Here is a 55,060-nt window from a genome sequence, read left to right on the forward strand (position 1 = left end):
ATCGCGCGCGCGGCGCGCTCCTACGGGGTGACCTCCAGGCTCATTCGACTTCCAGGCGTAGAAGCGGGCCATGCCCGCGATTCGGCCGCCAGCCATCCCGGTAGTCAGGAAAACCCCGCGCTACAGCGGCTCGCCGTGGAAGTCCTGCGCCACTGCCTGCAATCCGGCCAGGGCGAACAGTTGCAGGTGCCGCGCCAGGTCTTGCGCCGGTTGTTCGAACAGGTCGGTGAGCGGTGTGGGGATTTCCCGGCTGATCACCTGCAGGGTCAGGTAGGGCGCCATCACGCTGAACAGGCAGCGCAGCAGCGCCGGTTCGCCCGGCGGGATGCCGGTGATCTCGCCGAGCAGCGCCAGTACCAGGCTCACCTTGGGCATCACTTCCTGGTCGATCAGTTCGACCAGGAATGGCGACGGCGCCAGCAGCTCGCGGGCCCACAGGCGGGTCTGCCAGCCCTGGCCGTTGGCGACGTTGAAGGTGATGGCGCGAATCAGGCTGGCCAGCTTGTCGCGCGCCGGCAGTTCGCTGCGCGCCAGCTGTTCGAGCTGGTCGAGGCTGATCAGGTGCTTGTGCAGGGTCTTCAGCAGTTCGCGGTAGAGCGCTTCGCGGCTGCCGAAGTGGTAGTTCACCGCCGCCATGTTGCACTGCGCGCGCTCGCAGATGGCCTTGCTGGTGGTGTCGGCGTAGCCGCGCTCGGCGAACAGCTCGCCGGCTGCCTGGAGGATGCGGCGACGCGTGGCTTCGCCGTCCTGGCGCGTGGCTCTGGGCGGCTCGTGGCGGCCCTTGTGGGGTGTTTCCGGCATGACGGCGGCCTGCGGCTGGAGGTGAGTGCAGTCTAGAGTCGAGCTAGATCAAATTCAAATTTGAATTTGTCTTGTGCGCTGTCTATGCTTGCCCCTCATCGCCACCGGATAGCGGGTCGTCATCATGCGCAAGAAGCTCGTCGTCGTCCTGTTGCTGCTCGCCCTGGCGGGCCTGGGCGCCTGGTTGTACCAGCGTTCGAAGGCCGAGCAGGGCGGCGACCTGGTGCTCTACGGCAACGTCGATATCCGCCAGGTGTCGCTGGCCTTCACCGGCAGCGAGCGCATCGCCGAGATGCGCGTGGAGGAGGGCGACGCGGTCAAGGCCGGCCAGGTCGTGGCGACCCTCGACAGCCGCACCCTGCAATTGCAGATCGACCAGGCCAAGGCGCAGATCGCCGCCCAGCAGGCCAACGTGCTGCGCCTGCACAACGGCTCGCGCCCCGAGGACATCGACCGCGCCAAGGCCCAGGTGGACGGCGCCAAGGCCCAGGTCGAGCTCGCCGGCATCCAGCTGCGCCGCCTGCAGGGCGTGCGCGCCAACAGCGCCGGCGGTCGCGCGGTCAGCCAGCAGGACCTGGACAACGCCGCCGCCCAGCTGAAGGTCAACCAGGCCCAGCTGGAGGACGCGCAGAAGGCCCTGCGCCTGGCGAAGATCGGCCCGCGCGCCGAGGACATCGCCCAGGCCGAGGCCCAGCTGCAGAGCGCCCGCGCCCAGCTCGCGCTGCTCCAGCACAACCTCGACGAAACCCAGCTGCGCGCCCCGCAGGACGCCACGGTGCGCTCGCGCCTGCTGGAACCCGGCGACATGGCCTCGCCGCAGCGGGCGGTCTACGCCCTGGCCATCACCGATCCGAAGTGGGTGCGGGTGTACGTCAACGAGACCCAGCTCGGCCACATCAGGCCCGGCCTGCGCGCCAGCGTCAGCACCGACAGCCATCCGGGGCAGCCTGTGCAGGGGCGCATCGGCTTCATCTCCGACGTCGCCGAGTTCACCCCCAAGTCCGTGCAGACCGAGGAGCTGCGCACCGCGCTGGTGTATGAGGTGCGGGTGATAGTCGAGGACAAGGACAACCGCCTGCGCCTGGGCATGCCGGCCACGGTGCGCTTCGCCAAGGCCGACCAGGTGGGCGACGGGAAGACCGATTGATGGAGCTGGTGATAGACGCCCGCGCCGTCGCCAAGCAGTTCCTGGTCAAGGAATCCGGGCAGACCGTACAGGCCCTGCACGGCCTCGACCTGCAGGTGCGCAAGGGCGCGCTGACCGCGCTGGTCGGCCCCGACGGCGCCGGCAAGACCACCTTCCTGCGCCTGGTGGCCGGGCTGTTGCGCGCCGACGGCGGCGAGCTCGACGTGCTCGGCATCGACGTCAAGGCGCAGCCGCAGCGGGTGCAGGACCTGATCAGCTACATGCCGCAGCGCTTCGGCCTCTACGAGGACCTGAGCGTGCAGGAGAACCTCGACCTCTACGCCGACCTGCATGGCGTGGAGGCCGAGCAGCGCCGCCAGCGCTTCGCCCGCCTGCTGGAGATGACCGACCTGGCGCGCTTCACCGAGCGCCCGGCGGGCAAGCTCTCCGGGGGCATGAAGCAGAAGCTCGGCCTGGCCTGCACCCTGGTGCGCTCGCCGCAGTTGCTGCTGCTCGACGAGCCGACCGTGGGCGTCGACCCGCTGTCGCGCCGCGAGCTATGGGAAATCGTCCAGCAACTGGTGGAGGAGGAGAGCCTCAGCGTGCTGCTGACCACCTCCTACATGGACGAAGCCGAGCGCTGCGCCGAGGTCTACCTGTTGCACCAGGGCCAGTTGCTGGCCCAGGGCGTGCCCGAGGACATCCGCCGCCACGCCGACGGCCTCTGCCGCATCGCCGTGCCGCCGGCCGGCGAACCCGCGCGCAAGCTGCAGGCACGGCTGCTGGACGATACGCACAACATCATCGACGCGGTGCCCCAGGGCGGTGAGGTGCGCTTCATCCGCCAGCGCGACGCCGACGACAAGCGCCTGGGCGAATTGCTCGAAGGCGCGCCGGTGCGCGAGGTGGACGCGCGCCTGGAAGACGGCTTCATGGTCCTGCTGCGGGCCAAGAGCGGCGCCGAGGCGGTGGACACCGAGGCGCTCCAGGCCGCCGCGCCGGGCAGCGCCTCGAACAACGGCGATGCGGTGATCGAGGTGAAGGACCTGGTGCGCAAGTTCGGCGACTTCACCGCGGTGGACCGCACCAGTTTCAGCGTCGCCCGTGGCGAGATATTCGGCCTGCTGGGGCCCAACGGCGCCGGCAAGACCACCACCTTCCGCATGCTCTGCGGATTGCTTCCGGCGTCTTCCGGCAGCCTCCAGGTGGCCGGGGTCAACCTGCGCCACGCGCGCGCCCAGGCGCGCCGGCGGATCGGCTACGTGTCGCAGAAGTTCTCGCTGTACGGCAACCTCTCGGTGCGCGAGAACCTGCGCTTCTTCGGCGGCGCCTATGGCTTGTCCGGCAAGCGGCTCGGGCAGCGCATGGACGAGGTGTCGCGGCAGTTCGACCTGGCCGGCCACGAGGGCGAGCCCAGCGGCCAGCTGCCCGGCGGCTACAAGCAGCGCCTGGCGATGGCCGTGGGCCTGCTCCACGAGCCGGAAATCCTCTTCCTCGACGAACCCACCAGCGGTGCCGACCCCCTGGCGCGGCGCGGCTTCTGGCAGCGCATCACGGCGCTGGCCGCCGGCGGCACCACCATCATCATCACCACCCACTTCATGGAAGAAGCCGAGTACTGCGATCGCATCGTTATCCAGGACGCCGGGCGCATCCTCGCCATGGGCACGCCGCAACAGGTGCGCGAGCAGGCCGGCGGCAAGGACAGTTCGCTGAACATGGAGCAGGCCTTCATCGAGATCGTCGAGCTGGCCCGCCAGCACCCGCAGGAGGCCCTGGCATGAGCGGCTCGTTCTGGCGGCGCCTGCTGTCGCTGACGCGCAAGGAGGTGCGCCAGCTGCTGCGCGACCGCAGCAACCTGATGATCGGCATCGGCCTGCCCATCGCGCTGATCCTGATCTTCGGTTATGGCCTGTCGCTGGACGTGCGCCACAGCCTGGTGGCGGTGGTGCAGGACGACCCGGCGCCCCAGGCCCGCGACCTGCTGGCCAGCATCAGCCGCTCGGAGTACCTGGAGCCGTTGCCGCAGAAATCCTTCGAGGACGGCCGGCGCCTGCTCGACGCGCGAGAGGTCGACGCCCTGGTGTACCTGCCCGGCGACTTCAGCCGGCGCCTGCAGGACGGCGACGCCGAAGTGCTGGTGCTGGTGCAGGGTTCCGACGCCACCCGTGCCTCGGGCGTCAGCAACTACCTGAACCAGGCCCTGGCGCTGTGGGGCGAGAAGCAGGCGGCGCGCAACGCCGGGGCGCAGTCCGGTGGCGTGCGCATCGAGCAGCGCATGTGGTTCAACGCCGCCAACACCAGCACCTGGTACCTGGTGCCGGGGCTGATCGTCCTCATCATGACCCTGGTCGGCGCCTTCCTCACCGCGCTGGTGATGGCCCGCGAGTGGGAGCGCGGCACCCTGGAGGCGCTGTTCGTCACCCCGGTGCGCTCGGTGGAAATCCTCCTGGCGAAGATCATCCCGTGCTTCCTGGTCGGCCTGCTGGGCCTGGCGCTGTGTCTGCTGGCGGCGCGTTTCCTGTTCCACGTGCCGATCTACGGCTCGCTGCTGGCGCTGCTGGTCAGCTCCATGCTGTACCTGTTCGTCGCCCTGGGCATCGGCCTGCTGATCTCGGCGGTCACCAAGAACCAGTTCCTCGCCAGCCAGATTTCCCTGCTCGCCAGTTTCCTCCCGGCGATGATGCTCTCCGGCTTCATCTTCGACCTGCGCAACGTGCCCACCGCCGTGCGGGTGATCGGCAACCTGCTGCCGGCGACCTACTTCATGGAACTGGTGAAGTCGCTGTTCCTGGCCGGCGACTTCTGGCCGCTGATCATCCGCAACTGCCTGATCCTCGCCGGCTACGCCGCGGTCCTGCTGGGCCTGGCGCGCCTGGCCACGCGCAAGAGGCTCGACTGAGATGGGCGCCTTCGCCGAATTCTTCCGCCGCCTGGCCAACCTCTGGCGCAAGGAGCTGCTGGTGATCCTCAAGGATCCGGCCAACCGCATCGTGCTGCTGGCGCCGGTGCTGATGCAGAGCCTGCTGTTCGGCTACGCGGTGACCTTCGACCTCAACGACGCGCCCTACGCGCTGCTCGACCAGAGCCACAGCGAGTCCTCGCAGCGCCTGGCCAACCGCCTGGATGGCACCGGCATCTTCCGCCGCGTGGCGACCCTCGGTGCGCCGCGCGACATCGCCAGCGTGATCGACGCCGAGAAGGCGCTGCTGGTGATCCAGATTCCCAGCGACTTCGAGACCCGCCTGACTCGCGGCGAGCCGGCGCCGCTGCAGGTGATCCTCGACGGGCGCAACTCCAGCACCGCCGGCGCCGCGGCGGCCGGGCTGGCCAGCGTGATCGCCGACTTCAACCGCGAGCGCGGCCTGGCCCGGGCGCCGGTCAACGTGGTCACCCGCGCCTGGTACAACCCCAACCTGGAGACGCGCTGGCCGCTGATTCCGGCGCTGATCGCTTCCCTGAGCATGCTCCAGACCCTGCTGCTGACCGCGCTATCGGTGGCCCGCGAGCGCGAGCAGGGGACCTTCGACCAGCTGCTGGTCACGCCCTATTCGCCGCTGGAAATCATGCTCGGCAAGGCCCTGCCGCCGATCCTCATCGGCCTGGTGCAGGCGTCGCTGGTGCTGCTGATGGCGCTGTACTGGTTCCGCATCCCCATGGCCGGCTCGCTGCTCGACCTCTACGGCGGGCTGCTGGTGTTCATGGTGTCCTGCGTTGGCCTCGGCATGTCGATCTCGGCGGTGTCTCTGAACATGCAGCAGGCGATGCTCTACACCTTCGTCCTGATCATGCCGCTGATGCTGCTCTCGGGCCTGGCCACGCCGGTGCGCAACATGCCCGAGGCGCTGCAGATCGCCACCTGGATCAACCCGCTGCGCTTCGCCATCGACCTGATCCAGCGCATCTACCTGGAAGGCGTGGGCCTGGCCGAGGTGTCCCATGACCTGTTGCCGATGCTGGTGGTGGCGGTCGTGACCCTGCCGCTGTCCGCCTGGCTGTTCCGCAACCGACTCGCCTGACCGGAGACCACCATGAAGCCGTCGCCCACTCCCTACCTTCTCCTGCCGCTGCTGCTGGCGCTGGGCGCCTGCGCGGTGGGGCCGGACTACCAGGCGCCGCAATCCAAGGCCCCGGCCGACTGGGGCGCCGCCCACGCCGGCGATCCCACTCTGCTGGCGGCGGGGCAGGGCAGCCAGGCCATCCCGGCGCAGTGGTGGACGCAGTTCTCCGACCCCACGCTGAACTACCTGCAGCGCCGCGCCACGGCGGCCAGCCCGGACCTGCAGAGCGCCGCGCTGCGCTTCGCCCAGGCGCGCATGCAGCGGCAGATGGTCGCCGCCCAGCGCGGGGTCAACGTCGACGGCAGCGCCGACATCCAGCGCCAGCGCCAGAGCGAGCGCGGCGCCAGCGCGCGGATGATCTCCAGCCTGGCGCCGGGCAACAGCGACGAGCTGGTGAAGACCCTGGCCGAGCCCTTCACCCTCTACGAAGCCGGCTTCGACGCTTCCTGGGAAATCGACTTCTGGGGCCGTGTGCGCCGTTCCATCGAGGCCGCCGACGCCCGCGTCGAGCAGCAGCGCGCGCTGCTGGAGCAGGCGCGGCTGCTGGTCGCCAGCGAAGTCTCGCGCGGCTACTTCGAGCTGCGCCGGGTGCAGCAGCAGATCGCAGTGACCGAGGAAGACCTGCGCGCCACCGAGGAATCCCTGGATCTGGTGCAAGCCCGCGCCGACGGCGGCCTGGTGGACGACTTCGACCTGGTGCGCCAGCGCGGCCAACTGGAAGACCTGCGCTCGCGCCTGCCGCAGTTGCGCGCCGCGCAAAGCCAGGCGATCAACCAGCTCGGCGTGCTGGTCGGCGCCCAGCCGGGCGAGCTGCAGGCGCAACTGCTGGCGCCGCCGGCCAAACCCTCCGCGCTACCCGACCTGAGCCCCGGCCTGCCCTCGGAAGTGGCGCGGCGGCGCCCGGACATCCGCGCCGCCGAGGCCCAGCTGCACGCGGCCACGGCCGACATCGGGGTGGCGGTGGCCGAGCTGTACCCGAGCATCCGCCTGGGCGCCAGCTTCGGCTATTCCTCCTTCGAAAGCGGCAAGACCAGCGACTGGGGCAGCCGCCAGTGGGCGGTGGGGCCGAGCCTGAGCGTGCCGATCTTCGACAATGGCCGGCGCCGCTCCCAGGTGACCCTGCGCAAGCTGGAGCAGCAGGAGGCCGCGGTGAACTTCCAGCAGACCGTGCTCAAGGCCTGGCAGGAGGTCGACGACGCCCTCAGCGGCTACGGTGCCGAGCGCCAGCGCAACGCCCAGCTACAGGCGCGGCTGAACAGCGCCGGGCAGGCCTACGACATGGCCAAGGCGCGCTATGCCGGCGGCATGACCGATTTCCTCGTCGAGCTGGACGCCCAGCGCAATTACCTGCAGGCGCGCCGCGACCTGGTCGACAGCGACGGCCAGCTGCGCCAGGACCTGGTGGCGCTGTACAAGGCCGTGGGCGGCGGCGCGCCGGTAGACGGCGAGCGCGGGGTTGAATGAGCGGCGAAGCTTTCATGAGCAACGACGCTTTCGTGAGCAATGAACCTTTACCGCCTGGGCAACAGTAAGCGCCGCCGTTTCCGGTAGAATGTCCGCCGCCCGTGCCTGGGCGGGGAATGGAGGTGGCGTGTTGCGTGGCATCTGGCTGTGCGTGGGGCTGTTGGCGTTGGCCGGTTGCGGCGAGCGTATCGAGCGCTTCGGCGGCCCGACCATGGGCAGCAGCTACTCCGTGCAATACCTGCCCACCGCGCAGAGCCCCGCGCCGCAGCGCCTGCAGGCGGAAGTGGAGGACATCCTCGGCGAGCTCGACCGGCAGTTCTCCACCTACCGTGACGACTCCGAGGTCTCGCGCTTCAACGCCCTGCCGGCCGGCGCCTGCCAGGCCATGCCGACCGAGCTGATCGAGCTGCTGCGCTACGGCGACGAACTGTCCGAGGCCAGCGCCGGCGCCTTCGACCTCAGCGTCGAGCCGCTGATGAACCTCTGGGGCTTCGGCCCGCAGTCGCGCGGCGAGCAGGTGCCGGATGCCACGGCGCTGGCGCGGGAGAAGGCGCGCGTCGGCTACCGCCACCTGCGGATCGACGGCAGCCTGGTGTGCAAGGACGTGGCCGCGCAGCTGGACTTCGACAGCATCGTCGCCGGCTACGCGGTGGATCGGGTCAGCCAGCGCCTGGCCGAGCTGGGCGTGAAGGACTACCTGGTGGAAATCACCGGCGAGCTCAAGGCCGTGGGTCACAAGGCCGACGGCTCGCCCTGGCGGGTGGCCCTGGAGGTCCCCAGCGGCGAACGCGAGCGCACGGTGGAGCGTTCGCTGGAGGTGGATGGCTACGGGGTCTCGACTTCGGGCGACTACCGCAACTATTTCGAGGAAGGTGGGCAGCGCTATTCGCACACCTTCGACGCGCGCACCGGTACGCCGGTGCGGCATACGCTGGCGGCGGTGACCGTGGTCGACCGCTCCACGCTGCACGCCGACGGGTTGTCGACCCTGCTCATGGTGCTGGGCCCCGACGAGGGTCTGCGCTACGCCGAGCAGCACGGGCTGGCGGCCTATTTCGTCGTGCACCAGGGGCAGGGCTTCGCCACGCGCGCCTCGGCGCGTTTCAGCGAGCTCTTCCCCGACCCGGCGCGGCCGTGAAAGCCGCATGAAATGTAGTGATGGCAAAATTCGCCTACGACGCGACCAAGCGCTAATGTGCAGCAATTTGTCGCGCGGCTAAGCTGCCATCATCGATTCGATCGTTCCCGACGCCCGGCGCGTCGGGACTTCGCCGGGTGCGCCACAGGGGCGCCCCGGCCTGTTCTGAAGGAGTACGCATGGCTGTCTACAACTACGACGTGGTGATTCTCGGCACGGGTCCGGCGGGCGAGGGGGCGGCGATGAACGCCTCCAAGTACGGACGCAAGCTGGCGGTGGTGGACAGCCGTCGCGTGGTCGGCGGCAACTGCACGCACCTGGGCACCATCCCGTCGAAGGCGCTGCGCCACTCGGTGAAGCAGATCATCGAGTTCAACACCAACCCGATGTTCCGCCAGATCGGCGAGCCGCGCTGGTTCTCCTTCCCCGACGTGCTCAAGAGCGCCGAGAAGGTGATCAACAAGCAGGTGTCCTCGCGCACCGGCTACTACGCGCGCAACCGCATCGACATGTTCAACGGCACCGCCAGCTTCGTCGATGAGCGCACCGTCGAGGTGGTCACCCCCAGCGGCGCCGTGGAGCGCCTGGTCGCCGACCAGTTCGTCATCGCCACCGGCTCGCGCCCGTACCGCCCGGCGGATATCAACTTCAACCACCCGCGCGTCTACGACAGCGACACCATCCTTTCGCTGAGCCACACCCCGCGCCGACTGATCATCTACGGAGCCGGGGTCATCGGCTGCGAGTACGCGTCGATCTTCAGCGGCCTGGGCGTGATGGTCGACCTGATCGACACCCGCGACCAGTTGCTCAGCTTCCTCGACGACGAAATCTCCGACGCCCTCAGCTACCACCTGCGCAACAACAACGTGCTGGTGCGCCACAACGAGGAATACGAGCGTGTCGAGGGCCTGGACAACGGGGTGATCCTGCACCTGAAGTCGGGCAAGAAGATCAAGGCCGACGCCCTGCTGTGGTGCAACGGCCGTACCGGCAACACCGACCGCCTGGGCCTGGAGAACGTCGGCATCAAGGTCAACAGCCGTGGCCAGATCGAGGTGGACGAGAACTACCGCACCTCGGTGTCCAACGTCTACGCCGCCGGCGACGTCATCGGCTGGCCGAGCCTGGCCAGCGCCGCCTACGACCAGGGCCGCTCGGCCGCCGGGAACATCGTCGAGCATGACGGCTGGCGCTTCGTCAACGACGTGCCGACCGGCATCTACACCATCCCGGAGATCAGCTCCATCGGCCGCAACGAAAGCGAGCTGACCGCGGCGAAGATCCCCTACGAGGTGGGCAAGGCGTTCTTCAAGGGCATGGCCCGCGCGCAGATCTCCAACGAACCGGTGGGCATGCTGAAGATCCTGTTCCACCGCGAGACCCTGGAAATCCTCGGCGTGCACTGCTTCGGCGACCAGGCCTCGGAGATCGTCCACATCGGCCAGGCGATCATGAACCAGCCGGGCGAGCAGAACACCCTGAAGTACTTCGTCAACACCACCTTCAACTATCCGACCATGGCCGAAGCCTACCGCGTAGCGGCGTTCGACGGCCTGAACCGGCTTTTCTGAAATACCCCGACCGGCGGCCTGAGCCGGCCGGGGGCGACCCGCTCAGCGATTCCCGAGCGTGGCAGTGGCCAAACCGGGAAAGTCTGTAATCAGGCTATCCACACCGAAGTCGGCGAGCCGGCGCATCAGCGCCGGTTCGTTGACCGTCCACACCGACACGTGCAGCCCCTGCTTTTGCGCCTTGAGCAGCCGCTCCGGGGTGCACAGCATCCAGTTCAGCGCCAGCAGCTCGCAGCCGTAGCTCGCCGCTACCTTCAGCGGGTCGAGCCAGGCGTACTCCGCCACCAGCCCCCGCGAGAGTTCCGGCGTCAGCTGCTGCAGCGCGCGCAGCACGGTGCGCGAGCTGGAGGTCACGGTGACGCGGTCGCGCAGGCCGAAGCGCCCGACCAGCTGGTGGATGGCCTGCACGGTGCGCGCCGCGCGGTCGCGCGAGGCGCTCTTGACCTCCAGTTGCCAATGCTCGAACTCGCAGCGCTCGAACAGCTCGGCCAGCCGCGGGATCGGGCATGGCCGCACCCAGCCGGGGCCGCCCTGGCGCGCGTCGTAGCCGACCAGGTCCTCGGCCAGTTGCTCGGAGACCTTGCCGCGTCGCCCGGTAGTGCGTTTCAGGGTCGGGTCGTGGATCACCATCAACTCGCCGTCGCGGGACAGGTGCAGGTCGAGTTCGCAGCGTTTGACGCCGTGTTCGAGGCAGCGCTGGAAGCTGCTCAGGGTGTTTTCCGGGGCTTCGCCCTTGGCGCCGCGATGGCCGTAGATGAGAGTCACTGAGGCTCCTTGGGAGGCGGGGAAATCGGGTTCTGCGGGCGATGCGCGCGAACCGCGTCGACCACGTGATCGTATTCGAAATAGACACTGAATTCGCGGTAGTCCCAGCGGGTGATCGGCGGGTTGCCGACGCTGGGGTGCTCGACGTCCGGCAGGCCGAAGCGCTCCAGCACCGCGCGGCGGCTCTCGCCGCGCGCGGGTAGGGCGACGCCGGGCTCGCCCTGGGCGCCGATGGGGATTTCCAGGTTGTCGGCCATGGCCGGCAGGGCGGGGGCCAGTCCGGCCAGCAGGAATAGCGCCAGGGTGAACGCCTTCATGGCTCGTCGCGGACCTTGGCCTGGCGCCGTTCGGCCGCCTGTTTCTGCAGGATGTGCCGGGCCAGCAGCTGGCGCTGCGGCTCCTCGAGGTTCTCGAACAGGGTGCCGATCTCGAATTCGCCGAGCCCGCGCGACTCGCAGTGGGTGACCCGCGCGCGCAGGCTCAGGCCCAGCGCCTGCGGCAGCAGCACCAGCTTCAGCGCCAGCAGTTGGCCGGGCACCAGGTGGGTGGGCGCGGTGAAGGCGATGCCGCCCTCGGAGAGGATCACCGGCTGCGCCGGGCCGACCTCCTGCAGCAGGCCCTGGGCGAGGGCGCCGGCGACCAGGTCGAGGCGCTTGTCGAGCAGCTTCAGGTAGCCGGCGACGGCGCGATCGCGCTCGCCGATCTGGCGCAGCAGGTGCTGCTGCTCGACCTCCAGCAGGTGCAGGTCACCGAGCAGGTTGAACAGCGGCGAATCATCCTGTAACGCTTGCGCCGCCTGCTCCGCGTCCTCCGGCAGAGGGCGAAATTCCAGTGCGAGGCGGTCTTCGATACGGTAGTATTCGCGGCGGTCATCCGCGTCTGGAGTGGACATGGCGAACCCACGGCGGCAGTGATGGTCTGAGTGTAAAGCCGCCTGTCGCAGCCCGCCACCAAGGCCTGCGCATTCGCCGCCCGCGGCCACGGACGCCGGCCGCACCGACGCCCCAATCCCCTGACAACGGCCCCACATGTTCAGACCACTTTCCGTCTATATCGGGACGCGCTACACCCGCGCCAAGCGCCGCAGCCATTTCGTTTCCTTCATCTCGCTGACCTCCATGATCGGCCTGGCCCTCGGGGTCATGGTGATGATCGTGGTGCTCTCGGTGATGAACGGCTTCGACCACGAGATGCGTACCCGGGTGCTGGGCATGGTGCCGCACGCCACCGTCGAGTCCTACCAGCCGATCGGCGACTGGCGCGGCCTCGCCGGGCAGATCAAGGCGCAGCACCCGAACGTGCTGGAAGTGGCGCCCTTCATCCAGATGCAGGGCCTGCTGAGCAACAATGGGGTAGTGCAGAAAGTCCTGATCAACGCGGTGGACCCGGCCGAGGAAGGCAAGGTCTCGATCATCTCCCAGTTCTTCCAGCAGGGCAGCCTGGCCAGCCTCAAGGCCGGCGAGTTCGGCTTGATCATCGGCGACAAGGCCGCGGCCAACCTGGGGGTGAAGGTCGGCGACAAGGTCACCTTCGTCGCCCCCGAGGTCTCGGTGACCCCCGCCGGCATCTTCCCGCGCATGAAGCGCTTCACCGTGGCCGGCATCTTCCATGTCGGCGCCGGCGAGCTGGATGGCTACGTGGCCCTGGCCAACGTCGAGGACGCCGCGCGCATGCAGCGCTACAAGGACGGCGAGGTGCAAGGCCTGCGCCTGAAGCTCGACGACCTGTTCCAGGCGCCGCGCACCGCCTGGGAAATCGCCCACGACCTGAAGGGCAACGACTTCTACGCCCGCGACTGGACGCGCAGCCACGGCAACCTGTACCAGGCGATCCAGATGGAGAAGTCCATGATCGGCCTGCTGTTGCTGCTGATCGTCGCGGTGGCGGCCTTCAACATCATTTCCACGCTGGTGATGGTGGTCACCGACAAGAAGTCGGACATCGCCATCCTCCGCACCCTCGGCGCCACGCCGGGGCAGATCATGGCCATCTTCATGGTCCAGGGCAGCGTGATCGGGGTGATCGGCACCCTCATCGGCGGCCTGCTCGGGGTGCTCGCGGCGCTCAAGGTGAGCGACGCCATCGCCTTGCTGGAGCGCCTGATCGGCCACAAGTTCCTCAGCTCGGACGTCTACTTCATCGATTACCTGCCCTCGCAGCTGATGCGCGAGGACGTGATCCTGGTGTGCGCCGCCGCGCTGATCCTGAGTTTCTTCGCCACCCTGTATCCGGCCTGGCGTGCCGCGCGCACCCAGCCCGCGGAGGCCCTGCGTTATGAGTGACAAGTCCGTCCTGAGCTGCCGCAACCTGCGCAAGAGCTACGACGAGGGCCCGCAATCGGTCGAAGTGCTGGTCGACGTGCAGCTGGAGCTGTTCCCCGGCGAGCGCGTGGCCATCGTCGGCAGCTCCGGCTCCGGCAAGAGCACCCTGCTGAATATGCTCGGCGGCCTCGACATCCCCAGCAAGGGCAGCGTCTGGCTGGCCGGCGAGGAGTTGTCGGCGCTCAACGAGAAGCAGCGCGGCCTGCTGCGCAACCGCGCGCTGGGCTTCGTCTACCAGTTCCACCACCTGCTGCCGGAGTTCACCGCCCTGGAGAACGTCTGCATGCCGCTGCTGATCGGCCGCACGCCGATCCCCGAGGCCCGCGAGCGCGCCGCCGCGCTGCTGGAGCGGGTGGGCCTGAAGCACCGCCTGCAGCACAAGCCGGCCGAGCTCTCCGGCGGCGAGCGCCAACGCGTGGCCATCGCCCGCGCACTGGTCAACCGCCCGCAGCTGGTGCTGCTCGACGAACCCACCGGCAACCTCGACCAGCACACCGCGCACTCCATCCAGGACCTGATGCTCGAACTGTCGCAGTCGCTGCAGACGGCCTTCCTGGTGGTGACCCACGATCGCAACCTGGCGCAGCAGATGGACCGCGTGCTGAGCCTCGAGGACGGCCGCCTGGTCGCCGCCTGACGCCATGTTCAGACCCTTATCGATCTTCATCGGCACCCGCTACACCCGGGCCAAGAAGCGCAACCACTACATCTCCTTCATCTCCCTGACCTCGATGATCGGCCTGACCCTCGGGGTGCTGGCGATGATCGTGGTGCTCTCGGTGATGAACGGCTTCCAGAAGGAAATGCGCTCGCGCATCCTCGGCATGGTGCCCCATGCGGTGCTGCAGAACGCCAACGGCCAGCCGCTGGCCGACTGGCAGGCGGTGGCCGCCAGCGCGTCGAAGCAGCGCGAGGTGGTCGGCGCGGTGCCTTACACCGAGCTGGACGGCATGCTCTCGTTCAAGGGCATGATGCAACCGATCGAGGTGGACGGCGTCGACCCGCAGCTGGAGCCCAAGGTCTCGATCATCGGCTCGCACATGGTCCAGGGCAGCCTGGAGGCGCTGAAATCCGGCGAGTCCGGGGTGGTGATCGGCGAGATCACCGCGCGCCGCTTCCGCGTCAACGTCGGCGACAGCCTGCTGCTGATCGTCCCCGAGTCCACTTCCGCCGCCGGTGGCGTCACGCCACGCATGCAGCGGCTGAACGTGGTCGGGGTGTTCAAGGTCGGCGCCGAGCTGGACGGCACCCTGGCGCTGGTCCATGTCGACGACGCGGCGCACCTGTTGCGCTGGCAGCCGGGCCAGGTGCAGAGCGTGCGCATCGCCCTGAAGGACCTGTTCCAGGCCCCCGAGGTCGGCCAGCGCATCGCCGCCGACCTGGGCCCGGGCTTCCGCTCGGTGGACTGGACCCACACCCAGGGCAGCCTGTTCGGCGCCATGAAGATGGAAAAGACCATGATCGGCCTGCTGTTGCTGCTGATCGTCGCGGTGGCGGCGTTCAACATCATCGCCACTTTGATCATGGTGGTCGCCGACAAGCGCACCGACATCGCCATCCTGCGCACCCTGGGCGCCACGCCGGGGCAGATCATGACGGTGTTCATGGTCCAGGGCACGGTGATCGGGGTGATCGGCACCCTGGTCGGCGGCACCCTGGGCGTGCTGGCGGCGTTCAACGTCACCGCCATCGTCACGGCCCTGGAGAAGGCGCTGGGCACCCACGTGTTCAGCTCGGATGTCTACTTCATCAACTACCTGCCGTCCGACGTGCAGGTGACCGACGTCGTGCTGGTGTGCTGCGCGGCTCTGCTGATGAGCTTCCTCGCCACGCTCTACCCGGCCTGGCGAGCGGCCCAGACCCAGCCGGCCGAAGCGCTGCGCTACGAATGAACGAAGCCGCCCCCAGGGGCGGCTTCTTCGTTATGTGCTCCTGCGGACGAACAAAATGCCAGGTGGCATGTTCCCGTAGGGCGGATAACCGTTCGCGGTTATCCGCCGAAGCCCCGGGTGTGGGCACCGACGGCGGATAACGCTTGGGGCGTTATGCGCCCTACGGGTATCAGAGCCCACCCTGCAGGTTGCGCAAGACCTGGCGGCGGCGCCAGCTGCGGCCGATCCACCAGCGCCAGTAGGCGTCGGTGGCCAGGTAGCCGAGCAGGCCGACCAGCACCCCGCAGATCAGCGAGCCGAGCAGGAACGGCTGCCAGAGCAGCGCCAGCTCGCCGCTGATCCACTCCCAGGTGAGGTTCTCCGGCAGCGTGCGCGCCGGCACGCCCATGACCCAGGCGCCCATCTTGTAGGTGCAATAGAACACCGGCGGCATGGTGATGGGGTTGGTCAGCCAGACCAGGCCCACCGAGATCGGCAGGTTGGCCCGCGCCCACACGGCCAGGGCGGCGGCCAGCAGCATTTGCAGCGGCATGGGCACGAAGGCGGCGAACAGGCCCATGCCCATGGCGCGCGATACCGAGCGGCGGTTCAGGTGCCAGAGGTTCGGCGCGTGCAGCAGCGGGCCGAGGAAACGCAGGGACTTGTGGTTCCTGATCAGCTCCGGGTCGGGCATGTAGCGCTGGAAAAGTCGGCGCGGCATGGGGGAAATCTCTGGCAGACGAGCACTGGCCATTATGCCTAGCTAGATGACAGCCTCTGGCTGGCAACTATGTCCATGTGTAACCGCCGGCCATTTCTCAGCCCATGCCCAGGGAGGGATCGTCGATGCGCGCAGGGATGCTGGCCTTGGCCTGCGGGCTTCTGCTGCCGCGTGGGTTGGCCGAGTTGCCGCCGGCGTGGAGCTGGGGGCCGCTGGTCGGAATCCTCCTGCTGTGCCTGTGGCGGCGCTGGTTCGTCGCGGCGCTGCTGTTGGCCGGGTTCGCCTGGGCCTGCCTGCACGGCCACTGGGCGCTGGCCCAGCGCCTGGCCCCGGAGCTGGACGGCCGCACGCTCTGGCTGGAGGGGAGGGTGGTTGGCCTGCCGGCGTGGCGCGACGGCAACGCGCGCTTCGAGCTGGAAGCGGTCGACGCGCGCGTGGACCTGCCGAAGCGGCTGCGCCTGTCCTGGTACGCGGCGCCCGAGCTGCGCGCCGGCGAGCGCTGGCGCCTGGCGGTGACCCTGCGCCGCCCCCACGGCCTGGCCAATGCCTTCGGCTTCGATTACGAGGCCTGGCTGACCGCCGATGCCATCGGCGCCACCGGCAGCGTCAAGGACGGCCAGCGCCTGGCCGCCGCCCGCGGCCCCGAGGCCTGGCGCGAGGACTGGAAGCGGCGCCTGCTGGCGGTCGACGCCCAGGGCCGCAACGCCTACCTGGTGGCGTTGATCCTCGGCGACGGCAGCGGCTTGCAGCGACGCGACTGGGACGTCCTGGAGGACACCGGCACCCTGCACCTGATGGTGATCTCCGGCTCGCACATCTCCCTGCTCGGCGGCCTGCTCTACGGCCTGGTGGCCGGGCTGGCGCGCCTCGGCGCCTGGGCGGCGCGGTTGCCCTGGCTGCCCTGCGCCTGCGCCGCCGGCTTGTGCGGCGCCTGGGGCTACGGCTGGGTCGCCGGCCTGGAGGTGCCGGCGCTCAGGGCCTGCCTGATGCTGAGCATGGTGCTGCTGTGGCGCCTGTGGCTGCGCCGCCAGGGCGTGTGGATGCCGGTGCTCGGCGCCGTGCTGGCGGTGCTGCTGGTCGATCCGCTGGTCAGCCTGAGCCCCGGCTTCTGGCTGTCCTTCGCCGCCGTCGGGTTGCTGGTCTACGGCTTCGCCGGGCGCCTGGGGCGCTGGCCCTGGTGGTTGACCTGGGGCCGTGCGCAGGTGCTGATGGCCATCGGCCTGGCGCCGCTGCTCATGGCCCTGGGCCTGCCGCTGAGCCCCGCGGGCGCCCTGGCCAACCTGCTGGCGGTGCCCTGGGTGGAGCTGCTGGTGGTGCCGCTGGCGCTGATCGGCAGCCTGCTGCTGTGGTTGCCGGGCCTGGGGGAGGGGCTGCTGTGGCTGGCCGGCGGCCTGCTCGACGGGCTGTTGCAGGCGCTCGCCTGGCTGGCCCGCCATTCGCCGGCCTGGTATCCGCAGGCGCCGCCGGCCTGGGCGATCGCCTTGGCGCTGCTCGGCGTTCCGCTGTGCCTGGCACCCGCCGGGGTGCCACTGCGCGCTCCGGGCCTGGCGCTGCTGCTGCCGCTATTCTGGCCGCACTCGCTGGCCCCGGCTCCCGGCTATGCGGAGGTGCGCGTGATCGACGTCGGCCAGGGCCTGTCGGTGCTGATCCGCACCCACGGCCACGCCTGGCTGTACGATGCCGGGCCGCGCCGGGGCGATTTCGACCTCGGCGAAGTGGCGGTGCTGCCGACCCTGCGCGGCCTGGGGGTGAAGCGGGTCGATACGCTGCTGCTCAGCCATGCCGACAACGATCACGCCGGTGGCGCCCGCGCGCTGCTCGACGCCTTGCCGGTGACGCGGATCATCAGCGGCGAGCCCGAGCGCCTGCCCGCCAGGTGGCGCGCCGAGCCCTGCGCCGAGCGCGAGTGGCTGGTCGATGGCGTGCGCTTTTCCACCTGGAGCTGGGCGGCGGCGACCGAAAGCAACGCCCGCTCCTGCGTGCTGCGCGTCGAGGCCTTCGGCGAAAGCCTGCTGCTGACCGGCGACCTGCCCGCCGAGGGCGAGGCGGCCTGGCTGGCCGCTCAGTCACGCCCCTACGCCGATTGGCTGATGGCCGGCCACCATGGCAGCCGTACCTCGACCTCGGCGGCCTTCGTCGCGGGCCTGGCACCGCGCGCGGCGCTGATTTCGCGCTCGCGCTACAACGCCTACGGGCATCCGTCGGCCGAAGTGCTGGCGCGTTTCGCCGCGCGACGGGTGGCGGTTCACGACGTGGCGAGGGAGGGCGCCTTGCGCCTGCTGCTGGGGCGTCGCGGCGCTGTCCAGGGCGTGCGTGAAAAGGCCGGATTCTGGAGGGAAAAATGAGAACGGCGACGGTCGGCGGGGCTGGGGGGCTGTGCTAGAGTGTGGCCACTTTTTTTCAGGGGATTCGCCACTGTGTGGGAACTGGTTCAAGCGGGCGGCTGGATGATGCTGCCGATCATTCTGAGCTCCATCGCCGCCACCGCCATCGTCGCCGAGCGGCTCTGGACCCTGCGCCGCAGCCGCATCGCCCCGCCGCAGCTGCTCGGCCAGGTGTGGAAGCAGATCAAGGACAAGAAGATGAACAGCCAGGCCCTCAAGGACCTCAAGGCGTCTTCTCCGCTGGGCGAAATCCTCGCCGCCGGCCTGGTCAACTCCAAGCACGGTCGCGAGATCATGAAGGAGTGCATCGAGGAGTCCGCCGGGCGGGTGATCCACGAGATGGAGCGCTACCTCAACGCCCTCGGCACCATCGCCGCCATGGCCCCGCTGCTGGGCCTGCTGGGCACGGTGTTCGGCATGATCCAGATATTCAGCGCCTTCATGGGCGACGGCATGGCCAACGCCCCGCAGCTCGCCGGCGGCATCTCCAAGGCCCTGGTGACCACCGCTTCCGGCCTGATCGTGGCGATTCCCGCGGTGTTCTTCCACCGCTACCTGCTGCGCCGCGTCGATGAGCTGGTGGTGGCCATGGAGCAGGAAGCCATCAAGCTGGTGGAGATGGTCCAGGGCGACCGCGAAGTCGACCTTTCCGAGGATGGCAAAGCGTGAAATTCCGCCGCAGAAGTGGTGGCGCCGCCCGCGATGACGTGTTCATCAACCTGGCGTCGCTGATCGACGTGATCTTCGTCCTGCTGCTGTTCTTCGTGGTCACCACCACCTTCAGCCGGCCGACCCAGCTGAAGGTCGAGCTGCCCGAGGCGGTCAGCGGCACGCCGCCGGAAGCCACCGACGTCAAGCCGCTGGAGCTGGATATCGACGCCGCTGGCCACTACGCGCTGAACGGCCAGACCCTGGTGAACAGTGACCTCGCCACCCTGATGGCGGCGATGCAGAAGGAATCCGCCGGCGACAGCAACCTGCCGCTGGTGATCACCGCCGACGGCAAGGCCACCCACCAGGCGGTGGTCACCGCCATGGACGCGGCCGGCAAGCTCGGCTTCAGCCACCTGCGCATCACCACCGTCGAGGCGCAGGCCAAGCCCTGATGGCATTCTCCGACCGCCTGCTGCAGGCCTGGTACCAGGGCCACCCGGCCCTCGGCCTGCTGCGTCCGCTGGAGGCGCTGTACCGCCGCGTGGCGCTGCGCAAGCGCACCGACTACCTGCAGGGCCGCCGCGAGGCCTATCGCGCTCCGGTGCCGGTGATCGTGGTCGGCAATATCACCGTCGGCGGCACCGGCAAGACGCCGATGATCCTCTGGCTGATCGAACACTGCCGCGCCCGTGGCCTCAAGGTCGGCGTGGTCAGCCGCGGCTACGGCGCCAAGCCGCCGAGCCTGCCGTGGCGGGTTCGCGCCGAACAGCGCGCGGACCAGGCCGGCGACGAACCCCTGATGATCGTCCAGCGCAGCGGCGTGCCCCTGGTGATCGACCCGGATCGCCCGGCCGCGGTGCGCGCGCTGCTGGCGGAGGAGCCGGTCGACCTGATCCTCTGCGACGACGGCCTGCAGCACTACCGCCTGGCCCGTGACCTGGAACTGGTGCTGATCGACGCCGCGCGCGGCCTGGGCAATCGCCGCTGCCTGCCGGCCGGCCCCCTGCGCGAGCCGGTGGAGCGCCTGGAATCGGTGGACGCGGTGCTCTACAACGGTGCCAGCGCCGATCCCCAGGGCGCCTTCTCCTTCACCCTGCGACCATCGGCCCTGGTCAACCTGCGCAGTGGCCAGCGCGTGGGGCCGGAGCATTTCCCGGCGGGCCAGCAGGTCCACGCCCTGGCCGGCATCGGCAACCCGCAGCGTTTCTTCGCGACGCTCGAGGCGCTACACTGGCGGCCTGTTCCGCACGCCTTCCCGGACCACGCGGCCTACAGCGCCGAGCAACTGAACTTCAGCCCGCCGCTGCCGCTGCTGATGACCGAGAAGGACGCGGTGAAATGCCGGGCCTTCGCCGCCGCCGACTGGTGGTACCTCGCGGTCGACGCGCAGCCTTCCCCGGCCTTCGTCGCCTGGTTCGACGCCCAGCTCGAGCGCCTGACCGCGCGCTGACCGGTGGCACGGCCGCCCCACTCGCCTTCCAAGGATTCCCCCATGGACCCGAAACTCCTCGACATCCTCGCCTGCCCGCTGTGCAAGGGCCCGCTGAAGCTCACCGACGACAAGTCCGAACTGATCTGCAAGGCCGATGGCCTGGCCTACCCGGTGCGCGACGGCATCCCGGTGATGCTCGAGGGCGAGGCCCGCACCCTGAACGTCGACGAACGCCTGGACAAGTGACAACGAGCCGAGACCCAGCGATGAGCCAGAAATTCACCGTCGTCATCCCGGCCCGTTTCGCCTCCACCCGCCTGCCCGGCAAGCCGCTGCAGGACATCGCCGGCAAGCCCATGGTCCAGCATGTCTGGGAGCAGGCGCGCAAGAGCGCCGCGTCGCGGGTGGTGATCGCCACCGATGATGCGCGCATCCTCGAAGCGGCCAACGTCTTCGGTGCCGAAGCGCTGCTGACCCGCGTCGATCACAACTCCGGCACCGACCGCCTGGCCGAAGTGGCCGACGCCCTGGGCCTGGTGGACGACGACATCGTGGTCAACGTGCAGGGCGACGAGCCACTGATCCCGCCGGCCATCATCGACCAGGTGGCGGCCAACCTCGCGGCGCACGCGGAAGCCGGTATCGCCACCCTGGCCGAGCCGATCCACGAGCTGGCCGCGCTGTTCAACCCGAACGTGGTCAAGGTCGTCACCGACCTGAACGGCCTGGCCCTGACCTTCAGCCGCGCGCCCCTGCCCTGGGCCCGCGACGCCCTGGCCAAGGACCCGGACAGCCTGCCGCAAGGCGTGCCGTTCCGCCGCCACATCGGCATCTACGCCTACCGCGCGCGCTTCCTCCGCGACTTCGTCGCCTGGGGCCCGTGCTGGCTGGAAGACACCGAGTGCCTGGAGCAGCTGCGCGCGCTCTGGCACGGCGTGCGCATCCACGTGGCCGACGCCCTCGAGGCGCCGCAGGCCGGCGTGGACACCGCCGAGGACCTGGAGCGCGTCAGGCGCCTGCTGGGGGCCTGATGCGCGTCCTCTTCGTCTGCCTGGGCAACATCTGCCGTTCACCCACCGCCGAGGGAGTGTTCCGCCACAAGCTGCGCGAGGCCGGCCTCGAGTCGCGGGTGACAGTGGACTCCGCCGGCACCGGCGACTGGCACGTGGGCAAGGCGCCGGACGCCCGCACCCGCGTGGCGGCTATGCGTCGTGGCTACGACCTGTCGGCGCTGCGTGCGCGCCAGGTCGAGCGTGGCGATTTCCGCGACTTCGACCTGATCCTGGCGATGGACCTGAACAACCTGGCCGACCTCCAGCGGCTCGGCCGCGACGCCGGCCCCGCCGAACTGGACCTGTTCCTGCGCCGCTACGCCGGCGAGCTGGACGAGGTGCCGGACCCCTATTACGGCGGCGAAGCCGGTTTCGAGCGGGTGCTGGACCTGGTCGAGCGCGCCTGCGACGCCCTGTTGCTGGAAGTGAAGGGACGCCTGTGAGCCTGAACCTGGAAAAAGACGTATCCCTGAAAGCCTTCAACACCTTCGGCATCGAAGCGCGCGCTCGGCTGTTCGCCGAGGCGCACGACGACCAGGAAGTGATGCAGGGCCTCGCCCTGGCCGTGGAACACGACCTGCCGCTGCTGGTGCTCGGCGGCGGCAGCAACCTGCTGCTGACCCGTGACGTCGAGGCTTTGGTGCTGCGCATGGCCAGTCGTGGTGTGCGGATCCTCGACGACGATGGCGTTGCCGTGCGCATCGAGGCCGAGGCTGGCGAGACCTGGGACGACCTGGTGCGCTGGAGTCTGGAACAGGGCTTCGGCGGCCTGGAGAATCTCAGCCTGATCCCCGGCACGGTCGGCGCCGCGCCCATGCAGAACATCGGCGCCTACGGCGTGGAGCTGAAGGACGTGTTCGACAGCCTGGTCGCGCTCGACCGCCACAGCGGCGGCCTGCGCGAATTCCAGCTGGGCGACTGCGCCTTCGCCTACCGCGAAAGTCTGTTCAAGCGCGAGCCGGGGCGCTGGGTGATCCTGCGCGTGCGCCTGAAACTGTCGCGCCAGGCAGCCCTGCACCTGGACTACGGTCCGGTGCGCCAGCGCCTGGTGGAGCAGGGCGTGACACAGCCGAGCCCGGCCGACGTGGCGCGGGTGATCTGCGCGATCCGCCGTGAGAAGCTGCCCGACCCGGCGCAACTGGGCAACGCCGGCAGCTTTTTCAAGAACCCCCTGGTGCCCGCCGCCGTCGTCGAGCGCCTGCGCGGTGAGTACCCGGACCTGGTCGCCTATCCCCAGGCCGATGGGCAGTTCAAGCTGGCCGCCGGCTGGCTGATCGACAAGGCCGGCTGGAAAGGCTTCCGTGACGGCGCCGCCGGCGTCCACGCGCAGCAGGCGCTGGTGCTGGTCAACTACGGCGGTGCCAGCGGCGCGCAGATCCAGGCGCTGGCCGAGCGGATCCGCACGGATATCCACGAGCGCTTCGGCGTGGAGCTGGAAATGGAGCCCAACCTCTACTGAGGGTGGGCTGAAAGAGGAGGGCGCTGACCGGCAACGGCAGCGCCTTTTTCTTTGCCTGAGGACCGGGCCCCTGCGAAATACCCCTGAGGCGACTTTCGTAGGATGGGTTGAGTTTACGAAACCCATGCGGTCGTGGTGATGGGTGCCATGTTTGCGGAGGGGGTAGGGATGGGTTCCGTCCACTATGGCCTCCGGCGCGACGCGGATCGCGGATGAATCCGCGCCTGCAAGGTGCCCGGTCATGTCTGTGGCGGCGGTAAATCGCGGGCGAAAAAAAAGGGGATGCCCAGGCATCCCCTTTTTTCAGCGCTCGGCCAATCAGCTGTGGTGTTTTTCCACGGCTTCGTGGTGCTGCTCGGCTTTCTCGGCTTCGGCTTCGGCTTCGACCGGCGCCTCGACAGCGGCGGACTCGGCCTCGACAGCCACGGTTTCCACAGCCTGCTCGGCTTCGGCTACCGGCGCTTCGGCGACGACGGCTTCAACCTCGACGCTCTGCTCGACCGCGGCGGCTTCGACCACTGCGGGCGCAGCGGCGGCGGCCTCGGCGGCTTCGCGGGCCAGACGCTCGGCTTCGCGCTGCTGGCGACGGCGCTCGCGCGGGTCGTTCAGGGCGCGGCCGGTGGTGTTGGCTGCCGGGGCATCGGCTTGCGCTTCAGCGGCGGGCTCGATGGCGGCAGGGGCTTCGACCACGGCTTCGACGGCCGGGGTTTCGACTGCTGCTGCTTCGACCTGCGGAGCCTCGACGGCCACCGGGGCGGCTTCGGCGACGGTTTCCACGACCGGCTGGGCCGCTTCTTCAGCGATGAAGGCTGCGGATTCGCTCGGTTGCAGGCTGAACTCGACGGCCTGTTCCTCGGCGCTTTCCTCGCGGGTTTCGGTCACGACGACGCTTTCCGCGGCGGCTTCGACGGCAACGGCTGCCGGCTCGGCCGATTGTTCGGCAGCGGACTCGGCTACGTGCTCGACAACCTGCTCGGCGACCACGGCAGCGGCTACGCCTGCCACGGCCAGGGACGACTCGGCACCCGCTTGCGGCTCTTCGCCTTCGACGCCTTCGACGCCATCGGCACCGGCTTCACGCTGACGCTCGCGGCGGTTGCTGCGGCGGCGCTGGCCACGGGAGCGGCGGCGCGGACGTTCGTCATCGCTGCCTTCCTGATCGTCCTGCTCCAGCAGTTCCTCGTTGTTCGGCAGCTCTTCGGCTTCCAGGGCAACGGCTTCGCGGGCCTGGCGCTCCTCGCGCGGCGGACGCTCGCCACGTTCACGGCGCTCGCCACGCTCTTCGCGCGGTTGACGCTCTTCACGGGGCTGGCGCTCTTCGCGCGGCTGACGTTCGGCACGTTCTTCACGCGGTTGGCGTTCTTCGCGAGGCTGACGCTCGGCGCGTTCTTCACGCGGCTGGCGTTCTTCACGCGGTTGACGCTCGGTGCGCTCTTCACGCGGCTGGCGCTCTTCGCGCGGCTGACGTTCGGCACGCTCTTCGCGCGGCTGGCGTTCCTCGCGCGGCTGACGCTCGGCGCGTTCTTCACGCGGCTGACGGTCCTCGCGGGGCTGGCGCTCTTCACGCGGTTGACGCTCGGCACGCTCTTCGCGCGGCTGGCGCTCTTCGCGGGCAGGACGCTCGGCGCGTTCTTCGCGACGACGCTCGTTGCGCTCGCCGCGCTCTTCGCGAGGCTTGCGCTCTTCGTCACGACGACCGCCTTCGCGGCGACGGTTCTGCTGGCGGCCGTTGCGACGCTCTTCCGGCGAGGCGCTGCGCTCGCTGGCAGGCTTCTCGGCGCTGACGGCCGGCTTGACCTCTTCTTCCTTGCCGGCGAACAGGCTCACCAGCGACTTGACCAGGCCCTGGAACAGGCTCGGTTGCGGCATCGGCTTGGCGGCTTCCACCGGTTGCGGCGCGGCGGCCTGTTCGGCCTGCTGCGGAGCGGGGGTCTGCGGGGAAACGGTCTTCACCGCGGCTTCCTGGCGAACCAGGGTGCGGGTGGCGCTGACCGGCTGGACTTCCTCGTGCTCGATCTGGGCCATCTCGTAGCTGGTGTGGCCGACCAGCAGGTCCGGGTTGTCGTCACGCAGGCGCTGGACTTCGAAGTGCGGGGTTTCCAGGTGCTCGTCCGGCAGGATGAAGATGCGCGCGCGGGTGCGCAGCTCGATCTTGGTGATGGCGTTGCGCTTCTCGTTGAGCAGGAAGGCGGCGACCTGGAAGGGCACGCGAGCGCGGACTTCCGCGGTGCGGTCCTTCAGCGCTTCTTCCTCGATCAGGCGCAGGATGGCCAGCGACAGGGACTCGACGTCGCGGATGATGCCCTGGCCGTTGCAGCGCGGGCAGACGATGCCGCTGGTCTCGCCGAGGGACGGACGCAGGCGCTGACGGGACATCTCCAGCAGGCCGAAGCGCGAGATGCGCCCGACCTGGACGCGCGCGCGGTCGGCCTCGAGGGCTTCGCGAACGCGCTCTTCCACGGCGCGCTGGTTCTTCGCCGGGGTCATGTCGATGAAGTCGATGACGATCAGGCCGCCGATGTCACGCAGACGCAGCTGGCGGGCGATTTCCTCGGCCGCTTCCAGGTTGGTCTGCAGCGCGGTCTCCTCGATGTCGCCGCCCTTGGTGGCGCGCGCCGAGTTGATGTCGATGGAAACCAGGGCTTCGGTCGGGTCGATGACGATGGAGCCGCCGGAGGGCAGCTTCACTTCGCGCTGGAAGGCGGTCTCGATCTGGCTCTCGATCTGGAAGCGGTTGAACAGCGGAACGCTGTCCTGGTACAGCTTGACCTTGCTGGCGTACTGCGGCATCACCTGGCGGATGAAGTTCAGGGCTTCTTCCTGGGCGTCGATGCTGTCGATCAGTACTTCGCCGATGTCCTGGCGCAGGTAGTCGCGGATGGCGCGGATGATGACGTTGCTTTCCTGGTAGATCAGGAAGGGCGCGCCACGCTCGCCGGAGGCTTCCTTGATGGCGCCCCACAGCTGCAGCAGGTAGTCCAGGTCCCATTGCAGCTCTTCGGAGCTGCGGCCCAGGCCGGCGGTGCGGACGATCAGGCCCATGTCGGCGGGGGCGTTGAGGCCGTTCAGCGCTTCACGCAGTTCGTTGCGCTCTTCGCCTTCGATGCGGCGGGAGATGCCACCGGCACGCGGGTTGTTCGGCATCAGCACGAGGTAGCGGCCGGCGAGGCTGATGAAGGTGGTCAGGGCCGCGCCCTTGTTGCCACGTTCTTCCTTCTCGACCTGGACGATGACTTCCTGACCCTCGCTCAGCACATCCTTGATATTGATGCGGCCGTCGGGGTTCTTCTTGAAGTACTCGCGGGAAATTTCCTTGAGGGGGAGGAAACCGTGGCGCTCGGCGCCGAAGTCGACGAAGGCGGCTTCCAGGCTGGGCTCGATGCGGGTGATGCGGCCCTTGTAGATGTTGGCCTTCTTCTGTTCGCGCGCACCGGATTCGATATCCAGGTCGAACAGACGCTGGCCATCTACCAGCGCTACACGCAACTCTTCGGGTTGAGTCGCGTTGATCAGCATTCTTTTCATGTAGTACCAATGGTTTCCGGGCCACCGGAAACGGCAATCGGCACCCACGACTCTTACGGTCGGTGCTCGGGCGCGTACTCGGGAATGGCGGACCATTCCCGTGTCCAGCGACGGTCGGCTAGCTACGAGCCGATATCGCGACTACGTCTCCTGCTTGTCGTGATCGAACAAGCAATCAACAGGAGGAGGAATCAACTGTCGGAGGCGGACGATAGAATGCGTCTTGCAACTCAGGCGGTGCCAGCTACGCGGTCCGACGGTTGTGCATCTCCACCCTGCACGTTTCCTTTAGAAGAAGCGGGTGCCGCTCGCAGAATCCGGGAGCGGGTTGGCTTTTCACGGCTACCGAGGCTGCCGTGCGTCATGTCTCAAGGCTTGGGTTCCGAGTCGTTGCGGTGGGGATAACTGATCCTCCGCGGCAACGCTTCGCAGGACTGCCTCACGTCCGTTCAATGTGTTTTGCAGGCAGTGGGGATGGCGATTTCGCTGACATCCGCGGGCCTGGCCACTTTTGGCGGCCTCCCGACTATAGCAGCAATGATTAAGTGCTTCAATTGAATGAAAAATTGCTATGATGGGCGTATGACGAATCCCACCTCTCCGACTTCCGGCGTACAGCTGCTTGAAGTCGCGCCGGAATATGCCGGTCAGCGCATCGACAATTTCCTCAGAACCCAGCTCAAAGGCGTACCCAAGACCCTGATCTATCGCATCCTGCGCAAGGGCGAGGTGCGCGTGAACAAGGGGCGGATCAAGCCCGAGTACAAGCTGCAGGCCGGCGACGTGGTTCGTGTGCCGCCACTGCGCCTGGCCGAGCGCGACGAGCCGGCCCCGCTGGCCCAGGGACTGCTGGAGCGCCTGGAGGCGTCGATCGTCTTCGAGGACAAGGCGCTGATCGTGATCAACAAGCCGGCCGGCATCGCCGTGCATGGCGGCAGCGGCCTCAACTACGGGGTGATCGAGGCCTTCCGCCAGCTGCGCCCGGACGCCAAGGACATCGAGCTGGTCCACCGCCTGGATCGCGACACCTCGGGCCTGCTGATGATCGCCAAGAAGCGCAGCATGCTGCGCCATCTGCACGATGCGCTGCGCAACGAGCACGCGGTGGACAAGCGCTACCACGCCCTGGTGCGCGGCAACTGGCCCGCCGCCAAGAAGCAGGTTCGCGCGCCGCTGATGAAGAACAACCTGCGTTCCGGCGAGCGCATGGTCGAGGTCAACGTCGAAGGCAAGGATGCGCTCACCGAGTTCAAGGTGCTGCGCCGCTTCGGTGACTTCGCCACCCTGGTGGAGGCCCGTCCGATCACCGGCCGGACCCACCAGATCCGCGTCCACGCCAAGCACGCCGGGCACGCCATCGCCGGCGACCCCAAGTACGGCGACGACGAATTCTCCCGCGAGATCCGCGAGCTGGGCGGCAAGCGCCTGTTCCTGCACTCGGCGCAGTTGCGCGTGCCGATGCCCGACGGCTTGACCCTGGAGCTCGAGGCGGAAGTCGACGACATGTGGCGTGGCACGTTGGAGCGCCTGGATGCCTGATTACGCGCTGCTGGTCTTCGACTGGGATGGCACGCTGGTGGACTCGGTGGGCCGTATCGTCGAATCCATGCGCGTGGCCGCCGAGCGCTCCGGGCTGCCTGTGCGTAGCGATGAGGCGATCAAGGGCATCATCGGCCTCGGCCTGCCCGAGGCGATCCAGTCGCTGTACCCGGAAGTCGATGACGAAGCGGCGCTGACGGTTTTTCGTGGCGACTACGTCGAGCACTATCTGAAGCTGGAAGTCGAACCTTCTCCGCTGTTTCCCGGCGTGGCCGAGGCGCTGGAGCATTTCCGCCGGTCCGGCTACCGTCTGGCGGTCGCCACCGGCAAGAATCGCCGGGGCCTGGATCGCGTGCTCAAGGGGCGGGGTTGGGAGAGCTTCTTCGATATCACCCGTGCCGCCGACGAGTCGGCGAGCAAGCCCGATCCGCGCATGCTCCACGAGATTCTCGCGCACTGCCGGGTCGACCCCGGTCGCGCGCTGATGGTCGGCGATGCGCCCTTCGACCTAGACATGGCGCGTCGCGCCGGCATGGACTCGGTGGCGGTGTCCTATGGTGCGCAGCCGCTGTCGGTGCTGCGCGAGTATGGTCCGCGCCTGGAGATCGGGCATTTCAACGAATTGCGCGCCTGGCTGGATGGCTGGGTGCAGAACCCACGGATCGAGGTGAACGAGCATGTCGGATGAGTGGAAGGCCGAGGAGTCCGCAAAGGACGACGCGAAGAGCTGGAAGCTGCTGGAGAAGGCCGTGCTGGCCGGCGTGCAGGAACAGCGCCGGGCGCGTCGCTGGGGGATCTTCTTCAAGCTGCTGACCTTCGTCTACCTGTTCCTCGCCATCGCCCTGTTCACGCCGTTCAGCGGGCTGTCCAAGTCCGCGTCGCGCAGTGGCAGCCATACCGCGCTGGTCGAGGTGAAGGGCATGATCGCCGACGACGAGCCGGCCAGCGCCGACAATGTCGTCGGAGCGCTGAAGGCGGCCTTCGAGGACTCCGGCACCAAGGCTGTGGTCCTGCGCATCAACAGCCCGGGCGGCAGCCCGGTGCAGTCCGGCTATATATATGACGAGATCAAGCGCCTGCGCGGCCTGCACCCGGAGGTGAAGGTCTACGCGGTGATCAGTGATCTCGGAGCCTCCGGCGCCTACTACATCGCCAGCGCGGCGGACGAGATCTATGCCGACAAGGCCAGCCTGGTCGGCTCCATCGGCGTGACCGCGGCCACCTTCGGCTTCGTCGGCACCATGGAGAAGCTCGGTGTCGACCGTCGCGTCTACACCTCCGGCGAGCACAAGGCTTTCCTCGATCCGTTCCAGCCGCCCAAGGCGGAGGAGACCCAGTTCTGGCAGGGTGTGCTCGACACCACCCACAAGCAGTTCATCGACAGCGTGAAGAAAGGGCGGGGCGATCGCCTGAAGGACAAGGATCATCCCGAGCTGTTCTCCGGATTGATCTGGTCCGGCGAACAGGCGCTGCAACTCGGCCTCATCGATGGCCTGGGCAGCACCAGCTACGTGGCGCGGGAAGTGATCAAGGAAAAGGAAATCGTCGACTACACCGTGCAGGAGACGCCCTTCGATCGCTTCGCCAAGAAGCTCGGCACCAGCGTCGCCGAGCGCCTGGCGCTGTGGATGGGTTGGCAGGGGCCGGCGCTGCGCTGAGTCGCCGCTGTCCCATGAGAAAGCCGCTTCCTTCTATAGGGGCGGCTTTTTGCTTTCGTAGGAGCGAGCTTGCTCGCGAACATCGCTCCCGTTTGCGCGGTGGTGATTCGGCTCAGGGAACCTGGATGCCCTCGGCCAGCAGCATGTCCACCAGTCGGATCAGTGGCAGGCCGACCAGGCTGGTGGCGTCCTCGCCCTCGGTGGCGCGGAACAGGCTGACGCCCAGACCTTCGGCCTTGAAGCTGCCGGCGCAGTCGAAGGGCTGCTCGGCCTGCAGGTAGCGCAGGATGGTGGCGTCCTCGAGTTCGCGGAAGTGCACGCGGAACGGTACGCAGTCCACCTGGCAGCGCCCGCTGGCGGCGTCCAGTACGGCCAGGCCGGTGAGGAAGCTGACGGTGCCGCCGCTGGAAGCCTTGAGTTGTTCGTGGGCGCGTTCGAGCGTGTGCGGTTTGCCGAGGATCGCCTGGCCCTGGACGGCGGCCTGGTCGGAGCCGATGATCAGGTGGTTCGGAAAGCGCTCGGCCAGGGCGCGGGCCTTGTGCTCGGCCAGGCGGCGCACCAGTTGCTCGGCGCTTTCGCCGGGCAGCGGGCTTTCATCTATATCCGGGCTGGCGCATTCGAAGGGCAGGCGCAGCCGTTGCAGCAGCTCGCGGCGGTAGGGCGAGCTGGAGGCGAGGAGCAGTGGGCGCATCGGGGGTCTCCTGGGTAGGCTCGCCGATTCTAGCGAAAAGGGCTGTCCATACAGCGGTTTATGGCTAATTTCCTTTGACAGGCACGGGTGCATCCCTATAATGGCGCGCTTATGTTGAATGGGCCGATACCACCTCACGTCGATCCGCGCAAATTGGTAGAGCGCGAAGTCACCCTCGAGGGTGAGCTTCCACTCGCCAGTATGCCGCGGGTCTGCGAACAGCTGACCAGCAGTGACGGCAACGTCCGGGCGAAGTTTTCCTTCCACCGTGACGAGCAGAAACTGGCGGTCATGCATGTTCACGTCGACGCGCAGGTGAGCATGGTATGCCAACGCTGCCTCGAGCCGGCGACCTTCCGGGTCACCGGTGATTCAGACTTCGCCATCCTCTGGGAAGGCCAGTCTACCGAGGGGCTGCCGAAGGGGTACGATGCGCTGGAAGTGGGGGAGGAACCCCTCGACCTGCCACCTCTGGTCGAGGATGAGCTGTTGCTCGCCTTGCCCATCGTTCCGGCCCATGACCCTGAGGAATGCCAGCATCCGGCGGGATTTGCAGCAGCGCCCGAGCCGAGCGAGAACGTGGAAGAACGTCCCAACCCGTTCAGCGTACTGGCGCAGTTGAAGCGTGACCCAAACGTTTAGGAGTTAATCAATCATGGCTGTTCAGCAGAACAAAAAATCCCGTTCCGCTCGTGACATGCGTCGTTCGCACGACGCCCTCGAAGCGAACGCTCTGTCCGTAGAAAAGAGCACTGGCGAAGTTCACCTGCGCCACCACGTCTCCCCGGACGGTTTCTATCGCGGCCGTAAGGTCGTAGACAAGGGCTCTGACGAGTAATCCTTGTCCGCACCAATCATCGCGATTGATGCAATGGGTGGGGACTTCGGTCCCCACTGCATTGTTCCGGCCAGTATTGCCTTTCTGGCTGAGCACCCCTCGCTACAACTGGTCCTCGTCGGCCAAGCTCCCCTCCTCGAATCCCTTTGCGCCCGCGTTTCCGCGATCGACCGCCCGCGTCTGCACATCCAGCACGCCAGCGAAGTCATCGGTATGGACGAGCGTCCGTCCCAGGCGCTGCGCAGCAAGCCCGACTCCTCCATGCGTGTCGCCCTCGAACTGGTTCGCGACGGCGCGGCCCATGCCTGCGTGAGTGCCGGCAATACCGGGGCGCTGATGGCCTTGTCGCGCTACCTGCTCAAGACCCTGCCGGGTATCGACCGGCCCGCCATGGTGACCGCCGTGCCGACCCAGGCCGGGCATTGCCACCTGCTGGACCTGGGCGCCAACGTCGATTGCAGTGCCGAGCATCTTTACCAGTTCGCGGTGATGGGTGCGGTGGCGGCCGAGGCGCTGGGCAAGGCCAATCCACGGGTGGCGCTGCTCAACGTCGGCACCGAGGAAATCAAGGGCAACCAGCAGGTCAAGCTGGCCTCGACCCTGCTGGAGCAGGCGCGCGGCATCAACTACATCGGCTACATAGAAGGTGACGGCCTGTACCGTGGCCTCGCCGACGTGGTGGTGTGCGACGGCTTCGTCGGCAATATCCTGCTGAAGTCCAGCGAGGGTCTGGCGGCCATGGTGGTCAGCCGGCTCGAAGAGCTGTTCGCCTCCAGTCTCTCGGCCAAGGCCGTCGGCCTAGTGGCCATGCCGCTGCTGCGACGCCTGCGCGCCGACCTGACCCCTGCCCGGCACAATGGCGCGAGCTTCCTCGGCCTGCAGGGCATCGTGGTGAAGAGTCACGGCAGCGCGGCGGAGGAGGGTATTCAGAGCGCTCTGCGTCGGGCCCTGGCGGAGATTCGCGAGAACCTGCCGCAGCGCCTTCATGGGCGGCTCGAGAGCCTGCTCTAAGTGACTGAATAGAAAGGAATTAGAGATTTCTGGCGGGGAATGGGGGTATGCTTGCGCGGCGCGCGCTCAGGGCTGGCCGGCAGGCTGGGTCCGAATCGCTCGCCGATGTGACCGCGAGGTCGAGGCCGTCATCCAACTGTCAGTTCCATGCGCCAGGCTGCTGCTGGCGTTATCCCTAGACGAAACAGACACAAGGGACCCGTTGCAATGTCCGCATCCCTCGCATTCGTTTTCCCCGGCCAGGGCTCTCAGTCCCTCGGCATGCTCGCCGAACTGGGCGCGCAGCCATCGGTGCGCGATACCTTCGCCGAAGCCTCCGCGGCCCTGGGCTACGACCTCTGGGCGCTGGTCCAGGAAGGCCCGGAAGAGCGCCTGAACCAGACCGACAAGACCCAGCCCGCGATTCTCACCGCCTCCATCGCCCTGTGGCGCCAGTGGCAGGCCGAGGGTGGCGCGCAGCCGGCCTATGTCGCCGGCCACAGCCTGGGTGAGTACTCGGCGCTGGTCGCCGCCGGCAGCCTGGGCTTCGCCGACGCGGTCAAGCTGGTCGAGCGCCGCGGCCAATTGATGCAGGAAGCGGTGCCCGCCGGTACCGGTGGCATGGCCGCCATTCTCGGCCTGGAAGATGCCGACGTGCTGGCCGCCTGCGCCGAAGCCGCGCAGGGTGAAGTGGTCAGCGCGGTCAACTTCAACGCTCCCGGCCAGGTCGTGATCGCCGGCGCCGCCGCCGCGGTCGAGCGCGCCATCGAGGCCTGCAAGGCTCGCGGTGCCAAGCGTGCCGTAGCGCTGCCGGTCAGCGTGCCGTCGCACTGCGCGCTGATGCGCCCGGCTGCCGAGCGTTTCGCCGAAGCGGTGGAAGCCATCGCCTGGCAGGTGCCGCAGATCGCCCTGGTGCAGAACGTCAGCGCCCAGGTGCCGGCGGACCTCGCCACCCTCAAGCGCGACCTGCTGGCGCAGCTGTACAGCCCGGTGCGCTGGGTCGAGACCGTGCAACTGCTGGCCGCCAATGGCGTGACCGATCTGGTAGAGTGCGGCCCGGGCAAGGTCCTGGCCGGCTTGAACAAGCGCTGCGCCAAGGGCGTGAGCACCCACAACCTGGATTCGACGGACGCCTTCGCGGCGGCTCGTGCGGCTCTGGCTTGAACAGGAGATAAGAGCATGAGTTTGCAAGGTAAGGTTGCCCTGGTCACCGGCGCCAGTCGTGGCATCGGCCAGGCCATCGCCCTCGAGCTGGGCCGCCTGGGCGCCACCGTGATCGGCACCGCGACCACCGAGTCCGGCGCACAGAAGATTTCCGAGTACCTCAAGGCCAACGGCATCGAGGGTTCGGGCAAGGTTCTCGACGTCGCCAACGACGAATCCGTCGCCAGCACCCTGGAAGCCATCCAGAAGGAAGCCGGCCAGCCGCTGATCGTTGTCAACAACGCCGGCATCACCCGCGACAACCTGCTGATGCGGATGAAGGACGACGAGTGGTTCGACGTGGTCAACACCAACCTCAACAGCCTCTACCGTCTGTCGAAAGCCGTGCTGCGCGGCATGACCAAGGCGCGCTGGGGCCGCATCATCAGCATCGGCTCGGTGGTCGGCGCCATGGGCAACGCCGGGCAGACCAACTATGCTGCTGCGAAGGCCGGCCTAGAGGGCTTCACCCGCGCGCTGGCGCGCGAAGTGGGCTCCCGCTCCATCACCGTGAACGCGGTGGCGCCGGGCTTCATCGACACCGACATGACCCGTGAACTGCCCGAAGCCCAGCGTGAAGCGCTGCTCGGCCAGATTCCGCTGGGTCGTCTCGGCCAAGCCGAAGAGATCGCCAAGGTGGTAGGATTCCTCGCCTCCGATGGCGCCGCTTATGTGACCGGCGCCACGGTACCGGTGAATGGCGGAATGTACATGAGCTGAATGTGACCTTACTCTTCGCGGAGGTGTCATATGCGCTGTCTAAAATCCGTTATAAAGATGCAACTGGGTTATAGACAGAACATCGTGGTAGTCGCGAAGGGGTGTCAGCGTTCAGCTTGAAATGCGGAAAACCCTTTCTATACACTTACCCGCAGCCCAGCTGCACGGATTGTCCATAGGAGTGAAAACAAGGTATGAGCACCATCGAAGAACGCGTCAAGAAGATCGTTGCTGAGCAACTCGGCGTTAAGGAAGAAGAAGTCACCAACAGCGCTTCCTTCGTTGAAGACCTGGGCGCCGACTCCCTTGACACCGTTGAGCTGGTGATGGCTCTGGAAGAGGAATTCGAGACCGAAATCCCCGACGAGCAAGCCGAAAAGATCACCACCGTTCAGGAAGCCATCGACTACATCGTTGCCCACCAGCAATAAGTAGCCGTTTCCCGACGGAAGAAGCCGCACGGCCTGCGAAGGCGTGCGGCTTTTCTTTAAGCGTAGCGCTGGACAGCCCTGGTCGCGGTCCGGCGTATATGCCGTGTATTCGCAAAATGAGGAAGTCGTAGTGTCGCGCAGACGCGTCGTCATCACTGGCCTGGGTATGCTCTCGCCGCTGGGCGTGGACGTGCCGAGCACCTGGCAGGGTATTCTCGCCGGCCGCAGCGGTATCGCCCCGATCGAGCACATGGACCTTTCCGCCTACTCCACCCGTTTCGGTGGTTCGGTGAAAGGGTTCGACGTCGAGCAATACATGTCCGTCAAGGAAGCCCGCAAACTCGACCTGTTCATCCAGTACGGCCTGGCGGCCGGCTACCAGGCGGTGCGCGATTCCGGCCTGGAAGTCACCGACGCCAACCGCGAGCGCATCGGCGTCGCCGTCGGCTCCGGCATCGGCGGCCTGACCAACATCGAAAACACCTGCCGTTCGCTGTTCGAGCAGGGCCCGCGGCGCATCTCGCCGTTCTTCGTGCCCGGCTCGGTCATCAACATGGTTTCCGGGTTCCTGTCGATCAACCTCGGTCTGCAGGGTCCCAACTACGCCATCACCACCGCCTGCACCACCGGCACCCACAACATCGGCATGGCCGCGCGGAACATCGCCTATGGCGAGGCCGACGTGATGATCGCCGGCGGTTCCGAGATGGCCACCTGCGGCCTGGGCATGGGCGGCTTCGGCGCGGCCCGCGCGCTGTCCACCCGCAACGACGAGCCGACCAAGGCCAGCCGTCCGTGGGACAAGGATCGCGATGGCTTCGTGCTCTCCGACGGCGCCGGTGCGCTGGTCCTGGAGGAGCTGGAGCACGCCAAGGCCCGTGGCGCGCATATCTACGCCGAGCTGGTCGGTTTCGGCATGAGCGGCGACGCCTACCACATGACCGCGCCGCCGGAAGATGGCGCCGGCGCGGCCCGTTGCATGAAGAACGCCCTGCGCGACGCCGGCCTGGACCCGCAGCAGGTCGACTACATCAACGCCCACGGCACCTCCACCCCGGCCGGCGACATTGCCGAAGTGTCCGCGGTGAAGTCGATCTTCGGCGACCACGCCTACCAGCTGTCGATGAGCTCGACCAAGTCGATGACCGGCCACCTGCTCGGTGCCACCGGTGCGGTGGAAGCGATCTTCAGCGTCCTGGCCCTGCGCGACCAGGTAGCGCCGCCGACCATCAACCTGGAAAACCCCGACGAAGGCTGCGACCTCGACCTGGTGCCGCACCAGGCCAAGGAGCGTCCCATCGACGTGGTGCTGTCGAACTCCTTCGGCTTCGGCGGCACCAACGGTTCCCTGGTGTTCCGCCGGTTCCACGGCTGATGCTCGCCTGGGTCGACGGCCGGCCCGCCGAGGCCCTGTCCGTGCGTGATCGCGGGCTGGCCTACGGCGATGGCCTGTTCGAGACCATCGCCGTGTCCGCCGGCAGGCCGCGCCTGCTGGCGCGGCACCTGGCGCGGCTGCGGGAAGGCGCGCGGCGCCTGTACCTGCCGCTGTCGCTGGAAGTCGTCGAGGCCGAGCTGCTCGCCTTCTGCGCCGAGCTGGGCGACGGCGTGGCCAAGCTGCTGCTGACCCGTGGCGAAGGCTTGCGCGGTTACGCCGCGCCGGCCGACGCGCAATGCCGGCGCGTCCTTCTCGGCTCGCCGGCCCCCGCCTATCCGGCGGCCAATTTCGACGAGGGCGTGGCCCTCTACCCCTGCGTCACCCGCCTGGCCGAGCAACCGCTGCTGGCCGGCCTCAAGCATCTCAACCGCCTGGAACAGGTCCTGGCGCGCAGCGAGTGGAGCGACCCCGCCTGCGCCGAAGGGCTGATGCGCGACCAGAGTGGCCGGGTGATCGAGGGGGTGTTCAGCAACCTGTTCCTGGTCCTCGACGGTCAGTTGCTCACCCCCGAGCTCAGCCGTTGCGGCGTGGCCGGGGTGATGCGCGCCGAATTGCTGGAATGGGCGGCGGGGCAGGGCATCGCCACCCAGGTGCGGGATGTCTCGCTCGACGAACTGTTGCGCGCCGATGAGGTCTTCCTCTGCAACAGCCTCTACGGCATCTGGCCGGTGCGCCGGCTCGAGGCGCACGCCTGGCCGGTGGGGGCGATCACCCGTAAACTGCAAACCCATTTTCGCGAACTGCTGGATTCCTGACCTGTGAAGCGCAAATTGCTGGTGCTGCTGGAAAGCGGCCTGCTGTTGGCCGGGCTGCTGCTCGGTCTGGCCGGCTGGGAGCAGCACCGCGCCCTGCAGCAACCACTGCAGCTCACCGAGGAGCGCCTGCTGGACGTTCCCTCCGGCTCCACGCCTGGTGCCCTGCTGGCCCGCCTGCAGGACGAGGAAGTGCTGCACGGCGCCTTCTGGCTGCGCCTGTACTGGCGCTTCAACCTGGCCGGCCAGGCCCTGCACAGTGGCGAGTACCGCCTCAAGCCGGGCATGAACGCCAACGAGCTGCTGGAACTGTGGCGCGAAGGCGACGTGGTGCAATACAGCCTGACCCTGGTGGAAGGCTGGACCTTCCACCAGTTCCGCGAACTGCTCGCGCGCCAGCCGAAGCTGGAGGCGACCCTGGCCGACCTCAGCGACGAACAGGTGATGAAGCGCCTCGGCAGCGAAGGCCTGGCGCCGGAAGGGCAGTTCTTCCCGGATACCTACCGTTACGTGCGCGGCATGCGCGACATCGACCTGCTCAAGCAGGCCCACCAGCGCATGGAGCGCATCCTCAAGGAGGAGTGGGAGGCGCGCAGCGGCGACCTGCCGTACGGCGACGCCTACCAGGCGCTGATCATGGCCTCGCTGATCGAGAAGGAAACCGGCGTGCCGCAGGAGCGCCAGCAGATCGCCGGGGTGTTCGTGCGCCGCCTGCAGAAGAACATGCTGCTGCAGACCGACCCCACGGTGATCTACGGCATGGGCGCACGCTACGCCGGCAAGATCAGCCGCGCCGACCTGCGCGAGCCGACCCCCTACAACACCTACGTGATCGCCGGCCTGCCGCCGACGCCGATCGCCATGCCAGGTCGCGAGGCGATCCACGCCGCGCTCAACCCGGCCGATGGCCAGAGCCTGTATTTCGTCGCTCGTGGCGATGGCAGCCACGTGTTTTCCGACAATCTCGACGACCACAACAAGGCGGTGCAGGAGTACCAGCTGAAGCGGCGCGCGGACTACCGTTCCAGCCCCGCCCCGGCGACTCCCGCAGCGGCGCCGGCGGCCGGTGACACGCCGCCCGCGGCGCAGCCGTAATCGACAGAAGGAGAGCCGAGTGAGCGGCCTGTTCGTCACCCTGGAAGGCCCCGAAGGCGCGGGCAAGAGCACCAACCGCGAGTACCTGGCCGCGCGCCTGCGTGAGCGTGGCGTGGAGGTGCAACTGACCCGCGAGCCTGGCGGCACGCCGCTGGCCGAGCGCATCCGCGACCTGCTGCTGACCCCCAGCGACGAACCCATGGCGGTGGATACGGAGCTGCTGCTGATGTTCGCCGCGCGCGCCCAGCACATCGCCCAGGTCATCCGTCCGGCCCTGGCGCGCGGCGCCGTGGTGCTCTGCGACCGTTTCACCGACGCCACCTACGCCTACCAGGGCGGCGGCCGCGGCCTGCCGGAAGGGCGCATCGCCGAGCTGGAGCGCTTCGTCCAGGGCGAGTTGCGCCCGGACCTGACCCTGGTCTTCGACCTGCCGGTGGAAGTCGGCCTGGCCCGCGCCGCCGCCCGCGGCCGCCTGGACCGTTTCGAGCAGGAAGGCCGAGGCTTCTTCGAGGCGGTGCGGCAGACCTACCTGGCGCGCGCCGCGGCCGCTCCGGAGCGCTACCGCGTGCTCGACGCCGCGCAGTCGCTGGAGCGCGTGCAGGCCGACCTGGATGCCTTGCTGCCGGCTTTGCTGGAGCGCGTGCATGCGTGACATCTACCCCTGGCAGGCGGCGCTCTGGCAGCAACTCAGCGGCCGCCCGCGGCACGCCCACGCCTACCTGCTGCACGGCCCCGCCGGCATCGGCAAGCGCGCCCTGGCCGACAACCTGGTGGCCCTGTTGCTCTGCCAGCGCCCCGGCGAGGGGCACGCCTGCGGCCAGTGCAAGGCCTGCCTGCTGCTGGCCGCCGGTACCCACCCGGACTACTTCCAGCTGGAGCCGGAAGAGCCGGAGAAGCCGATTCGTGTCGACCAGGTCCGTGAGCTGGTGGGCTTCGTGGTGCAGACCGCGCAGTTGGGCGGGCGCAAGGTGGTCCTGCTGGAGCCGGCCGAGGCGATGAACCTGAACTCGGCCAACGCCCTGCTGAAGAGCCTGGAAGAGCCCTCGGGCGACACCGTGCTGCTGCTCATCAGCCACCAGCCCAGCCGCTTGCTGCCGACCATCAAGAGCCGCTGCGTGCAGCAGGCCTGCCCGCAACCGTCGGCGCAGCAGAGTCGCGCCTTCCTGGTTGCGGAACTGCCCGGCGAGGAGCCGGCGGCGCTCGACGAACTGCTGGTGCTGGCTGGCGGTTCGCCGCTGACCGCCCTGCGCCTGCATGGCCAGGGCGTACGCGAGCAACGCGCGCTGGTGGTGGAAGGGGTGAAGAAGTTGCTCAAGCAGCAGGTCGCCCCCGGCCAGCTGGCGGAAAGCTGGAACGCCGTGCCGCTGCCGCTGCTGTTCGACTGGTTCTGCGACTGGGCGCTGGGCGTCCTGCGCTACCAGCTGACCCGCGACGAAGAGGGTCTCGGCCTGGCCGACATGCGCAAGGTGGTGCAATACCTGGCGGAGAAATCGGCGCAGCCCAAGGTGCTGGCGATCCAGGACTGGCTGCTGGAGCACCGGCAGAAGGTGCTGAACAAGGCCAACCTCAACCGTGCCCTGCTTCTCGAAGCCTTGCTGGCGCAGTGGGCAAGCCTGCCGGGAGCGGGCTAGAATCGGCCAAATCGGATCATCGCTAGGACAGCCGCATGAGCTTGCCACCGAACCTGGGACCGCGTAACGGTATCCTGTCCCTGACCATCAAGGACAAGTCCGTTCTGTACGCCGCGTACATGCCGTTCATTCGCAACGGCGGGCTGTTCATCCCGACCAACAAGACCTACAAGCTGGGCGACGAGGTCTTCATGCTGCTCAACCTGATGGACGAGCCGGAGAAGATCCCGGTGGCCGGCAAGGTGGTCTGGATCACCCCCAAGGGCGCCCAGGGCAACCGCGCCGCCGGTATCGGCGTGCAGTTCAACGACGGTGACAACACCGCGCGCAACAAGATCGAGACGTACCTGGCCGGGGCGCTGAAGTCCGACAGGCCGACCCATACCATGTGAGCCGCGACGCGGCGCGCAGCGACAGATCGCAGGAGGCGCCCGCAGGGGCGCTTCGTCATTTCCGGAGTACCGATTAGATGCTGGTCGATTCCCATTGCCACCTCGACCGCCTGGACCTGGCGGCCCACGACGGCTCGCTGGACGCCGCCCTGGACACCGCGCGTGCGCGAGGCGTCGGGCAGTTCCTCTGCATCGGCGTCAGCGCCGACAACGCCAGGGCGGTCAAGGACCTGGCCGAGCGCTACACCGACGTGCACTGTTCGGTGGGCGTCCACCCGCTGGACCTGGAGCCCGGCGCCGCGCCGGCGCTGGACTGGCTGCTGGGCGAGCTGAACCACCCGCGCGTGGTCGCCATCGGCGAGACCGGCCTGGACTACCACTACGAGCCCGAGGCCGCCGAACTGCAACAGCAAGCCTTCCGCCTGCACCTGGAAGCGGCCAATGTCACCGGCAAGCCGGTCATCGTCCACACCCGCGAAGCCCGCGCCGACACCCTGGCGCTGCTGCGCGAGGCGGCATTGCCGCAGGCCGGCGTGCTGCACTGCTTCACCGAGGACTGGGAGATGGCCAGGGCGGCGCTGGACATCGGCTTCTACATCTCGCTGTCGGGCATCGTCACCTTCCGCAACGCCGAAGCGCTGCGCGACGTGGCGCGCCAGGTCCCGGCCGACCGCCTGCTGGTGGAGACCGACTCGCCGTACCTGGCCCCGGTGCCGCATCGGGGCAAGCCGAACCTGCCGGAGTACGTGCGCGAGGTGGCCGAGTACCTGGCGGTGCTGCGCGGGGTCAGCTTCGAGACCCTGGCCGAGCAGACCACCGCGAACTTCCGCCGGTTGTTCCCGCTGGCGGTCTGACTTACCCGAGCGCGCTGCCTTTCCTGCAGGAGCGCGCCATGCGCGCGATCGCGGGCATGGCCTGCTCCTGCGGGGCGGGCAGGAGCTTTTCGCGCGCATAAAAAAAACCCGGGTTCTGGGGGATGAATCCGGGTCAAGACCATTAGGAGTGTAACAATAAGGTACGCGATCCTCGGTACCTTCACTGACGGGGCACTTGGGGGGAGATGCCGCACGCCAGTAACTTGAAGTATTGGCCAAGTTGGCGGAGCTTCCACAGCCGGCCGGCGATTTTTTAAACGGATTTGGAATACGCCTTAGCGCGCGATGGCCCATTTGCCCCTCGCGGGTCGGGGCGGGGCCGCTGGCGCGCGGCCTGGCGGCTTATTCCCGGGCCAGCGCCGCGACTACCCCCAATGTGTCCTCTATCACGCTTTGCGGGGTATAGAAGTGCGGCGAGAAGCGCACCCCCGCACCACGCTGGATACACACCACCTGTTCGGCCCTCAGGCGCTCGTGCAGCCGGGCGTTGTCCCAGCCGTCGAGGCTGAAGGTCAGGATGCCGGCGCGGCGCTCGGCGTGCAGCGGGCTGTGCAGGCGCACGCCGGGAATGCGTTGCAGGCCGTCCTGCAGGCTTTGCACGCGTTCGGCCAGGGCCGCGCCGACCGCCGGCATGCCGACTTCCTCCAGCAATCCCAGGCTGGCCTCCAGGGCCACGGCGCCGAGCATGTTCGGGCTACCGCACTCGAAGCGTTTCGCGCTGCGCGCCGGCTGCCAGTCCGCCTGGTTGTAGTTGCCGGCGTTCTCCAGCATGTGCCAGCCGTATTCCTGCAGGGCCAGTTGCTCGCGTTCGGCGGCGCGGCAGTAGAACACCCCGAGGCCTTCCGGGCCGAGCATCCACTTGTGCCCGTCGGCCATGGCGAAGGCGCAGTCGTAGGCCTGGGCGTCGAAGGGCAGGGCGCCGATCTGCTGGATGGCGTCGATGCAGAACAGCACGCCGCGCTGGCGGCAGCCGGCGCCGAGGCGCTCCAGGTCCATGCGCAGGCCGCTGGCGTACTGCACGGCGCTGATCGACAGCAGGCGCGTGCGCGGGCCGCAGGCGGCGAGCAGGTCGGCTTCGGGATCGGTGCCGTCCAGACTCACCTGAATGACCTCCACGCCGCGCGGCTTCAGCGCCTCCCAGACGACACGGTTGGAGGGGAACTCCTGGTCGCTGATGACCACCTGGTCGCCGGCCCGCCAGTCGAGGCCGAAGGCGACGAAGGACAGCGCCTCGGAAGTGTTCTTCACCAGGGCGATATCGCCGCTGGTGGCGGCGCCGACCATGCGCGTCAGGCGTTGCCGCAGGCTGTTTTCCAGCAGCAGCCACTGTGGGTAGTCGCGCGCGCCCAGGCGGATGTTCTCGTTGGCGAAGGCGGCCACGGCCTCGGCGCTGCGCTTGGGCCAGGGCGCCACGGCGGCGTGGTTCAGGTAGCGCAGGCCGGGTTCCTGCGGAAACTCAAGAGAAAGCGGATTCATGGCGGATGTTCCGTGCATTTTGTCGCTGAATAGGCATAATACGCGGCTTCGGATTTTGACTATTTTTGACTGAACAGTCTTTTTATGCAGAAAGAGCCGCGCAAGGTTCGCGAATTCCGTCGTCGCGAGCAGGAGATTCTCGACACCGCCCTCAAGCTGTTCCTGGAGCAGGGCGAAGACAGTGTCACGGTCGAGATGATCGCCGATGCCGTGGGTATCGGCAAAGGCACCATCTACAAGCACTTCAAGTCGAAGGCGGAGATCTATCTGCGCCTGATGCTCGACTACGAGCGCGACCTGGCGGCGCTGTTCCACTCCGAGGACGTGGCCCGCGACAAGGAGCGCCTGTCGCGCGCGTACTTCGAGTTCCGCATGCGCGACCCGCAGCGCTACCGCCTGTTCGACCGCCTGGAAGAGAAGGTGGTGAAGAACAGCCAGGTGCCGGAGATGGTCGAGGAACTGCACAAGATCCGCGAATCCAACTTCGAGCGCCTCAGCCAGCTGATCAAGGAGCGCATCGCCGCCGGCAAGCTGGAGGACGTTCCCGCGTACTTCCACTACTGCGCGGCCTGGGCCCTGGTGCATGGCGCCGTGGCGCTGTACCACTCGCCGTTCTGGCGTGACGTGCTCGAGGACCAGGAAGGCTTCTTCCAGTTCCTCATGGACATCGGCGTGCGCATGGGCAACAAGCGCAAGCGCGAGGGCGATTCGCCCGCCGCCTGAACCGCTGTCGCTGTCGGGCATTCATCCCGGCCGCGGCGGAGATATACTGCTAGGACACTCTCCGCCGGAGCCGATCGATGATCGTCGACCGCCAGGGCAGGCGCTTCCGCAATTTGCGCGTCAGCCTCACCGCCGCCTGCAACTACGCCTGCACCTACTGCGTGCCGGACGGCAAGCGCCTGGTGGCGGCGCAGGACGAGCTTTCCGCCGAGAGCCTGGTGCGCGGCGTGGCCTACCTGATGGAGGCCGCCGGCATCGAACGCCTGCGCGTCACCGGCGGCGAACCCCTGGTCAGCCCCAAGCTCGACGCCTTCCTGCATGGCGTCAGCCGCCTGGGCCTGCGCGACATCAGCCTGACCAGCAACGGCCAGCTGCTCTCACGCAAGTTGCCGCTGCTGCTCGATTGCGGCATCCGCCGGCTGAATATCTCCCTCGACACCCTGGACGCCGCGGCCTTCCGCGGCATCGCCCGTGGCGGCGACCTGGCCACTGTGCTCAAGGGCCTGGACGAGGCCCACACCGCCGGCCTGAAGATCAAGGTCAACATGGTGCCGCTGCGCGGACAGAACCTCGACCAGGTGGTGCCGCTTCTGGACTACTGCCTGGAGCGCGGCTTCGAGCTGCGCTTCATCGAGCTGATGCGCATGGGCCACCTGGCCCGCGACGGCAACGCCTTCGCCAGCCAGTTCGTCGGCTTGCCGGAGCTGCTCGAACTGATCGGCCGCGACCATCCCTACGTCCAGGCCAACGCGCCGGTGGACGCCACCGCGCTGCGCTATGAAGTGCCGGGTCGTGGCTTCTTCGGGGTGATCGCCAACGAAAGCGTGCCCTTCTGCCGCACCTGCTCGCGCCTGCGCCTGTCGTCGACCGGCTGGCTGCACGGCTGCCTGTCCTCCAGTAACCGCCACTACGTCGGCGACCTCCTCGACAAGCCCCGCCACCAGGCCCTGCCGGCCCTCCAGCGGTTGCTGGTGCGGGCCCTGGCGGACAAGCAGGAAGTGGCTTTCTCCGGCGGCGTCACGGTGATGAAGATCATCGGTGGCTGAATCCGAACTCCCTGACCCAAGCGATCCATGCACGAATTCCCCATTGCCTATATCGAACCCGTGTTCCGCCCGCCGAGCGAAGCGAACTCGCTGATCCTGCCAGTGACCAACGGCTGCTCGTGGAACCAGTGCGGCTTCTGCGAGATGTACACGCAGCCGCAGAAGAAATTCCGCGCCCGCGATGAAGCCGAGGTGCTGGAGGAAATCCGCCGTTGCGGCGAAAGCCTGATCGTCCAGCGGGTGTTCCTCGCCGATGGCGACGCCCTGGTGCTACCGACGCGGCGCTTGCTGAACATCCTGCGGGCGATCCGTGAACACCTGCCGGAAGTGGAGCGGGTGTCCAGCTATTGCCTGCCGCGCAACCTGCGCAAGAAGTCGCTGGCGGAGCTGCGCGAGTTGGCCGACGCCGGGCTGCGCATGGCCTATGTCGGCGCCGAGTCGGGTGACGACGAGGTGCTGGCGCGGGTGAACAAGGGTGAGACCTACGCCTCGACCCTGGACGCGCTGGAGAAGCTCGGCCAGGCCGGCATCACCCGCTCGGTGATGATCCTCAACGGTCTCGGCGGACAAGGCCTGAGCGAGCAGCACGCGGACAACTCGGCGCGGCTGATGAACGCCGCTCAGCCGGAATTCCTCTCCACCCTGGTGGTCAGCTTCCCTACCGGCGAACAGCGTTTCCGCGAAGGCTTCCCTGACTTCCAGGCGCTGGGCCAGGCCCAGCTGTTCGTCGAGGTCGAGCGCCTGTTGAGCGGCCTGGAGCTGCGCGACACTGTGTTCCGCAGCGACCACGCGTCCAACTACCTGGTGCTCAAGGGCGTGTTGGGGGCCGACAAGCCGCGCCTGCTGGCCCAGGTGCGCGAGGCCATCGAGCGGCCGCAGCAGGCGCGCCTGCGCCAGGAATGGCAGCGCGGGCTGTGATGGCGCGGAAGCTGCATCACAGCGGCGAACGCCGGCTTTCCGTCGCCGGCCGCGGAGAGATCGCATGCGTTATCTGTTGTTGACCCTGGCCCTGGCGGCCCTGGCCGGGTGCATGAAGCCCAGCGACATGGCCGAGCGCACCGGCTACTACATGGGCGACGCCGGCTTCCTCGACCACAGCCAGACCCGGCGTACCGGGAACTGGCGGTTGCAGCCGGACTCCTTCATCTACATCGCCCAGGGCCCCTTCGTGCCGCCCGGGCACCCCTACGCGCGACCCAACGTGGTGGCCGAGGAGGCCTTCGACGGCTTCGTCCAGTACTTCCCGCAGGTGCGTCGCGCCAAGGGCCCCGAGGGGCTCGACGCGGCCATGCAGGAAGCGCGCTCCGCCGGCGCCGACTACCTGCTCTATACGCGCTTCGCCCATGGCGAGGACAATGCCGGCAACTGGGAGGAATACCAGGACACCGACAACGCCGTCGGCCGCGACCGCAGCGTGATCCAGGTGATGCTGATCGAGACCGGCAACCGCTATCTGGTGGACAGCGCCACCATCCGCAGCCGCGGCGGTTTCCTGACGTTCTACGACGCCAGCCCCGACGACCTGCTCGGCGCGCCGCTGCAAGACTACGCCCGCAGCCTGCTCGGGGTGAGGGCGACCGAGGAGTTCCAATGACCGATCCAGGCAAGGCCGGCGACCTGCTGGCGCAGATTCCCGCCAGCAAGGGCCTGCCGCCCGTGCACCTGTGGAACCCGCCGTTCTGCGGCGACATCGACATGCGCATCGCCCGCGACGGCACCTGGTACTACCTGGGCACGCCGATCGGGCGCAAGCCGATGGTGAAGCTGTTCTCCAGCATCATCCGCCGCGACGGCGACGACTATTTCCTCGTCACCCCGGTGGAGAAGTGCGGCATCCGCGTCGACGACGCGCCGTTCGTCGCCGTGACCCTGGCGGTGGAGGGGGAGGGCGAGGCCCAGCAGCTGCGCTTCACCAGCAACGTCGAGGAGGAGTTCGTCGCCGGGCCCGAGCACCCGATCCGCGTCGACATCGACCCGCAGACCGAGGAGCCGGCGCCCTACGTGCTGGCGCGCGGGAACCTGGAGGCGCTGATCCATCGCAACGTCTTCTACCAACTGGTCGAGCTGGCCGTGCCGCGCCTGGTCGACGGTGAGGAGTGGCTGGGCGTGTGGAGCGGCGGTGAGTTCTTCGCCATCGGCCCGCAGCCGTGACCGGCGGGGCCGGATCTGCCCGGTAGTTTCCGCCTGGTGGCGCTACAGCGGTTGTGGCCTCGGGCTCTCGCCGTGTTCCTTGTAGGAGCGCGCTTTGCGCGCGATTCGCGGGCAGGGCCCGCCCCTACAATTGTGCCCCTGTAGGAGCGGACTCTGTCCGCGATTGCCCCCCCCCGACCGCGCCAGTCCCGCGATTCTACGAGCATAAAAAAACGCCGCTTCCCGTCAGGGAAGCGGCGTTTTTTCTACGCGAGGGCCTTACATGTTGGGGTAGTTCGGCCCGCCGGTGCCTTCCGGGGCGACCCAGGTGATGTTCTGCGCCGGGTCCTTGATGTCGCAGGTCTTGCAGTGCACGCAGTTCTGCGCGTTGATCTGGAAGCGCTTGCTGCCGTCGTCGTTGCTCACCACTTCGTACACGCCGGCCGGGCAGTAGCGCTGCGCGGGCTCGTCGTAGAGCGGCAGGTTCTTGCCGATCGGCACGCCCGCGTCGGTGAGCTTGAGGTGGATCGGCTGGTCTTCCTCGTGGTTGGTGTTGGAGAGGAATACCGAGGACAGCTTGTCGAAGCTGAGTTTGCCGTCGGGTTTCGGGTAGTCGATCTTCGGCGCTTCGCTGGCCTTCTTCAGGGTCGCGTAGTCCGGGGTGGTGTCGTGCAGGGTGACCGGAATCTTGCCGCCGAAGAGGTTCTGGTCGATGAAGTTGAACGCGCCGCCGCCGATGGCGCCGAACTTGTGCATCGCCGGGCCGAAGTTGCGGCTGCGGAACAGTTCGTCGTACAGCCAGCTGCCCTTGAAGGCATCGACATAGCTGGTCAGCTCGTCGCCGCCTTCACGGCCGGCGAACAGGGCTTCGGCGACCGACTCGGCGGCCAGCATGCCGGACTTCATCGCGGTGTGGCTGCCCTTGATCTTGGCGAAGTTCAGGGTGCCCAGGTCGCAGCCGATCAGCGCGCCGCCGGGGAAGACCATCTTCGGCAGCGAGTTCAGGCCGCCCTTGCAGATGGCGCGGGCGCCGTAGGCCACGCGCTTGCCGCCTTCCAGGTACTGCTTGATCACCGGGTGGTGCTTGTAGCGCTGGAATTCGTCGAACGGCGACAGGTGCGGGTTGGTGTAGGACAGGTCGATGATCAGGCCGACCACCACCTGGTTGTTTTCCAGGTGATAGAGGAAGGAGCCGCCCGGGTTGTCGTCGTTCAGCGGCCAGCCGGCGGTGTGCACCACCAGGCCCTGGTCGTGCTTGGCCGGGTCGATGTCCCAGATTTCCTTGATGCCGATGCCGTAGTGCTGGGCGTCGGCGTCGCTGTCGAGCTTGTACTTCTTGATCAACTGCTTGCCGATGTGGCCACGGCAGCCTTCGGCGAACAGGGTGTACTTGGCGCGCAGCTCCATGCCCGGGGTGTAGTAACCCTCTTTCGGGTTGCCTTCGCGGTCGACGCCCAGGTCACCGGTGACGATGCCGCGAACCACGCCGTTCTCGTCGATCAGCGCTTCCTGGGCGGCGAAGCCCGGGTAGATCTCGACGCCCAGGCCCTCGGCCTGCTGGGCCAGCCAGCGGCACAGGTTGCCCAGGGAGATGATGTAGTTGCCCTCGTTGTGCATGGTCTTGGGCACGAAGAAGTTCGGCACCTTGGTGGCGGCCTGGTCGTTCTTCAGGACGTAGATGTCGTCACGCTTGACCGGGGTGTTCAGCGGGGCTTCGAGTTCCTTCCAGTTGGGGAACAGTTCGTTCAGCGCACGCGGCTCGAACACGGCGCCAGAGAGAATGTGGGCGCCTACTTCGGAACCCTTCTCGACCACGCAGACGCTGATTTCCTGACCCGCGTCGGCGGCCTTCTGTTTCAGTCGGCACGCGGCGGACAGGCCGGCAGGGCCGGCGCCGACGATGACGACGTCGAATTCCATGTATTCGCGTTCCACTTCTCGATCTCTCCTAACTCAAGGCTCTACAGGCTATTTGTTGGTATGGGGCCGGGGGGGCTACCCCGGACAGAGCGGGGCGCAATTATAGCGACAGGGGGCAGCATAGTTATACCCCCCGTTTAGGGCAATACAAACGTTTGTTTGAAATGCATGAAACCCTGATGGAATCGGCTTCCGCGCCTTATAAAGGGGCATTCACGCGTATTGACCGGACAGGGCGATGCGGTCAAGATAGCCACGGTTTTGCGGTCGCGGTCTCGCTGGATGTAGTCGCAGATGGCGTGCACTACCGGCCAGGCCTGTCTGGCGACATTCCTATTCACCGGAGAAAAACGAGGAATCCATGAAGGTTCTTGTAGCTGTCAAACGAGTGGTTGACTATAACGTCAAGGTCCGCGTCAAGGCGGACAACTCCGGCGTCGATCTCGCCAACGTGAAAATGTCCATGAACCCCTTCTGCGAAATCGCCGTGGAAGAGGCCGTACGCCTGAAGGAAAAAGGCGTTGCCAGCGAAATCGTCGTGGTTTCGGTCGGCCCGAGCACCGCTCAGGAACAACTGCGCACCGCCCTGGCCCTGGGCGCCGATCGCGCCATCCTGGTCGAAAGCAACGAAGATCTGAGCTCCCTGGCCATCGCCAAGGCGCTGAAAGCCGTGGTCGATAAAGAGCAGCCACAACTGGTCATCCTCGGCAAGCAAGCCATCGACAGCGACAACAACCAGACCGGCCAGATGCTGGCTGCCCTGACCGGCTACGCCCAGGGCACCTTCGCCTCCAAGGTCGAAGTCGCAGGCGACAAGGTCAACGTCACCCGTGAGATCGATGGCGGCCTGCAGACCGTCGCGCTGAACCTGCCGGCGATCGTCACCACCGACCTGCGTCTGAACGAGCCGCGCTACGCCTCGCTGCCGAACATCATGAAAGCGAAGAAGAAGCCGCTGGACGTGGTCACCCCGGACGCCCTGGGCGTTTCCACCGCTTCCACCGTCAAGACCCTGAAAGTGGAAGCTCCGGCTGCCCGCAGCGCCGGCATCAAGGTCAAGTCCGTAGCTGAACTGGTCGAGAAACTGAAGAACGAGGCGAAAGTAATCTGATGGCTATCCTGGTAATCGCTGAGCACAACAACGGCGTCCTGGGCGCTGCCACCCTGAACACCGTCGCTGCCGCACAGAAGATCGGCGGTGATATCGCCGTGCTGGTCGCAGGCCAGAACGTTGGCGCCGTGGCCGAAGCCGCTGCCAAGATCGCCGGTGTCGCCAAGGTGCTGGTCGCCGACAACGCCGCCTACGCCCATCAGCTGCCGGAAAACGTCGCGCCGCTGATCGCCGAGCTCGGCAAGGGCTACAGCCACATCCTGGCCGCCGCCACCACCAACGGCAAGAACTACCTGCCGCGCGTCGCCGCGCTGCTGGACGTCGACCAGATCTCCGAGATCATCGACGTGGTCAGCGCCGACACCTTCAAGCGCCCGATCTACGCCGGTAACGCCATCGCTACCGTACAGTCCTCGGCCGCCGTGAAAGTGATCACCGTACGTGGCACCGGCTTCGACGCCGTCGCCGCCGAAGGTGGTTCCGCTTCCGTTGAAGCCGTTTCCGGCCCGGCCGACGCCGGCAAGTCCGCCTTCGTCGGCGAAGAGCTGGCCAAGTCCGACCGTCCGGAACTGACCGCCGCCAAGATCGTGGTTTCCGGTGGCCGCGGCATGGGCAACGGCGACAACTTCAAGATCCTCTACGCCCTGGCCGACAAGCTGGGCGCCGCCGTCGGCGCTTCCCGCGCCGCGGTCGACGCCGGCTTCGTGCCGAACGACATGCAGGTCGGCCAGACCGGCAAGATCGTCGCCCCGCAGCTGTACATCGCCGTGGGCATCTCCGGTGCCATCCAGCACCTGGCGGGCATGAAGGACTCCAAGGTCATCGTGGCCATCAACAAGGACGAAGAGGCGCCGATCTTCCAGGTCGCCGACTACGGCCTGGTTGGCGATCTGTTCGAGATCGTTCCGCAGCTGGAACAGGCCGTCTGAGGCTGATCCGCTGACGAAGGAACCCGCTCCCAGGAGCGGGTTCTTTCATTTCCGGCCCCTGAATCGCGCGCGCGATGGCGCGTTCGCCGTGGCGCATGACCCATTGGTCACGAATCTTCCGCCCGGCGCGCCCAACAGAAGGTGTCTCATCTACAATGCGCGACGTCTCCAGTACCTGAACGTGTTCTAACGGCACCTAGCAACCGAGGTTTTCATGATCATCAAACCGCGCGTGCGTGGCTTCATTTGCGTCACTACCCATCCGACCGGCTGCGAGGCCAACGTCAAGGAACAGATCGAGTACGTCGAGGCGAATGGCCCCATTGCCAACGGTCCGAAGAAGGTCCTGGTGATCGGCTCGTCCACCGGTTACGGCCTGGCCGCGCGCATCAGCGCCGCCTTCGGCGCCGGCGCCGGCACCCTGGGCGTGTTCTTCGAGCGTCCGGGCAGCGAGACCAAGGCCGGCACCGCTGGCTGGTACAACTCCGCCGCCTTCGAGAAGTTCGCCAAGGCCAAGGGTCTGTACGCCCGCAGCATCAACGGCGACGCCTTCTCCGACGCGGTCAAGCAGAAGACCATCGAAACCATCAAGGCCGACCTGGGCAAGGTCGACCTGGTGGTCTACAGCCTGGCCGCCCCGCGCCGCACCCACCCGAAAACCGGTGAAGTGTTCAACTCGGTGCTCAAGCCGGTCGGCAAGGCCGTGAACTTCCGTGGTCTGGACACCGACAAGGAAGTGATCAAGGAAAGCGTGATGGAGCCGGCCACTGCCGAGGAAATCGCCAACACCGTCGCGGTGATGGGTGGCGAAGACTGGCAGATGTGGATCGACGCGCTGCAGGAAGCCGGTGTGCTGGCCGATGGCGCCAAGACCACCGCCTTCACCTACCTGGGCGAAGAGATCACCCACGACCTGTACTGGAACGGCTCCATCGGCGCGGCCAAGAAGGACCTCGACCAGAAGGTCCTGGGCATTCGCGAGAAGCTCGCCGCCAGCGGTGGCGACGCCCGCGTCTCGGTGCTGAAGGCCGTGGTCACCCAGGCCAGCTCGGCTATCCCGATGATGCCGCTGTACCTGTCGCTGCTGTTCAAGGTGATGAAGGAGAAGGGCACCCACGAAGGTTGCATCGAGCAGGTCGACGGCCTGTTCCGCGACAGCCTCTACGGTAGCCAACCGATCCTGGACGCCGACGGCCGCCTGCGTGCCGACTACAAGGAACTGCAACCCGACGTGCAGGACACCGTGAAATCGCTGTGGAACCAGGTGACCAACGAGAACCTGTACCAGCTGACCGACTTCACCGGCTACAAGACCGAGTTCCTGCGCCTGTTCGGCTTCGAGATCGCCGGGGTCGACTACGAGCAGGACGTCAACCCGGACGTGCAGATCCCCAATCTGATCCAGATGTGAGGTCCGGCGCCGCTCGCGGCGCCTGCGTCCCCAGCAGAACCGGCGCCCAGGCGCCGGTTCTGCTTTTTGGGCTTCAGCGCGCCGCGGTGCGCTGGGCGTTGGCCTGGCCGAGGAAGTCCAGGTAGTGGCTGGCGGTCTCCTCCGGACGCTCGATCATCGGCACGTGGCCGCAGTCGCGCAGGATGACCACGCTGGGGTGCTTGAGCAGCGGTTTCATCACCTCGATGCTGGAAACGTCCAGCACCCGGTCGCGGTCGCCCCACAGCAGCAGGGTGGGCGCGCTGATCTTCGGCAGCTCCGGCTCCAGCGGGACGTAGCGCTCGCGCAGCTGGCCGAAGATGTAGGCGTTGAGCGGGCCGCGCTGCACGCCGCGTTCGCCCAGGTACAGTTGCAGGCGCTCGGGCATCGGCGGGCGCTGGTAGAAGACGAAGTCCATCAGCCCGGCGAAGTCTTCGGCGCGGGTCAGCACCAGCGGGTTCGGCTCGCCGGCGAGCAGGCGCTTGAACAGTTCGCTCTGCTGCGGGGCCATTACCCCGGCGTTGTCGAACAGCGCCACGGAGAAGGCCATGTCCGGGTGCCGCGCCGCCATCAGCGCGACTATCTGCCCGCCCATGGAGTTGCCCACCAGGTGCAGGCGGCCGATGCCCAGGGCCTTGGCGAAATCCACCAGACGTTCGGCCTGGGTGCCGACGTCGTAGCTGATGGCCTGCGGCTGGCTGCTTTCGCCGAACCCGGGCAGGTCGGGGATGAGCACGTGGTAGCGCTGGGTCAGGTGGCGGGCGAAGCTCGGCCAGTTGTCCTTGTCGGCGCCGAAGCCGTGGACCAGCAGCACCGTGTCCGCTTCGGCCGGGCCGCCTTCGTAGTAGCGGATGTCCAGGCCGTCGACGCGGACGCTCTTCACCGTCAGCCCGGCGCGGCTGCGTTCGACGAACTGGACGCCGGCCAGCAGGGTGGAAGGGATGGCGTAGAGCACGCCGGCGCCGACGGCCAGCAGCAGGAGCAGGGCGAGCAGGGCTTTTTTCATCGGGAGTCCTTGTGACCCAGGGATATCGGTGGTCGCGAGTGAAACGCTGTGGTTCTCGTCATGGCGCGGGCGGGGCAACAGTGACATGCTGCATCGGCGTCCGAATTCGCCTAGTCTGACCTCTTGCTCAGAAACTTTTCTTACAGAAGCTAGCATGCCGTCGCAATACGCAATGCCGATCCTTTCGCCAGTCCGCCGGGCCCGACCATGAGGCGCCGTGGCTCCCTGCTGTTGATGCTGGGTGGGCTGCTGACGCTCGACGCCGGCGCCGCCAGCAACCAGTGCTCGCTGCTGGTGGCCACCGGCAACCCGGAATACCCGCCGTTCCTCTGGCGCGACCCGCAGCACCCCGACCGCCTGATCGGCGCCAGCGCCGAGCTGCTGGAGCAGTTGGGCAAGGCCATGGGCCTGAGCATCCGCGTGCGCTACACCGGTTCCTGGGCGCGGGCCCAGGAAGAGGCGCGGCTGGGGCGCGTGGACCTGATCGCCGGGGCCTTCCTGACCCCGGAGCGCGAACAGCTGATGGACTACATCCGCCCGGCCTTCCTCACTACCGACAACGTGGTCTGGGTGCACAAGGGCGACGCCTTCCCCTACCGGCGCTGGGACGACCTGCGCGGGCACAAGGGCGGCACCCTGGTGAACAACAGCTTCGGCGCCGCCTTCGACGACTACGCCCGGCAGAACCTGGCCCTGGAAGAGGTGCCGAGCGTGGCCCAGGCCTTCCAGAAGCTGGCCCTGGGGCGCACCGACTACGTGCTCTACGAGCGTTTCCCGGGCTTGGCCAGCGCCAGCAGCCTGGGCCTGCAACAGCGCCTGCAGGCGCTGGAACCGCCGGTCTCCAGCGAAGGTCTGTTCCTCACCCTGGCGCACGCTTCGCCATGCTACGGGCCGGAACTGCGCGGACAACTGCAGGAAAAGATGACAGAATTGATCGCCGCCGGCGTCCCGCAGCGCCTGCTGCAGAGCAATCTGCAGCGCTGGCAGGCCCAGCAGGCGCGGACCGCCGCCTCACCCACGCAGTAGAGAAGATTTCGTGAGCAAGCGAAGGATGACCCTCACGGGCCTGTTGTTGTGCGCCCTGGCGGGTTGCGCCAACGACCCGGTTCCCAACGAACAGATGCGTCTCACCGAGCAGGCCCTGGACCAGGCCCGGGCGGTGGGTGCCACCGACGAGGTGGCCGAGTTCAAGCTGGCCGAGGACAAGTACCAGGCCGCCCGCACGGCGATGGCCGATACCGCCAACAAACGCGCGCGCCAGCTGGCCGAACAGGCCGAGCTGGACGCACGCCTGGCCGAGGCCAAGGTGCTGACCCGCAAGAGCACCGAGCAGCTGGCCGAGCAGGGCAAGAGCATCCAGCGCCTGCGCCGGCAACTGGGAGACGTGAAATGACTCGCCACCCCTGGCTGCCGCTCGCCGCCCTGGCGGCGCTCCTCGGCCTGGCCGGCTGCGCCCATGGGCCGGTCGCCGAGCAATCCCTGGAGCGCGCGCACAGCGAGTTCCAGGCGGTCAAGGACGACACCGGCGTGCTGCACAGCGCGCCGCGCGACGTGATCCGCGCCGGCGAATCGCTGGCCCGCGCCGAGCGCCTGTCCAGCTACTGGGGCAGCAACGATGACGTGCTGCAGTACGCCTACCTCAGCCAGCGCTACAGCGAGATCGCCCGCGAGCGCAGCAACCTGGCGCTGAACCAGGAGCGCCTGGCGCGCCAGCAGCTCGATCGCGAGCGCCTGCAACTGGCCCTGCGCGAGGCCAAGCTGGCCAGCGTGCAGGAGCAGGGCAAGTGGCTGGAGGAACAGATGGTCAGCCTGGCCACCGACCAGACCGAGCGCGGCCTGGTGCTGACCCTGGGCGACGTGCTGTTCGACAGCGGCGAGTCGGACCTCAAGCCGGCGGCCAACCGCACGGTGCTCAAGCTGGTGCAGTTCCTCCAGCTCAACCCGCGGCGGGTGATCCGCATCGAGGGCTACACCGACAACCAGGGCGACGAGCAGGAGAACCAGCAACTCTCCCAGGACCGCGCCCAGGCGGTGGCCGACGTGCTCACCGACCTCGGCGTGGACGCCAAGCGCATCCAGGTCCAGGGCTACGGCGAGGCCTACCCGGTGGCGGACAACGCCTCCTCCCTAGGCCGCGCGCAGAACCGCCGCGTGGAGATCGTCTTCTCCGACGACAAGGGCCAGCTCGGCGCCCAGCGCTGAGCCCCGCGCCGGGCGGCTACGCCCGGCGCTGCTAACCTGCTGCAGGGGATCTCGAAAAAATTCGAGGCCCGCCTTGGCGAAAATACGCCATGGGACCACCCCACACCGGGGCGTCCGCCAGCAGGAAATTCACATGTCTTCGAAACCGCAAACCCTCCAGGTGCTGGTGGCCGACGCCCAGCCGATGATCGGCTGGGGGCTGCGGCACTACCTGGCCGAACACTGCCACGCGCAGGTGGCGGAGTGGGTGCAGGACACCGACGCGCTGCTGCAACAGCTCGAGCAACGCCCCGAACTCGACGTGCTCATCCTCGAAATGGCCTTGCCCGGATCGCGAGGGCGCGACGGGGTGCACATGATCGAATGGCTACAGCGCAACTACCCGAACCTCAAGGTGCTGGTCTACTCGATCATGGGCGCGCCGCTGATGGCCCGCGCCACGCTCAAGTGCGGTGCCAGCGCCTACGTGTGCAAGCGCAGCCCGCTGGGC

Annotated in this window: 56 protein-coding genes (1 of these 56 cut by a window edge); 46 read left to right on the top strand and 10 right to left on the bottom strand. The window is 67.6% G+C overall.

Translation table 11 applies throughout. The features are described 5' to 3' along the window. Window positions 1–120: 120 nt before the first annotated feature. Window positions 121–801, bottom strand: coding sequence for a TetR/AcrR family transcriptional regulator (locus tag P3W75_RS05165; RefSeq protein ID WP_276226287.1), 681 nt, complete (start codon window positions 799–801; stop codon window positions 121–123). A gap of 124 nt (window positions 802–925) precedes the next feature. Between P3W75_RS05165 and P3W75_RS05170 the strand changes: the two genes are divergently transcribed. The 7 genes from P3W75_RS05170 to sthA all read left to right on the top strand — a co-directional run bounded on the left by P3W75_RS05170 (window position 926) and on the right by sthA (window position 10,164). Continuing rightward, the gene (locus P3W75_RS05170) at window positions 926–1,948 is read left to right on the top strand and encodes an efflux RND transporter periplasmic adaptor subunit (protein WP_276226288.1); all 1,023 of its coding nucleotides are present in this window, start codon (window positions 926–928) and stop codon (window positions 1,946–1,948) included. Continuing rightward, window positions 1,948–3,711 (top strand): ATP-binding cassette domain-containing protein, encoded by a 1,764-nt coding sequence (locus tag P3W75_RS05175; RefSeq protein WP_276226289.1) that lies wholly within the window; start codon window positions 1,948–1,950, stop codon window positions 3,709–3,711. Before P3W75_RS05170 ends, P3W75_RS05175 begins: the two co-directional genes overlap by 1 nt. Further along, a complete protein-coding gene (locus P3W75_RS05180; RefSeq protein WP_276226290.1) occupies window positions 3,708–4,829 on the top strand; it encodes an ABC transporter permease in 1,122 nt (373 codons plus the stop codon). The genes P3W75_RS05175 and P3W75_RS05180 overlap by 4 nt, the downstream gene beginning before the upstream one ends. 1 nt (window position 4,830) lies before the next feature. Next, a complete protein-coding gene (locus P3W75_RS05185; protein WP_276226291.1) occupies window positions 4,831–5,946 on the top strand; it encodes an ABC transporter permease in 1,116 nt (371 codons plus the stop codon). Between the two features lie 12 nt (window positions 5,947–5,958). Next, entirely contained in the window at window positions 5,959–7,452 is a 1,494-nt protein-coding gene (locus P3W75_RS05190) for an efflux transporter outer membrane subunit (protein ID WP_276226292.1), read from the top strand. 130 nt (window positions 7,453–7,582) lie between these two features. Continuing rightward, window positions 7,583–8,590 (top strand): FAD:protein FMN transferase, encoded by a 1,008-nt coding sequence (locus tag P3W75_RS05195; RefSeq protein WP_276226343.1) that lies wholly within the window; start codon window positions 7,583–7,585, stop codon window positions 8,588–8,590. A gap of 179 nt (window positions 8,591–8,769) precedes the next feature. Further along, a complete protein-coding gene (gene sthA, locus P3W75_RS05200) occupies window positions 8,770–10,164 on the top strand; it encodes a Si-specific NAD(P)(+) transhydrogenase (protein ID WP_276226293.1) in 1,395 nt (464 codons plus the stop codon). Between the two features lie 42 nt (window positions 10,165–10,206). Here the strand turns inward: sthA and P3W75_RS05205 are convergent, their stop codons facing one another. The 3 genes from P3W75_RS05205 to P3W75_RS05215 are packed head-to-tail and all read right to left on the bottom strand — an operon-like array spanning window position 10,207 to window position 11,821. Continuing rightward, window positions 10,207–10,929, bottom strand: a complete 723-nt coding sequence (locus tag P3W75_RS05205; RefSeq protein WP_276226294.1) for a glycerophosphodiester phosphodiesterase — start codon at window positions 10,927–10,929, stop codon at window positions 10,207–10,209. Then, window positions 10,926–11,246, bottom strand: a complete 321-nt coding sequence (locus P3W75_RS05210; RefSeq protein WP_430765341.1) for a phosphodiesterase — start codon at window positions 11,244–11,246, stop codon at window positions 10,926–10,928. The genes P3W75_RS05205 and P3W75_RS05210 overlap by 4 nt, the downstream gene beginning before the upstream one ends. Next, window positions 11,243–11,821, bottom strand: coding sequence for a PilZ domain-containing protein (locus tag P3W75_RS05215; RefSeq protein ID WP_276226295.1), 579 nt, complete (start codon window positions 11,819–11,821; stop codon window positions 11,243–11,245). Before P3W75_RS05215 ends, P3W75_RS05210 begins: the two co-directional genes overlap by 4 nt. Before the next feature lie 136 nt (window positions 11,822–11,957). On the opposite strand from P3W75_RS05215, the gene P3W75_RS05220 reads away from it, so the two are divergent. Genes P3W75_RS05220 through P3W75_RS05230 form a run of 3 tightly spaced genes read left to right on the top strand, consistent with a single transcriptional unit; the run spans window position 11,958 to window position 15,142 of the window. After that, window positions 11,958–13,211: a lipoprotein-releasing ABC transporter permease subunit gene (locus P3W75_RS05220; protein WP_276226296.1), complete on the top strand. Its 1,254-nt coding sequence runs from the start codon at window positions 11,958–11,960 to the stop codon at window positions 13,209–13,211. Beyond that, entirely contained in the window at window positions 13,204–13,887 is a 684-nt protein-coding gene (gene lolD, locus P3W75_RS05225) for a lipoprotein-releasing ABC transporter ATP-binding protein LolD (protein WP_276226297.1), read from the top strand. Before P3W75_RS05220 ends, lolD begins: the two co-directional genes overlap by 8 nt. Window positions 13,888–13,891: 4 nt before the next feature. Next, window positions 13,892–15,142: a lipoprotein-releasing ABC transporter permease subunit gene (locus P3W75_RS05230; RefSeq protein WP_276226298.1), complete on the top strand. Its 1,251-nt coding sequence runs from the start codon at window positions 13,892–13,894 to the stop codon at window positions 15,140–15,142. 169 nt (window positions 15,143–15,311) lie between these two features. Here the strand turns inward: P3W75_RS05230 and P3W75_RS05235 are convergent, their stop codons facing one another. Continuing rightward, window positions 15,312–15,842 carry a DUF2062 domain-containing protein gene (locus P3W75_RS05235; protein ID WP_276226299.1) on the bottom strand — a complete coding sequence of 177 codons (531 nt, stop codon included), beginning with the start codon at window positions 15,840–15,842 and terminating at the stop codon, window positions 15,312–15,314. Between the two features lie 125 nt (window positions 15,843–15,967). On the opposite strand from P3W75_RS05235, the gene P3W75_RS05240 reads away from it, so the two are divergent. The 8 genes from P3W75_RS05240 (at window position 15,968) to murB (ending at window position 22,823) form a co-directional block, all read left to right on the top strand. Further along, window positions 15,968–18,187, top strand: coding sequence for a DNA internalization-related competence protein ComEC/Rec2 (locus P3W75_RS05240; RefSeq protein WP_276226300.1), 2,220 nt, complete (start codon window positions 15,968–15,970; stop codon window positions 18,185–18,187). Window positions 18,188–18,259: 72 nt separating this feature from the next. After that, a complete protein-coding gene (locus P3W75_RS05245) occupies window positions 18,260–18,895 on the top strand; it encodes a MotA/TolQ/ExbB proton channel family protein (protein ID WP_276226301.1) in 636 nt (211 codons plus the stop codon). After that, entirely contained in the window at window positions 18,892–19,332 is a 441-nt protein-coding gene (locus tag P3W75_RS05250; RefSeq protein ID WP_276226302.1) for an ExbD/TolR family protein, read from the top strand. The genes P3W75_RS05245 and P3W75_RS05250 overlap by 4 nt, the downstream gene beginning before the upstream one ends. Then, complete coding sequence (lpxK, locus tag P3W75_RS05255; RefSeq protein ID WP_276226303.1) at window positions 19,332–20,330, top strand: tetraacyldisaccharide 4'-kinase; 999 nt, start codon at window positions 19,332–19,334, stop codon at window positions 20,328–20,330. The genes P3W75_RS05250 and lpxK overlap by 1 nt, the downstream gene beginning before the upstream one ends. Before the next feature lie 42 nt (window positions 20,331–20,372). Further along, complete coding sequence (locus P3W75_RS05260; protein WP_009621404.1) at window positions 20,373–20,558, top strand: Trm112 family protein; 186 nt, start codon at window positions 20,373–20,375, stop codon at window positions 20,556–20,558. Between the two features lie 20 nt (window positions 20,559–20,578). After that, the gene (gene kdsB / locus P3W75_RS05265; protein ID WP_276226304.1) at window positions 20,579–21,343 is read left to right on the top strand and encodes a 3-deoxy-manno-octulosonate cytidylyltransferase; all 765 of its coding nucleotides are present in this window, start codon (window positions 20,579–20,581) and stop codon (window positions 21,341–21,343) included. Then, a complete protein-coding gene (locus tag P3W75_RS05270; protein ID WP_276226305.1) occupies window positions 21,343–21,807 on the top strand; it encodes a low molecular weight protein-tyrosine-phosphatase in 465 nt (154 codons plus the stop codon). The genes kdsB and P3W75_RS05270 overlap by 1 nt, the downstream gene beginning before the upstream one ends. Continuing rightward, complete coding sequence (gene murB, locus P3W75_RS05275) at window positions 21,804–22,823, top strand: UDP-N-acetylmuramate dehydrogenase (protein ID WP_276226306.1); 1,020 nt, start codon at window positions 21,804–21,806, stop codon at window positions 22,821–22,823. The genes P3W75_RS05270 and murB overlap by 4 nt, the downstream gene beginning before the upstream one ends. Window positions 22,824–23,141: 318 nt before the next feature. Here the strand turns inward: murB and rne are convergent, their stop codons facing one another. Then, on the bottom strand, window positions 23,142–26,348 hold the full coding sequence (rne, locus tag P3W75_RS05280) for a ribonuclease E (RefSeq protein WP_276226307.1): 3,207 nt from the start codon (window positions 26,346–26,348) through the stop codon (window positions 23,142–23,144). Between the two features lie 582 nt (window positions 26,349–26,930). On the opposite strand from rne, the gene rluC reads away from it, so the two are divergent. The 3 genes from rluC to sppA are packed head-to-tail and all read left to right on the top strand — an operon-like array spanning window position 26,931 to window position 29,545. Further along, complete coding sequence (rluC, locus tag P3W75_RS05285) at window positions 26,931–27,887, top strand: 23S rRNA pseudouridine(955/2504/2580) synthase RluC (RefSeq protein ID WP_276226308.1); 957 nt, start codon at window positions 26,931–26,933, stop codon at window positions 27,885–27,887. Further along, window positions 27,880–28,575 (top strand): HAD-IIIA family hydrolase, encoded by a 696-nt coding sequence (locus P3W75_RS05290; RefSeq protein ID WP_276226309.1) that lies wholly within the window; start codon window positions 27,880–27,882, stop codon window positions 28,573–28,575. The genes rluC and P3W75_RS05290 overlap by 8 nt, the downstream gene beginning before the upstream one ends. After that, on the top strand, window positions 28,565–29,545 hold the full coding sequence (gene sppA / locus P3W75_RS05295) for a signal peptide peptidase SppA (RefSeq protein WP_276226310.1): 981 nt from the start codon (window positions 28,565–28,567) through the stop codon (window positions 29,543–29,545). Before P3W75_RS05290 ends, sppA begins: the two co-directional genes overlap by 11 nt. A 112-nt stretch (window positions 29,546–29,657) precedes the next feature. On the opposite strand, the gene P3W75_RS05300 is transcribed toward sppA, so the two are convergent. Next, entirely contained in the window at window positions 29,658–30,236 is a 579-nt protein-coding gene (locus P3W75_RS05300; protein WP_276226311.1) for a Maf family protein, read from the bottom strand. A 111-nt stretch (window positions 30,237–30,347) separates the two neighbouring features. On the opposite strand from P3W75_RS05300, the gene P3W75_RS05305 reads away from it, so the two are divergent. From P3W75_RS05305 to P3W75_RS05365, 13 genes are all read left to right on the top strand, one after another. Then, window positions 30,348–30,878: a YceD family protein gene (locus P3W75_RS05305; RefSeq protein ID WP_276226312.1), complete on the top strand. Its 531-nt coding sequence runs from the start codon at window positions 30,348–30,350 to the stop codon at window positions 30,876–30,878. A 13-nt stretch (window positions 30,879–30,891) separates the two neighbouring features. Beyond that, window positions 30,892–31,074: a 50S ribosomal protein L32 gene (gene rpmF, locus P3W75_RS05310; protein ID WP_037006032.1), complete on the top strand. Its 183-nt coding sequence runs from the start codon at window positions 30,892–30,894 to the stop codon at window positions 31,072–31,074. Between the two features lie 3 nt (window positions 31,075–31,077). Further along, window positions 31,078–32,085, top strand: coding sequence for a phosphate acyltransferase PlsX (gene plsX, locus P3W75_RS05315; RefSeq protein WP_276226313.1), 1,008 nt, complete (start codon window positions 31,078–31,080; stop codon window positions 32,083–32,085). 207 nt (window positions 32,086–32,292) lie between these two features. Then, a complete protein-coding gene (fabD, locus tag P3W75_RS05320; RefSeq protein WP_276226314.1) occupies window positions 32,293–33,228 on the top strand; it encodes an ACP S-malonyltransferase in 936 nt (311 codons plus the stop codon). Between the two features lie 15 nt (window positions 33,229–33,243). Next, window positions 33,244–33,987, top strand: a complete 744-nt coding sequence (gene fabG, locus P3W75_RS05325) for a 3-oxoacyl-ACP reductase FabG (protein ID WP_276226315.1) — start codon at window positions 33,244–33,246, stop codon at window positions 33,985–33,987. 194 nt (window positions 33,988–34,181) lie between these two features. Continuing rightward, entirely contained in the window at window positions 34,182–34,418 is a 237-nt protein-coding gene (acpP, locus tag P3W75_RS05330) for an acyl carrier protein (RefSeq protein WP_007160597.1), read from the top strand. 130 nt (window positions 34,419–34,548) lie between these two features. Continuing rightward, window positions 34,549–35,793 (top strand): beta-ketoacyl-ACP synthase II, encoded by a 1,245-nt coding sequence (fabF, locus tag P3W75_RS05335; RefSeq protein ID WP_276226316.1) that lies wholly within the window; start codon window positions 34,549–34,551, stop codon window positions 35,791–35,793. Then, window positions 35,793–36,608, top strand: coding sequence for an aminodeoxychorismate lyase (gene pabC, locus P3W75_RS05340; RefSeq protein ID WP_276226317.1), 816 nt, complete (start codon window positions 35,793–35,795; stop codon window positions 36,606–36,608). The genes fabF and pabC overlap by 1 nt, the downstream gene beginning before the upstream one ends. 3 nt (window positions 36,609–36,611) lie before the next feature. Then, the gene (mltG, locus tag P3W75_RS05345; RefSeq protein ID WP_276226318.1) at window positions 36,612–37,700 is read left to right on the top strand and encodes an endolytic transglycosylase MltG; all 1,089 of its coding nucleotides are present in this window, start codon (window positions 36,612–36,614) and stop codon (window positions 37,698–37,700) included. Window positions 37,701–37,719: 19 nt separating this feature from the next. Further along, window positions 37,720–38,352: a dTMP kinase gene (gene tmk / locus P3W75_RS05350; protein ID WP_276226319.1), complete on the top strand. Its 633-nt coding sequence runs from the start codon at window positions 37,720–37,722 to the stop codon at window positions 38,350–38,352. Next, a complete protein-coding gene (locus P3W75_RS05355; protein ID WP_276226320.1) occupies window positions 38,345–39,331 on the top strand; it encodes a DNA polymerase III subunit delta' in 987 nt (328 codons plus the stop codon). The genes tmk and P3W75_RS05355 overlap by 8 nt, the downstream gene beginning before the upstream one ends. A gap of 35 nt (window positions 39,332–39,366) precedes the next feature. Further along, on the top strand, window positions 39,367–39,723 hold the full coding sequence (locus P3W75_RS05360; RefSeq protein WP_009621447.1) for a PilZ domain-containing protein: 357 nt from the start codon (window positions 39,367–39,369) through the stop codon (window positions 39,721–39,723). Between the two features lie 77 nt (window positions 39,724–39,800). Continuing rightward, window positions 39,801–40,577: a TatD family hydrolase gene (locus P3W75_RS05365; RefSeq protein ID WP_276226321.1), complete on the top strand. Its 777-nt coding sequence runs from the start codon at window positions 39,801–39,803 to the stop codon at window positions 40,575–40,577. A gap of 363 nt (window positions 40,578–40,940) precedes the next feature. On the opposite strand, the gene P3W75_RS05370 is transcribed toward P3W75_RS05365, so the two are convergent. Beyond that, window positions 40,941–42,074, bottom strand: coding sequence for an aminotransferase class V-fold PLP-dependent enzyme (locus tag P3W75_RS05370; protein ID WP_276226322.1), 1,134 nt, complete (start codon window positions 42,072–42,074; stop codon window positions 40,941–40,943). 84 nt (window positions 42,075–42,158) lie between these two features. Between P3W75_RS05370 and P3W75_RS05375 the strand changes: the two genes are divergently transcribed. The 5 genes from P3W75_RS05375 to P3W75_RS05395 all read left to right on the top strand — a co-directional run bounded on the left by P3W75_RS05375 (window position 42,159) and on the right by P3W75_RS05395 (window position 45,994). After that, window positions 42,159–42,797 carry a TetR/AcrR family transcriptional regulator gene (locus P3W75_RS05375; RefSeq protein WP_276226323.1) on the top strand — a complete coding sequence of 213 codons (639 nt, stop codon included), beginning with the start codon at window positions 42,159–42,161 and terminating at the stop codon, window positions 42,795–42,797. Between the two features lie 77 nt (window positions 42,798–42,874). After that, on the top strand, window positions 42,875–43,843 hold the full coding sequence (locus P3W75_RS05380) for a GTP 3',8-cyclase MoaA (protein WP_276226324.1): 969 nt from the start codon (window positions 42,875–42,877) through the stop codon (window positions 43,841–43,843). A gap of 27 nt (window positions 43,844–43,870) precedes the next feature. Then, window positions 43,871–44,761 (top strand): radical SAM protein, encoded by an 891-nt coding sequence (locus P3W75_RS05385; protein WP_276226325.1) that lies wholly within the window; start codon window positions 43,871–43,873, stop codon window positions 44,759–44,761. A gap of 64 nt (window positions 44,762–44,825) precedes the next feature. Then, window positions 44,826–45,437, top strand: coding sequence for a DUF4823 domain-containing protein (locus P3W75_RS05390; RefSeq protein WP_276226326.1), 612 nt, complete (start codon window positions 44,826–44,828; stop codon window positions 45,435–45,437). Further along, window positions 45,434–45,994: a DUF1285 domain-containing protein gene (locus P3W75_RS05395; protein ID WP_276226327.1), complete on the top strand. Its 561-nt coding sequence runs from the start codon at window positions 45,434–45,436 to the stop codon at window positions 45,992–45,994. Before P3W75_RS05390 ends, P3W75_RS05395 begins: the two co-directional genes overlap by 4 nt. 258 nt (window positions 45,995–46,252) lie before the next feature. Here the strand turns inward: P3W75_RS05395 and P3W75_RS05400 are convergent, their stop codons facing one another. Next, complete coding sequence (locus P3W75_RS05400; RefSeq protein ID WP_276226328.1) at window positions 46,253–47,908, bottom strand: electron transfer flavoprotein-ubiquinone oxidoreductase; 1,656 nt, start codon at window positions 47,906–47,908, stop codon at window positions 46,253–46,255. Between the two features lie 346 nt (window positions 47,909–48,254). Between P3W75_RS05400 and P3W75_RS05405 the strand changes: the two genes are divergently transcribed. The 3 genes from P3W75_RS05405 to fabV all read left to right on the top strand — a co-directional run bounded on the left by P3W75_RS05405 (window position 48,255) and on the right by fabV (window position 51,344). Beyond that, the gene (locus P3W75_RS05405) at window positions 48,255–49,004 is read left to right on the top strand and encodes an electron transfer flavoprotein subunit beta/FixA family protein (protein ID WP_276226329.1); all 750 of its coding nucleotides are present in this window, start codon (window positions 48,255–48,257) and stop codon (window positions 49,002–49,004) included. After that, window positions 49,004–49,933 (top strand): electron transfer flavoprotein subunit alpha/FixB family protein, encoded by a 930-nt coding sequence (locus P3W75_RS05410; protein WP_276226330.1) that lies wholly within the window; start codon window positions 49,004–49,006, stop codon window positions 49,931–49,933. Before P3W75_RS05405 ends, P3W75_RS05410 begins: the two co-directional genes overlap by 1 nt. Window positions 49,934–50,147: 214 nt before the next feature. Beyond that, window positions 50,148–51,344 (top strand): enoyl-ACP reductase FabV, encoded by a 1,197-nt coding sequence (gene fabV, locus P3W75_RS05415; protein ID WP_276226331.1) that lies wholly within the window; start codon window positions 50,148–50,150, stop codon window positions 51,342–51,344. Between the two features lie 73 nt (window positions 51,345–51,417). Here the strand turns inward: fabV and P3W75_RS05420 are convergent, their stop codons facing one another. Next, the gene (locus P3W75_RS05420; RefSeq protein WP_276226332.1) at window positions 51,418–52,368 is read right to left on the bottom strand and encodes an alpha/beta fold hydrolase; all 951 of its coding nucleotides are present in this window, start codon (window positions 52,366–52,368) and stop codon (window positions 51,418–51,420) included. A gap of 207 nt (window positions 52,369–52,575) precedes the next feature. Here P3W75_RS05420 and P3W75_RS05425 point away from each other — a divergent pair, with 207 nt between their 5' ends. The 4 genes from P3W75_RS05425 to P3W75_RS05440 all read left to right on the top strand — a co-directional run. Next, entirely contained in the window at window positions 52,576–53,394 is an 819-nt protein-coding gene (locus P3W75_RS05425; RefSeq protein WP_276226333.1) for a substrate-binding periplasmic protein, read from the top strand. Window positions 53,395–53,404: 10 nt separating this feature from the next. Continuing rightward, window positions 53,405–53,761 (top strand): DUF4398 domain-containing protein, encoded by a 357-nt coding sequence (locus P3W75_RS05430; RefSeq protein ID WP_430765342.1) that lies wholly within the window; start codon window positions 53,405–53,407, stop codon window positions 53,759–53,761. Further along, window positions 53,758–54,570 (top strand): OmpA family protein, encoded by an 813-nt coding sequence (locus P3W75_RS05435; RefSeq protein ID WP_276226334.1) that lies wholly within the window; start codon window positions 53,758–53,760, stop codon window positions 54,568–54,570. Before P3W75_RS05430 ends, P3W75_RS05435 begins: the two co-directional genes overlap by 4 nt. A 133-nt stretch (window positions 54,571–54,703) precedes the next feature. After that, a protein-coding gene (locus tag P3W75_RS05440; RefSeq protein ID WP_276226335.1) for a response regulator transcription factor crosses the window boundary here: on the top strand, window positions 54,704–55,060 show its 5' portion. 279 nt of this gene lie beyond the right edge of the window; only the first 357 of its 636 coding nucleotides appear in the window; its start codon is at window positions 54,704–54,706; its stop codon lies beyond the right edge, outside the window.

The organism is Pseudomonas citronellolis, assembly GCF_029335315.1.
GTDB lineage: Bacteria > Pseudomonadota > Gammaproteobacteria > Pseudomonadales > Pseudomonadaceae > Pseudomonas > Pseudomonas citronellolis_A.

Excerpts from the sequence above, each read along its gene's own strand:
- P3W75_RS05385 (WP_276226325.1), top strand. The coding sequence starts at position 43,871 with ATGCACGAATTCCCCATTGCCTATATCGAACCCGTGTTCCGCCCGCCG.
- fabV (WP_276226331.1), top strand. The coding sequence starts at position 50,148 with ATGATCATCAAACCGCGCGTGCGTGGCTTCATTTGCGTCACTACCCAT.
- P3W75_RS05290 (WP_276226309.1), top strand. The coding sequence starts at position 27,880 with ATGCCTGATTACGCGCTGCTGGTCTTCGACTGGGATGGCACGCTGGTG.
- P3W75_RS05380 (WP_276226324.1), top strand. The coding sequence starts at position 42,875 with ATGATCGTCGACCGCCAGGGCAGGCGCTTCCGCAATTTGCGCGTCAGC.
- rpmF (WP_037006032.1), top strand. The coding sequence starts at position 30,892 with ATGGCTGTTCAGCAGAACAAAAAATCCCGTTCCGCTCGTGACATGCGT.
- P3W75_RS05365 (WP_276226321.1), top strand. The coding sequence starts at position 39,801 with ATGCTGGTCGATTCCCATTGCCACCTCGACCGCCTGGACCTGGCGGCC.
- P3W75_RS05210 (WP_430765341.1), bottom strand. The coding sequence starts at position 11,246 with ATGAAGGCGTTCACCCTGGCGCTATTCCTGCTGGCCGGACTGGCCCCC.
- P3W75_RS05215 (WP_276226295.1), bottom strand. The coding sequence starts at position 11,821 with ATGTCCACTCCAGACGCGGATGACCGCCGCGAATACTACCGTATCGAA.
- P3W75_RS05355 (WP_276226320.1), top strand. The coding sequence starts at position 38,345 with ATGCGTGACATCTACCCCTGGCAGGCGGCGCTCTGGCAGCAACTCAGC.
- kdsB (WP_276226304.1), top strand. The coding sequence starts at position 20,579 with ATGAGCCAGAAATTCACCGTCGTCATCCCGGCCCGTTTCGCCTCCACC.
- P3W75_RS05240 (WP_276226300.1), top strand. The coding sequence starts at position 15,968 with ATGCGCGCAGGGATGCTGGCCTTGGCCTGCGGGCTTCTGCTGCCGCGT.
- lpxK (WP_276226303.1), top strand. The coding sequence starts at position 19,332 with ATGGCATTCTCCGACCGCCTGCTGCAGGCCTGGTACCAGGGCCACCCG.
- P3W75_RS05410 (WP_276226330.1), top strand. The coding sequence starts at position 49,004 with ATGGCTATCCTGGTAATCGCTGAGCACAACAACGGCGTCCTGGGCGCT.
- P3W75_RS05305 (WP_276226312.1), top strand. The coding sequence starts at position 30,348 with ATGTTGAATGGGCCGATACCACCTCACGTCGATCCGCGCAAATTGGTA.
- P3W75_RS05370 (WP_276226322.1), bottom strand. The coding sequence starts at position 42,074 with ATGAATCCGCTTTCTCTTGAGTTTCCGCAGGAACCCGGCCTGCGCTAC.
- P3W75_RS05420 (WP_276226332.1), bottom strand. The coding sequence starts at position 52,368 with ATGAAAAAAGCCCTGCTCGCCCTGCTCCTGCTGCTGGCCGTCGGCGCC.
- sppA (WP_276226310.1), top strand. The coding sequence starts at position 28,565 with ATGTCGGATGAGTGGAAGGCCGAGGAGTCCGCAAAGGACGACGCGAAG.
- P3W75_RS05190 (WP_276226292.1), top strand. The coding sequence starts at position 5,959 with ATGAAGCCGTCGCCCACTCCCTACCTTCTCCTGCCGCTGCTGCTGGCG.
- P3W75_RS05300 (WP_276226311.1), bottom strand. The coding sequence starts at position 30,236 with ATGCGCCCACTGCTCCTCGCCTCCAGCTCGCCCTACCGCCGCGAGCTG.
- P3W75_RS05395 (WP_276226327.1), top strand. The coding sequence starts at position 45,434 with ATGACCGATCCAGGCAAGGCCGGCGACCTGCTGGCGCAGATTCCCGCC.
- acpP (WP_007160597.1), top strand. The coding sequence starts at position 34,182 with ATGAGCACCATCGAAGAACGCGTCAAGAAGATCGTTGCTGAGCAACTC.
- P3W75_RS05230 (WP_276226298.1), top strand. The coding sequence starts at position 13,892 with ATGTTCAGACCCTTATCGATCTTCATCGGCACCCGCTACACCCGGGCC.
- rne (WP_276226307.1), bottom strand. The coding sequence starts at position 26,348 with ATGAAAAGAATGCTGATCAACGCGACTCAACCCGAAGAGTTGCGTGTA.
- fabG (WP_276226315.1), top strand. The coding sequence starts at position 33,244 with ATGAGTTTGCAAGGTAAGGTTGCCCTGGTCACCGGCGCCAGTCGTGGC.
- P3W75_RS05180 (WP_276226290.1), top strand. The coding sequence starts at position 3,708 with ATGAGCGGCTCGTTCTGGCGGCGCCTGCTGTCGCTGACGCGCAAGGAG.
- P3W75_RS05170 (WP_276226288.1), top strand. The coding sequence starts at position 926 with ATGCGCAAGAAGCTCGTCGTCGTCCTGTTGCTGCTCGCCCTGGCGGGC.
- P3W75_RS05360 (WP_009621447.1), top strand. The coding sequence starts at position 39,367 with ATGAGCTTGCCACCGAACCTGGGACCGCGTAACGGTATCCTGTCCCTG.
- P3W75_RS05405 (WP_276226329.1), top strand. The coding sequence starts at position 48,255 with ATGAAGGTTCTTGTAGCTGTCAAACGAGTGGTTGACTATAACGTCAAG.
- rluC (WP_276226308.1), top strand. The coding sequence starts at position 26,931 with ATGACGAATCCCACCTCTCCGACTTCCGGCGTACAGCTGCTTGAAGTC.
- P3W75_RS05435 (WP_276226334.1), top strand. The coding sequence starts at position 53,758 with ATGACTCGCCACCCCTGGCTGCCGCTCGCCGCCCTGGCGGCGCTCCTC.
- pabC (WP_276226317.1), top strand. The coding sequence starts at position 35,793 with ATGCTCGCCTGGGTCGACGGCCGGCCCGCCGAGGCCCTGTCCGTGCGT.
- P3W75_RS05175 (WP_276226289.1), top strand. The coding sequence starts at position 1,948 with ATGGAGCTGGTGATAGACGCCCGCGCCGTCGCCAAGCAGTTCCTGGTC.
- P3W75_RS05390 (WP_276226326.1), top strand. The coding sequence starts at position 44,826 with ATGCGTTATCTGTTGTTGACCCTGGCCCTGGCGGCCCTGGCCGGGTGC.
- P3W75_RS05165 (WP_276226287.1), bottom strand. The coding sequence starts at position 801 with ATGCCGGAAACACCCCACAAGGGCCGCCACGAGCCGCCCAGAGCCACG.
- fabD (WP_276226314.1), top strand. The coding sequence starts at position 32,293 with ATGTCCGCATCCCTCGCATTCGTTTTCCCCGGCCAGGGCTCTCAGTCC.
- P3W75_RS05375 (WP_276226323.1), top strand. The coding sequence starts at position 42,159 with ATGCAGAAAGAGCCGCGCAAGGTTCGCGAATTCCGTCGTCGCGAGCAG.
- P3W75_RS05220 (WP_276226296.1), top strand. The coding sequence starts at position 11,958 with ATGTTCAGACCACTTTCCGTCTATATCGGGACGCGCTACACCCGCGCC.
- lolD (WP_276226297.1), top strand. The coding sequence starts at position 13,204 with ATGAGTGACAAGTCCGTCCTGAGCTGCCGCAACCTGCGCAAGAGCTAC.
- P3W75_RS05260 (WP_009621404.1), top strand. The coding sequence starts at position 20,373 with ATGGACCCGAAACTCCTCGACATCCTCGCCTGCCCGCTGTGCAAGGGC.
- P3W75_RS05235 (WP_276226299.1), bottom strand. The coding sequence starts at position 15,842 with ATGCCGCGCCGACTTTTCCAGCGCTACATGCCCGACCCGGAGCTGATC.
- P3W75_RS05425 (WP_276226333.1), top strand. The coding sequence starts at position 52,576 with ATGAGGCGCCGTGGCTCCCTGCTGTTGATGCTGGGTGGGCTGCTGACG.
- P3W75_RS05185 (WP_276226291.1), top strand. The coding sequence starts at position 4,831 with ATGGGCGCCTTCGCCGAATTCTTCCGCCGCCTGGCCAACCTCTGGCGC.
- P3W75_RS05270 (WP_276226305.1), top strand. The coding sequence starts at position 21,343 with ATGCGCGTCCTCTTCGTCTGCCTGGGCAACATCTGCCGTTCACCCACC.
- sthA (WP_276226293.1), top strand. The coding sequence starts at position 8,770 with ATGGCTGTCTACAACTACGACGTGGTGATTCTCGGCACGGGTCCGGCG.